This window comes from Flavobacterium humidisoli (genome assembly GCF_023272795.1).
GTDB classification, from domain to species: domain Bacteria; phylum Bacteroidota; class Bacteroidia; order Flavobacteriales; family Flavobacteriaceae; genus Flavobacterium; species Flavobacterium humidisoli.
On the sequence record NZ_CP096829.1, the window covers coordinates 57672 to 115342 of the forward strand.

Annotated in this window: 59 protein-coding genes, 1 tRNA gene and 1 riboswitch (2 of these 61 cut by a window edge); of the genes, 35 read left to right on the top strand and 25 right to left on the bottom strand. The window is 33.0% G+C overall.

The genetic code is table 11. The features are described from left to right. Positions 1 to 727, bottom strand: the 5' portion of a protein-coding gene (locus M0M44_RS00295) for a hypothetical protein (RefSeq protein ID WP_248728006.1). Its footprint begins 53 nt before the window's first position; only the first 727 of its 780 coding nucleotides appear in the window; its start codon is at positions 725 to 727; the stop codon falls past the left edge of the window. 339 nt (positions 728 to 1066) lie between these two features. On the opposite strand from M0M44_RS00295, the gene M0M44_RS00300 reads away from it, so the two are divergent. The 8 genes from M0M44_RS00300 (at position 1067) to M0M44_RS00335 (ending at position 7799) form a co-directional block, all read left to right on the top strand. Further along, a tRNA-Lys gene (locus M0M44_RS00300) sits at positions 1067 to 1139 on the top strand. A gap of 194 nt (positions 1140 to 1333) precedes the next feature. Further along, positions 1334 to 1834, top strand: a complete 501-nt coding sequence (locus M0M44_RS00305) for a tetratricopeptide repeat protein (RefSeq protein WP_248728007.1) — start codon at positions 1334 to 1336, stop codon at positions 1832 to 1834. A 218-nt stretch (positions 1835 to 2052) separates the two neighbouring features. Further along, a complete protein-coding gene (locus M0M44_RS00310; protein ID WP_202006145.1) occupies positions 2053 to 2952 on the top strand; it encodes a MerR family transcriptional regulator in 900 nt (299 codons plus the stop codon). 39 nt (positions 2953 to 2991) lie between these two features. Beyond that, complete coding sequence (locus M0M44_RS00315; RefSeq protein WP_248728008.1) at positions 2992 to 4458, top strand: phytoene desaturase family protein; 1467 nt, start codon at positions 2992 to 2994, stop codon at positions 4456 to 4458. A gap of 3 nt (positions 4459 to 4461) precedes the next feature. Next, a complete protein-coding gene (locus tag M0M44_RS00320) occupies positions 4462 to 5301 on the top strand; it encodes a phytoene/squalene synthase family protein (protein WP_248728009.1) in 840 nt (279 codons plus the stop codon). Between the two features lie 132 nt (positions 5302 to 5433). Beyond that, a complete protein-coding gene (locus M0M44_RS00325; protein ID WP_248728010.1) occupies positions 5434 to 5874 on the top strand; it encodes a sterol desaturase family protein in 441 nt (146 codons plus the stop codon). A 113-nt stretch (positions 5875 to 5987) separates the two neighbouring features. Continuing rightward, positions 5988 to 6455, top strand: a complete 468-nt coding sequence (locus tag M0M44_RS00330) for an SRPBCC family protein (RefSeq protein ID WP_248728011.1) — start codon at positions 5988 to 5990, stop codon at positions 6453 to 6455. Positions 6456 to 6503: 48 nt separating this feature from the next. Then, positions 6504 to 7799: a cryptochrome/photolyase family protein gene (locus M0M44_RS00335; RefSeq protein ID WP_248728012.1), complete on the top strand. Its 1296-nt coding sequence runs from the start codon at positions 6504 to 6506 to the stop codon at positions 7797 to 7799. A gap of 219 nt (positions 7800 to 8018) precedes the next feature. On the opposite strand, the gene M0M44_RS00340 is transcribed toward M0M44_RS00335, so the two are convergent. Both M0M44_RS00340 and M0M44_RS00345 read right to left on the bottom strand, forming a co-directional pair. Beyond that, positions 8019 to 9323, bottom strand: a complete 1305-nt coding sequence (locus M0M44_RS00340; RefSeq protein ID WP_248728013.1) for an ABC1 kinase family protein — start codon at positions 9321 to 9323, stop codon at positions 8019 to 8021. Then, positions 9323 to 9982: a TetR family transcriptional regulator C-terminal domain-containing protein gene (locus M0M44_RS00345; RefSeq protein ID WP_248728014.1), complete on the bottom strand. Its 660-nt coding sequence runs from the start codon at positions 9980 to 9982 to the stop codon at positions 9323 to 9325. Before M0M44_RS00345 ends, M0M44_RS00340 begins: the two co-directional genes overlap by 1 nt. Before the next feature lie 98 nt (positions 9983 to 10080). Here M0M44_RS00345 and M0M44_RS00350 point away from each other — a divergent pair, with 98 nt between their 5' ends. Then, on the top strand, positions 10081 to 10992 hold the full coding sequence (locus M0M44_RS00350) for a TIGR01777 family oxidoreductase (protein ID WP_248728015.1): 912 nt from the start codon (positions 10081 to 10083) through the stop codon (positions 10990 to 10992). 3 nt (positions 10993 to 10995) lie between these two features. Here the strand turns inward: M0M44_RS00350 and M0M44_RS00355 are convergent, their stop codons facing one another. The 5 genes from M0M44_RS00355 to M0M44_RS00375 all read right to left on the bottom strand — a co-directional run bounded on the left by M0M44_RS00355 (position 10996) and on the right by M0M44_RS00375 (position 14719). After that, entirely contained in the window at positions 10996 to 11562 is a 567-nt protein-coding gene (locus tag M0M44_RS00355; protein ID WP_248728016.1) for a YceI family protein, read from the bottom strand. 232 nt (positions 11563 to 11794) lie between these two features. Continuing rightward, entirely contained in the window at positions 11795 to 12247 is a 453-nt protein-coding gene (locus M0M44_RS00360) for a hypothetical protein (protein ID WP_248728017.1), read from the bottom strand. A 21-nt stretch (positions 12248 to 12268) separates the two neighbouring features. After that, entirely contained in the window at positions 12269 to 12664 is a 396-nt protein-coding gene (locus M0M44_RS00365) for a VOC family protein (RefSeq protein WP_248728018.1), read from the bottom strand. A gap of 42 nt (positions 12665 to 12706) precedes the next feature. After that, the gene (locus M0M44_RS00370; RefSeq protein ID WP_095929541.1) at positions 12707 to 13255 is read right to left on the bottom strand and encodes an acyl-CoA thioesterase; all 549 of its coding nucleotides are present in this window, start codon (positions 13253 to 13255) and stop codon (positions 12707 to 12709) included. 90 nt (positions 13256 to 13345) lie between these two features. Next, positions 13346 to 14719, bottom strand: coding sequence for a DNA recombination protein RmuC (locus M0M44_RS00375; protein ID WP_248728019.1), 1374 nt, complete (start codon positions 14717 to 14719; stop codon positions 13346 to 13348). 184 nt (positions 14720 to 14903) lie between these two features. On the opposite strand from M0M44_RS00375, the gene M0M44_RS00380 reads away from it, so the two are divergent. The 5 genes from M0M44_RS00380 to M0M44_RS00400 all read left to right on the top strand — a co-directional run bounded on the left by M0M44_RS00380 (position 14904) and on the right by M0M44_RS00400 (position 18992). Beyond that, entirely contained in the window at positions 14904 to 15779 is an 876-nt protein-coding gene (locus tag M0M44_RS00380; RefSeq protein WP_248728020.1) for a protease complex subunit PrcB family protein, read from the top strand. 7 nt (positions 15780 to 15786) lie between these two features. Continuing rightward, positions 15787 to 16188: a hypothetical protein gene (locus tag M0M44_RS00385; protein ID WP_248728021.1), complete on the top strand. Its 402-nt coding sequence runs from the start codon at positions 15787 to 15789 to the stop codon at positions 16186 to 16188. A gap of 87 nt (positions 16189 to 16275) precedes the next feature. Next, positions 16276 to 16791 (top strand): RNA polymerase sigma factor, encoded by a 516-nt coding sequence (locus M0M44_RS00390; protein ID WP_235831011.1) that lies wholly within the window; start codon positions 16276 to 16278, stop codon positions 16789 to 16791. Continuing rightward, positions 16788 to 18437: a hypothetical protein gene (locus M0M44_RS00395; RefSeq protein WP_248728023.1), complete on the top strand. Its 1650-nt coding sequence runs from the start codon at positions 16788 to 16790 to the stop codon at positions 18435 to 18437. The genes M0M44_RS00390 and M0M44_RS00395 overlap by 4 nt, the downstream gene beginning before the upstream one ends. Before the next feature lie 45 nt (positions 18438 to 18482). Beyond that, the gene (locus tag M0M44_RS00400; protein WP_248728024.1) at positions 18483 to 18992 is read left to right on the top strand and encodes a MepB family protein; all 510 of its coding nucleotides are present in this window, start codon (positions 18483 to 18485) and stop codon (positions 18990 to 18992) included. 46 nt (positions 18993 to 19038) lie between these two features. Here the strand turns inward: M0M44_RS00400 and M0M44_RS00405 are convergent, their stop codons facing one another. The 3 genes from M0M44_RS00405 to M0M44_RS00415 form a co-directional block, all read right to left on the bottom strand. After that, entirely contained in the window at positions 19039 to 22470 is a 3432-nt protein-coding gene (locus M0M44_RS00405) for a T9SS type A sorting domain-containing protein (protein WP_248728025.1), read from the bottom strand. Positions 22471 to 22780: 310 nt separating this feature from the next. Next, positions 22781 to 23533 (bottom strand): SDR family NAD(P)-dependent oxidoreductase, encoded by a 753-nt coding sequence (locus tag M0M44_RS00410; protein WP_248728026.1) that lies wholly within the window; start codon positions 23531 to 23533, stop codon positions 22781 to 22783. A 153-nt stretch (positions 23534 to 23686) separates the two neighbouring features. Further along, complete coding sequence (locus M0M44_RS00415; protein WP_248728027.1) at positions 23687 to 24061, bottom strand: hypothetical protein; 375 nt, start codon at positions 24059 to 24061, stop codon at positions 23687 to 23689. A gap of 145 nt (positions 24062 to 24206) precedes the next feature. Between M0M44_RS00415 and M0M44_RS00420 the strand changes: the two genes are divergently transcribed. The 3 genes from M0M44_RS00420 to M0M44_RS00430 all read left to right on the top strand — a co-directional run bounded on the left by M0M44_RS00420 (position 24207) and on the right by M0M44_RS00430 (position 25560). Continuing rightward, positions 24207 to 24416, top strand: a complete 210-nt coding sequence (locus M0M44_RS00420) for a hypothetical protein (protein WP_248728028.1) — start codon at positions 24207 to 24209, stop codon at positions 24414 to 24416. Positions 24417 to 24458: 42 nt separating this feature from the next. Continuing rightward, complete coding sequence (locus tag M0M44_RS00425; RefSeq protein ID WP_248728029.1) at positions 24459 to 25025, top strand: pseudouridine synthase; 567 nt, start codon at positions 24459 to 24461, stop codon at positions 25023 to 25025. 76 nt (positions 25026 to 25101) lie between these two features. Then, complete coding sequence (locus tag M0M44_RS00430; protein WP_248728030.1) at positions 25102 to 25560, top strand: tRNA (cytidine(34)-2'-O)-methyltransferase; 459 nt, start codon at positions 25102 to 25104, stop codon at positions 25558 to 25560. Positions 25561 to 25695: 135 nt separating this feature from the next. Here M0M44_RS00430 and M0M44_RS00435 read toward each other — a convergent pair whose 3' ends face one another. The 3 genes from M0M44_RS00435 to M0M44_RS00445 all read right to left on the bottom strand — a co-directional run bounded on the left by M0M44_RS00435 (position 25696) and on the right by M0M44_RS00445 (position 28729). Continuing rightward, a complete protein-coding gene (locus tag M0M44_RS00435; RefSeq protein ID WP_248728031.1) occupies positions 25696 to 26472 on the bottom strand; it encodes an ABC transporter ATP-binding protein in 777 nt (258 codons plus the stop codon). An 84-nt stretch (positions 26473 to 26556) separates the two neighbouring features. Next, a complete protein-coding gene (locus M0M44_RS00440) occupies positions 26557 to 27585 on the bottom strand; it encodes an iron chelate uptake ABC transporter family permease subunit (RefSeq protein WP_420842751.1) in 1029 nt (342 codons plus the stop codon). A 1-nt stretch (position 27586) separates the two neighbouring features. Beyond that, positions 27587 to 28729 carry an ABC transporter substrate-binding protein gene (locus M0M44_RS00445; RefSeq protein ID WP_248728032.1) on the bottom strand — a complete coding sequence of 381 codons (1143 nt, stop codon included), beginning with the start codon at positions 28727 to 28729 and terminating at the stop codon, positions 27587 to 27589. Between the two features lie 94 nt (positions 28730 to 28823). Between M0M44_RS00445 and M0M44_RS00450 the strand changes: the two genes are divergently transcribed. From M0M44_RS00450 to M0M44_RS00480, 7 genes are all read left to right on the top strand, one after another. Beyond that, positions 28824 to 29186 carry a C1orf53 family protein gene (locus M0M44_RS00450; RefSeq protein ID WP_248728033.1) on the top strand — a complete coding sequence of 121 codons (363 nt, stop codon included), beginning with the start codon at positions 28824 to 28826 and terminating at the stop codon, positions 29184 to 29186. A gap of 86 nt (positions 29187 to 29272) precedes the next feature. Continuing rightward, positions 29273 to 29779 carry a bifunctional adenosylcobinamide kinase/adenosylcobinamide-phosphate guanylyltransferase gene (cobU, locus tag M0M44_RS00455; protein ID WP_248728034.1) on the top strand — a complete coding sequence of 169 codons (507 nt, stop codon included), beginning with the start codon at positions 29273 to 29275 and terminating at the stop codon, positions 29777 to 29779. Positions 29780 to 29938: 159 nt separating this feature from the next. Beyond that, positions 29939 to 31618 carry a nicotinate-nucleotide--dimethylbenzimidazole phosphoribosyltransferase gene (cobT, locus tag M0M44_RS00460; protein ID WP_248728035.1) on the top strand — a complete coding sequence of 560 codons (1680 nt, stop codon included), beginning with the start codon at positions 29939 to 29941 and terminating at the stop codon, positions 31616 to 31618. 180 nt (positions 31619 to 31798) lie between these two features. Continuing rightward, a complete protein-coding gene (locus M0M44_RS00465) occupies positions 31799 to 32596 on the top strand; it encodes an adenosylcobinamide-GDP ribazoletransferase (protein WP_248728036.1) in 798 nt (265 codons plus the stop codon). After that, entirely contained in the window at positions 32581 to 33114 is a 534-nt protein-coding gene (cobC, locus tag M0M44_RS00470) for an alpha-ribazole phosphatase (RefSeq protein WP_248728037.1), read from the top strand. Before M0M44_RS00465 ends, cobC begins: the two co-directional genes overlap by 16 nt. A 65-nt stretch (positions 33115 to 33179) precedes the next feature. Beyond that, a riboswitch (cobalamin riboswitch) is annotated at positions 33180 to 33388 on the top strand. A 27-nt stretch (positions 33389 to 33415) separates the two neighbouring features. After that, entirely contained in the window at positions 33416 to 35269 is a 1854-nt protein-coding gene (locus M0M44_RS00475; protein ID WP_248728038.1) for a TonB-dependent receptor plug domain-containing protein, read from the top strand. 3 nt (positions 35270 to 35272) lie between these two features. Further along, positions 35273 to 36310, top strand: coding sequence for a YncE family protein (locus tag M0M44_RS00480; protein ID WP_248728039.1), 1038 nt, complete (start codon positions 35273 to 35275; stop codon positions 36308 to 36310). Between the two features lie 85 nt (positions 36311 to 36395). Here M0M44_RS00480 and M0M44_RS00485 read toward each other — a convergent pair whose 3' ends face one another. Further along, on the bottom strand, positions 36396 to 37856 hold the full coding sequence (locus M0M44_RS00485) for a S41 family peptidase (RefSeq protein WP_248728040.1): 1461 nt from the start codon (positions 37854 to 37856) through the stop codon (positions 36396 to 36398). A gap of 167 nt (positions 37857 to 38023) precedes the next feature. Between M0M44_RS00485 and M0M44_RS00490 the strand changes: the two genes are divergently transcribed. The 5 genes from M0M44_RS00490 (at position 38024) to yiaA (ending at position 40652) form a co-directional block, all read left to right on the top strand. Continuing rightward, the gene (locus M0M44_RS00490; RefSeq protein WP_008464858.1) at positions 38024 to 38533 is read left to right on the top strand and encodes an RNA polymerase sigma factor; all 510 of its coding nucleotides are present in this window, start codon (positions 38024 to 38026) and stop codon (positions 38531 to 38533) included. Further along, positions 38520 to 38981: a hypothetical protein gene (locus M0M44_RS00495; protein WP_248728041.1), complete on the top strand. Its 462-nt coding sequence runs from the start codon at positions 38520 to 38522 to the stop codon at positions 38979 to 38981. Before M0M44_RS00490 ends, M0M44_RS00495 begins: the two co-directional genes overlap by 14 nt. Positions 38982 to 38999: 18 nt before the next feature. Next, positions 39000 to 39527, top strand: coding sequence for a DUF4252 domain-containing protein (locus tag M0M44_RS00500; protein WP_248728042.1), 528 nt, complete (start codon positions 39000 to 39002; stop codon positions 39525 to 39527). A 2-nt stretch (positions 39528 to 39529) separates the two neighbouring features. After that, entirely contained in the window at positions 39530 to 40069 is a 540-nt protein-coding gene (locus M0M44_RS00505) for a DUF4252 domain-containing protein (RefSeq protein WP_248728043.1), read from the top strand. 184 nt (positions 40070 to 40253) lie between these two features. Continuing rightward, entirely contained in the window at positions 40254 to 40652 is a 399-nt protein-coding gene (gene yiaA / locus M0M44_RS00510; RefSeq protein ID WP_248728044.1) for an inner membrane protein YiaA, read from the top strand. Between the two features lie 76 nt (positions 40653 to 40728). Here yiaA and carB read toward each other — a convergent pair whose 3' ends face one another. Both carB and rpmH read right to left on the bottom strand, forming a co-directional pair. After that, entirely contained in the window at positions 40729 to 43584 is a 2856-nt protein-coding gene (carB, locus tag M0M44_RS00515) for a carbamoyl-phosphate synthase large subunit (protein WP_248728045.1), read from the bottom strand. A 147-nt stretch (positions 43585 to 43731) separates the two neighbouring features. After that, positions 43732 to 43893, bottom strand: a complete 162-nt coding sequence (gene rpmH / locus M0M44_RS00520) for a 50S ribosomal protein L34 (RefSeq protein ID WP_008464848.1) — start codon at positions 43891 to 43893, stop codon at positions 43732 to 43734. Between the two features lie 169 nt (positions 43894 to 44062). Between rpmH and M0M44_RS00525 the strand changes: the two genes are divergently transcribed. After that, positions 44063 to 44578: a DUF2892 domain-containing protein gene (locus M0M44_RS00525; protein WP_248728046.1), complete on the top strand. Its 516-nt coding sequence runs from the start codon at positions 44063 to 44065 to the stop codon at positions 44576 to 44578. A gap of 214 nt (positions 44579 to 44792) precedes the next feature. Here the strand turns inward: M0M44_RS00525 and M0M44_RS00530 are convergent, their stop codons facing one another. Continuing rightward, the gene (locus M0M44_RS00530; RefSeq protein WP_248728047.1) at positions 44793 to 45452 is read right to left on the bottom strand and encodes a YqiA/YcfP family alpha/beta fold hydrolase; all 660 of its coding nucleotides are present in this window, start codon (positions 45450 to 45452) and stop codon (positions 44793 to 44795) included. Positions 45453 to 45742: 290 nt separating this feature from the next. Here M0M44_RS00530 and M0M44_RS00535 point away from each other — a divergent pair, with 290 nt between their 5' ends. Then, positions 45743 to 46045, top strand: coding sequence for a GNAT family N-acetyltransferase (locus M0M44_RS00535; RefSeq protein WP_248728048.1), 303 nt, complete (start codon positions 45743 to 45745; stop codon positions 46043 to 46045). On the opposite strand, the gene M0M44_RS00540 is transcribed toward M0M44_RS00535, so the two are convergent. The 5 genes from M0M44_RS00540 to M0M44_RS00560 all read right to left on the bottom strand — a co-directional run bounded on the left by M0M44_RS00540 (position 46042) and on the right by M0M44_RS00560 (position 53319). Beyond that, positions 46042 to 47472 (bottom strand): anion permease, encoded by a 1431-nt coding sequence (locus M0M44_RS00540; RefSeq protein WP_248728049.1) that lies wholly within the window; start codon positions 47470 to 47472, stop codon positions 46042 to 46044. The two genes, M0M44_RS00535 and M0M44_RS00540, sit on opposite strands and share 4 nt — an antisense overlap. A gap of 20 nt (positions 47473 to 47492) precedes the next feature. After that, positions 47493 to 48647: a porin gene (locus M0M44_RS00545; RefSeq protein ID WP_248728050.1), complete on the bottom strand. Its 1155-nt coding sequence runs from the start codon at positions 48645 to 48647 to the stop codon at positions 47493 to 47495. Positions 48648 to 48878: 231 nt separating this feature from the next. Next, positions 48879 to 50312 (bottom strand): DASS family sodium-coupled anion symporter, encoded by a 1434-nt coding sequence (locus M0M44_RS00550; RefSeq protein ID WP_248728051.1) that lies wholly within the window; start codon positions 50310 to 50312, stop codon positions 48879 to 48881. Between the two features lie 20 nt (positions 50313 to 50332). Next, positions 50333 to 51487, bottom strand: a complete 1155-nt coding sequence (locus tag M0M44_RS00555) for a porin (protein WP_248728052.1) — start codon at positions 51485 to 51487, stop codon at positions 50333 to 50335. 197 nt (positions 51488 to 51684) lie between these two features. Further along, positions 51685 to 53319: an ABC-F family ATP-binding cassette domain-containing protein gene (locus tag M0M44_RS00560; protein ID WP_248728053.1), complete on the bottom strand. Its 1635-nt coding sequence runs from the start codon at positions 53317 to 53319 to the stop codon at positions 51685 to 51687. 245 nt (positions 53320 to 53564) lie between these two features. Between M0M44_RS00560 and M0M44_RS00565 the strand changes: the two genes are divergently transcribed. After that, the gene (locus tag M0M44_RS00565) at positions 53565 to 54008 is read left to right on the top strand and encodes a PepSY-like domain-containing protein (protein WP_248728054.1); all 444 of its coding nucleotides are present in this window, start codon (positions 53565 to 53567) and stop codon (positions 54006 to 54008) included. 121 nt (positions 54009 to 54129) lie between these two features. Here the strand turns inward: M0M44_RS00565 and M0M44_RS00570 are convergent, their stop codons facing one another. Together M0M44_RS00570 and M0M44_RS00575 are read right to left on the bottom strand one after the other, a co-directional pair. Beyond that, a complete protein-coding gene (locus tag M0M44_RS00570) occupies positions 54130 to 55305 on the bottom strand; it encodes a GlmU family protein (RefSeq protein ID WP_248728055.1) in 1176 nt (391 codons plus the stop codon). 160 nt (positions 55306 to 55465) lie between these two features. Next, positions 55466 to 55720 (bottom strand): type B 50S ribosomal protein L31, encoded by a 255-nt coding sequence (locus tag M0M44_RS00575; protein ID WP_007804523.1) that lies wholly within the window; start codon positions 55718 to 55720, stop codon positions 55466 to 55468. 246 nt (positions 55721 to 55966) lie between these two features. Here M0M44_RS00575 and M0M44_RS00580 point away from each other — a divergent pair, with 246 nt between their 5' ends. The 3 genes from M0M44_RS00580 to M0M44_RS00590 all read left to right on the top strand — a co-directional run. Continuing rightward, complete coding sequence (locus M0M44_RS00580) at positions 55967 to 56500, top strand: DUF4199 domain-containing protein (RefSeq protein ID WP_248728056.1); 534 nt, start codon at positions 55967 to 55969, stop codon at positions 56498 to 56500. 18 nt (positions 56501 to 56518) lie between these two features. Next, positions 56519 to 57475, top strand: a complete 957-nt coding sequence (locus tag M0M44_RS00585; RefSeq protein WP_248728057.1) for a glycosyltransferase family 2 protein — start codon at positions 56519 to 56521, stop codon at positions 57473 to 57475. Positions 57476 to 57606: 131 nt separating this feature from the next. Continuing rightward, positions 57607 to 57671, top strand: partial view of a phospho-sugar mutase gene (locus M0M44_RS00590; protein WP_248728058.1) — the start only. Its footprint extends 1663 nt past the window's final position; 65 of the gene's 1728 nt are visible here — the first part of the coding sequence; its start codon is at positions 57607 to 57609; its stop codon lies off the right edge, out of view.

The following is a 57671-nucleotide window of genomic DNA, read 5'->3' on the forward strand; positions in this document are numbered from 1 at the left end:
TTTTAACCACCCAGTTACCATGTTTATCCATCTTATATAAATAATTGTATTTATCCAAATGCCACGTATTAGACTTATTCTCGATAAATTTTTCTACACGAGTATTTCTTAAACTATCTACATTATACTGCTTATTAAAATATTCTTTTCTCCATGTAGTTACAGTATTATCGAGATTATACTTATAAACTTCCAAAACGCGGTTTTCAGCAACAACTAATGCTCCATCTTTTTGAACTTCTTGCCAACTACTATTATTCACTTTTTTCAATAAGTTCCCCGTTTCATCATATTCCCTAAGACATCCAAAATATACTGTATCAGATTTAATTTTTCTTAAATCATCAATTAACTTATTATCAATCTTATCTTTGAAATAAATAAACTTTTGCACAAATTTTTCTCCAAGTGCTGTCTCTGTTGAGTTTAGTACTAATTCATTATTTTTAAATTGATATAAATGACAATTAGCGTCTACTTTAATAGAATCATTTCCAAGAAGCTGATAACAAGTTTCTTTAATAACTTTTGTGCCACCATACAAAGTATCTCCTTGGAAAACCAACATTTGTGGTCTATCGTAAACTTTACCAATAATTAACGAATCTAAAGAACCATCAAATTTTTCAAGTGAAGAATAGATTTCTTTTTTTGAATTTTGACAACCGGTCAAAACTATTACAATTATTAGATTTTTAAAAAACCTACTCGTTCCCGACTTTAGCATATACAAAATTTACAATATAATAAAACAACTTGATTGCCTTCTCTATTTTGAAAAATCCAAGTTAATTAAGTAGCTAATATAAAACTATTTTTGAGCTGTTCTTATTTTCCCAACTAATCACTAAGTTGATTTTTTTTCAAGAACCTCATCTTTAAAATAATTAAATCTCACCAAAAGACTGCATGTTTATTTACAATCAAGACTTATTGCAACAAAACATATTTCACTACAAAACAAATACTTACCTCTTTAATAAAAATTTATTTCAAAATTCATTAAAAAAAAGGCTTGTTAAGCTAAATAAAGTACTTATATTTGCACCCTCATTGAAGAAATGAAGACTCGATAGCTCAGTCGGTAGAGCACATCACTTTTAATGATGGGGTCCTGGGTTCGAGCCCCAGTCGGGTCACAAAAGGTCAAGTAATTATTTTACTTGGCCTTTTTTCTTTTTAAGGAATACCAAAACTCAAAACAGACCTTTACAAAACCTCCTTTAATTTTCTATTACTATTTCTTCATTTACCAAAAGAAATTTTCTCACAACATAAAAACTTTCTTAAATTCGTTGGGAAATAATTAAATCACTAATCCCAAATTAGTTTTATGAAAAACCTACTATTAGCATCATTTATAATGGTGTCGTGCTCGACTTGGGCGCAATCTGCAACAGGCTATTTTGACAAAGCCATGAAAAAAGCTGAAGCTGGAAATACAAAAGGCGCAATCGCCGATTATACCAAAGCCATCAGCATGAACTCTAAATTTGTCGAAGCTTATCAGAACCGTGGCGTGGCAAAATTCAAGCTAAACGATTTAAAAGGCGCTCAAGCGGACTTTAGCAAAACAATCGAGTTAGACGACATGAATGCAGACGCTTTTACCGGCAGAGCCAATGTCAATTACAAACTGCAAAACTACGAAGGAACAATTGAAGATTGCACAGCTTCTTTAGGTTTAAACCCAAAAGATTATGTTGCCTACAATTTAAGAGGATTGGCCTACAACAAAATTGGTGATAAGAAAAATTGCTGTAAGGATTTTACAAAAGCAATTGAATTAGGAAGCCAAAGCGCCGCAAAAAATAGAGCCACTTTCTGCAAATAATACATAAAGTAAAAAAAATAAGAACAGTCTGTCAAGATTTTAATCTGATAGACTGTTTTGTTTTTTATCAAAGTAATATATTTCTTAAGAAATAAATACCTGATTTTAGGTAAAAAATATATTATGAATACGTAAACCTCTAATTCTCTATCTTTTTAATGTAGTTTTAAGGTCGCATATAAGATTTTATTTTACATTTGTTGACTTAATCGCGAAAAATGATAAACAATATTAAAACTGTTTTCAGTATTAAAGATCTTGAGAACTTATCTGGAATAAAAGCGCATACCATACGCATCTGGGAAAAGAGATACAATATCCTTGAACCTATGCGAACCGATACTAATATTAGATTTTACAATCTTCAAAACCTGCAGAAACTTTTAAACATTACGTTACTGCATGAATACGGCTATAAGATTTCTAAAATTGCAACCTATCCTGAAGAAAAAATACCACAACTGGTACGCGAAATAATTTCGAAGAAAAATTCTCAAAACTACGCCATCACTTCTTTCAAAATGGCGATGATGAACTTTGATCAAGAATTATTCTTCAATACATTCGATTGGCTTATTACTGAAAAAACATTTAAAGAAGTTTTTAAAGAACATTTTTTACCCCTTTTAAAAGAGTTGGGATTATTATGGCAGTCTGAAACGATTACTCCTGCAAATGAACATTTCATGAGTCATTTAATCAAGCAGAAAATATTGATTTACACAGAAAGTCTACAAATTAGAAAACCTATTAAAACCGACCGGATTTTTGTTTTATCACTTCCGCTAAACGAAATTCACCAAATAGGATTATTATACCTGCAATACGAAATCCTTGATAAAGGCTATAAAACTATTTATCTGGGAGAAAGTATGCCAATTGAAAACCTGCAGGATTTAACCAAACATTTTGAGAACATTACGTTTATTTCCTTTATGACTGTTCAACCAGACCGAAGTGTAATTAATCAATATGTAAAATCTATGGGACAGAAATTATTGCAGAAAAACAACGAAATCTGGCTTATGGGTAAAATGGTCGAATACATTGATGAGAAAGTCCTAACAGACAGAATTCGAGTTTTTGATTCGATGGAAGAAACTATTAACATGCTTTAATTTATTTTTGTTTAAGTTTTTCTTATATTTGTTAAACAAATGAGAAAAACTATCCAAATAATAGGCTCAGGCTTCTCTTCTTTAGCAGCCGCATGTTACCTTGCACAACAAGGAAACAAAGTTACTGTCTACGAGAAAAACAGCACCATTGGCGGGCGCGCCAGACAATTTAAAGAAGAGGGTTTTACTTTTGACATGGGACCAAGCTGGTATTGGATGCCAGATGTTTTTGAACGCTTTTTTCAAGACTTCAATAAAAAACCTTCTGATTATTATGAACTGATAAAATTAAATCCGGCCTATCGTGTTTATTTCGGAATGGATGATTTCATCAGCATTTATGATAATCTAGAAGAGATAAAATATACTTTTGAAACTATCGAAAAAGGAAGCGGTCAAAAACTGCAAAGCTTTATTGACCAAGCCAAAAGCAATTATGACATTGCAATCAAAGATTTGGTTTATCGCCCAGGAGTTTCTCCTCTTGAATTAATTACCAAAGAAACTGCATTAAAACTCAATCAGTTTTTTAAAAATGTTAGTACCGATATTCGGAAAAATTTCAAGAATGAAAGATTAATTCAGATTCTCGAATTTCCGGTTTTATTTCTTGGAGCAAAACCATCTAAAACACCTTCCTTTTATAATTTTATGAATTATGCCGATTTCGGTTTAGGAACTTGGCATCCTAAAACTGGAATGTTTGATGTTATTCGAGGAATAGAAAAATTGGCATTAGAACTTGGCGTAACCATTAAAACCAATTCGCCAATTGATAAAATAATTGTTGAAAACAAAATAGCTAAAGGAATTGTAACTAATGGTGAAATTCTTAAGGCCGATGTTGTTTTGAGCGGTGCCGATTATCATCATTCGGAAATTTTACTTGAAAAAGAACACAGAATGTATTCTGAAAAATATTGGGAAAGCAGAGTTTTTGCTCCATCTTCTCTCCTATTTTTTGTTGGTTTCAATAAAAAAATAGAAAACATTTCGCATCACGCTTTATTTTTTGATGTCGATTTCAATCAACATGCTGCAGATATTTACGATAATCCAAAATGGCCTAACGCCCCTTTATTCTACGCCAATTTTCCATCCAAAACAGATGCGACTGCGGCTCCTAACGGAATGGAATCTGGATTTTTCTTAATTCCGCTAGCGCCTGGAATTGAAGATAACGAAGCGTTACGAGAAGAATATTTCGAAAAGATAATCACTCGCTTTGAAGAACTTACGCAGCAAAAAATAAAAAATAACATTATCTTTAAGAGATCATTTTGTAAAAACGACTTTGTAAACGACTATAACGCCTACAAAGGAAATGCTTACGGAATGGCCAATACCCTCTTGCAGACCGCTTTTTTAAGACCAAAATTAAAAAGCAAAAAAGTCAAGAATTTATATTTCACAGGACAATTAACGGTTCCTGGCCCAGGTGTTCCGCCTGCTTTAATTTCAGGAAAACTCGCAGCTGAATTAATTCAAAAATCTTTTAGATCTTAAAAAATGAAATCACTATTCGACGCCGTTTCTTTCAAATGCAGCAAACTGGTAACCAAAAATTACAGTACTTCATTTTCGCTAGCCGTAAAAATGCTTTCACCCAGCATTCGAGATGCCATTTACAGCATTTACGGATTTGTTCGTTTTGCAGACGAAATTGTAGATTCATTTCATGATTATGAAAAAGAATATCTTATTGAAGATTTCGAAAAAGAATATTACAAAGCAATGCAATTGGGCATTAGTTTAAATCCGATTTTGAATTCATTTCAACAGACTGTAAAAGAATATAACATCACCGATGATCTAGTTCAGGCTTTTCTAAAAAGCATGAAGATGGATCTTATAAAATCAAATTACCAAACACAAACCGAATACATAGATTACATTTACGGTTCTGCCGATGTGGTCGGATTAATGTGTTTGAAAGTTTTTGTATCTGGAAAAGATCATAAATACGAACAGCTGAAAAACGAAGCCATGCGTTTAGGCTCTGCTTTTCAGAAAGTCAATTTCCTAAGAGATTTAAAAGACGATAATACGATCTTGAATCGCACTTATTTTCCAGGTGTGAATCTGAATAATTTCAACGAAGATTCGAAAAATGAAATCATAAAAGAAATCGAAGAAGATTTTAGAATTGCCTATCAAGGAATTGTAAAATTACCAATTGAAGCAAAATTTGGGGTTTACACCGCTTATGTTTATTACAAAAAACTACTTCAAAAGCTAAAACACACACCTTACTACGAGATTGGAAATTCGAGAATTCGTGTCTCTAATTATACCAAAGCGGGACTTTTGGCACAGTCATTTGTGACTTATAAATTGAAACTAGTATAGATTAATCATAATTTTTTGTCATTTCGTCGAAAGGAGAATATTAACCGAAACTCTTTTGAGTTAACCTTTTATAAATTAAAGCTAAACTCAAAACCAATAAAACGATAATTTTAAAACCTCAACATTTATAAAATGATTTCTTTTTTAATCTTTTTAGGCGTTTTTCTTTTCATGGAATGTGTTACGTGGCTCACGCATAAATACATAATGCACGGCTTTATGTGGTATTTTCATGCTGATCATCATCAGCCGAAATACGAAAACACCTTTGAGCGCAACGATATTTTCTTTGTCATTTTTGCCACTCCAAGTATTATTTTATTCTACTTTGGCGTTCAAGCCGGATTTAATTATTTGTTTTTCATTGCTTGCGGAATCACACTTTACGGCGTTTGTTATTTTCTAATTCACGATGTCTTGATTCATCAGCGTTTTAAATGGTTTAAAAACACCAAAAACAAATACCTCATCGGATTACGAAAAGCCCATAAAATACACCATAAACACCTCAACAAAGAAAAAGGAGAATGTTTCGGAATGTTGTTCGTGCCATTCAAATATTATAAAATGTAGAATTATTTGGGCGTTTCCTTTCCTCTTTTTTGTGTCTGGCCAAAAATGCCTACCATAAAAGAGCTGCACTTCACCCCTTTAACGCTCAGGTATTTCAAGAAAGAATTGTGATTATGAAATTATACAAAATAGTAACCGTACAGCATATAAATGCAAGTGTAGAAGATTGTTGGGATTTTTTCTCAAGTCCGAAAAACCTACAGACCATTACTCTCGATAATATGAATTTTCAAATTCAGGATTACGACGGCAAGCGCATGTATCAAGGACAAATAATTTCATACACCTTAAGACCTCTTTTCGGAATTAAAACTTCTTGGGTTACCGAAATTACGGCTTGCCAAGAAAACGAGTATTTTGTAGACATTCAGCAATTTGGACCTTATAAACTTTGGCATCACAAACATTTCTTCGAACCAACACCAGACGGAGGAACCAAAATGACCGACATTGTCCATTACGCTCTTCCATACGGAATTCTAGGCCGAATTATGAATAGTTTAGTCGTAAAAAACAAACTCAAAAGTATTTTCGATTACAGATTCAATAAAATCAACGAATTATTTAATTCTAAAAAATAAAAAGCACAAGCCATTAATTCGTGAATTCGTGGCGGAAAATCAACGACAATGACAAAACAACAAGTTACTTTATTCTGGTTTAGACGTGATTTGCGTTTAGAAGACAATACAGGATTATTTCATGCTTTACAATCAGATTTTCCTGTCGTGCCTCTTTTTATTTTCGATGATGATATTTTAGAACATCTTCCAAAAAACGATGCGAGAGTAACTTTTATTTATTATTCATTAGAAAAAATAAACTTAGAATTAAACAAATTTGATTCTTCCATTTTAATCAAAAAAGGAAAAACAAATGCCGTTTGGAAATCGCTTGTTGAAGAATTTGATATTCAAAATGTTTTCTATAATAAAGATTATGAACCATTCGCCATTAAACGCGACAGTTTAATTTCATCTTTATTAAAAGAAAACAATATTCAATCATTGTCTTTTAAAGATCATGTAATCTTTGAAGAAAAAGAAATAACCAAAGCAGACGGACTTCCTTATACCGTTTACACACCTTACAAAAACAAATGGCTGGAGAAATATAATCTTTCTGGATCGGCTCCCGAATATGATTCTACTCCATATCAATCCAACTTTTCGAAAAACAAATTCAAATTTCCAGATTTAGCTGAAATAGGTTTTGAAAGAAGCTCTATACAAGTTCTTCCGCACAACTTAACAAAAATTGCCCATTATAAAGAAACCAGAGATTTTCCAGCTCTGGACAGTACTTCTTATCTTTCGCCGCATTTACGCTTTGGAACAGTAAGCATCCGAAAATTAGTAAATTGGGCTAACCGAAAAAATCAAACTTTTTTGAGCGAGCTAATTTGGAGAGAATTCTTTATTCAGATTCTATTTAGTTTTCCTAATTGCGTTAATCATAATTTCAAGTCCAATTATGACGGAATTCAGTGGCGAAATAACGAAGAGGATTTTAAACGTTGGTGTTCTGGAACAACAGGATATCCTATGGTCGATGCTGGAATGCGACAATTGAACGAAACAGGTTATATGCACAATCGCGTGCGTATGGTTGTAGCTAGTTTTCTTTGCAAACATTTATTGATCAATTGGCAGTGGGGCGAAGCGTATTTCGCAGAAAAACTTTTAGATTTTGAATTGGCCTCAAACGTAGGAAACTGGCAATGGGCAGCAGGAACAGGCTGTGACGCTGCTCCTTATTTCAGAGTTTTTAATCCCGAAATCCAACAAAAGAAATTTGACGAAAAAGGAGAATATATTATAAAATGGATTCCCGAGTTTGCTTTTGGTTACGCAGAACCTATGGTTGATCATGCTTTTGCGAGAGATCGTGCGATTGCAACTTACAAGGCGGGAATTTTGAAATAAGTTTTTTTTTGTTTCAAATTTCAGGTTACAAGTTTCAGGTTTCAAGTTATACACAATCTTGTTATCCCGAGAAACGGGAAATTACATCCTATATAGATATACTATTCTTCAACTTCTCTTTTGATGACAAACTAAACAAAAAAAACTTTGTCAAAGTTTTAAAATTTGACAAAGTTCTATACCTAAAGTTCATCCAACTTGAAACTTGAAACAAAAACTTTAATATTTCAAATAATTGTCAACAACAATTTTAGCTTTCAAATCGAACATTAAATTATATAAACCAAAGAAAGTACGGTTCATGTAAATAAAGTGCTTAGAACCACGATTTCCGTTCATTTTTTTCAGGTTTGTATCTTCTGAGAAACGTTTTCCTAATTCAGCAATGGTGTTAAAGAATTTTTCATCGGCAAAATCGAAAGTTTCGTTTTGAAAAGGTTTTGTAAAAAGAGACAATAAATCATGAAACATTTCGGTGAAATATTCCACTTCTGCAGGCGTGTCATCTTTGCGCAGAATTTCTAATTCGAATAATTTCTCATTGAAAAGCTTTTCATCTGTAATTACATTTTTATTGATCAATTCAAAATACGGAGTGTAAAAATCGTTTGGAATTTGTTTCATACAGCCAAAATCCAAAGCAATTAACTGATTCTGATCATCAACCAAAAAATTTCCCGGATGCGGATCTGCATGCACTTTCCGTAAAACATGAATTTGATACATGTAAAAATCCCAAAGCGCTTGTCCTAACTTATCTCCTGCTTCTTGATCCTTATTTATGGCTGTAAATTCAGAAAGATGAATTCCCGTCATCCAATCCATAGTAATAATTTTCTCTGATGAAAATTCTGGATAGTAGTTCGGAAAAGTGATATTTTCAATTTTACTGCAAGCATCAACAACTTCCTTACTTTGTTTTAATTCTAACAAATAGTTTGTTTCTTCAATCAGCTTATCTTCAACTTCTTTAAAATATTTATCAGAATCTTTTCCTTGAAGATTAAACATTCTAATCGCAATGGGTTTTACCAAAGCTAAATCTGAAGAAATGCTATTGGCAACTCCAGGATATTGAATTTTAACCGCCAGTTTTTTATCGTTTTTCTTTGCCAAATGTACCTGACCAATACTTGCCGCGTTTACAGAATTCGGATTGAACTCATCGAAAATTTCGTAAGGTGTTTTTCCAAAATTGCTTTTGAAAGTTTTTAAAACCAAAGGAGCTGAAAGTGGCGGAACAGAAAACTGTGATAAAGAAAATTTCTCTACATAAGCTTGAGGCAGAAAGTTCTTATCCATACTCAGCATCTGAGCCACCTTTAAGGCGCTTCCTTTTAAGCTTTTTAGTCCATCATAAATATCTTCTGCGTTATTCTCATTTAGCTTATCACGGGTTAAATCTGGGTTTACCATTTTTTCAGCATAATGCTTTACATAGTTTACACCAATTTTAGCACCAGTCTGAACCAATTTTCCCGCTCGTTCAATTTTAGAAGTTGGGATATAATCAATTGTTTTCATTATCTGCTGTGTACTTTTTCTTTAAACAAAAATTTTCCAAAATCAATCAGATGATTCATTGGCGCAACATTCATTAACTCAAATGAAGCGTTAACAGACTTTTCAATAAAAATATCCGTTTTCTCAAAAGCAGGAGATTCATCTTCCATCCAAAATTTAATGGTCATCATTAATTGCAACCAAGAAGATTCTTGAATAGCTTTTTCTTGAAATTTTTGGAATCTTTCTTGCTCTAATCTGTAATCATCTGTCAAAATTGCAGCAACATACTCTTTGAAACTATTTCGAAGTGTTGTTAACTGAACTAAATTTTTGAGTGGGTTTCTATCTATTTTAAGTGATTGCAAAACATAACTTCTGTTGGCTGTCAGGATTTCGAAGAAAGTAAAATAAAAACTCAGCATTTTATTCTTCATATCGTATCCCTGATATTCTTCATTCTTGTGAAGAAGAGTAATCGTGTTTTCAAAAAACAGTCGAAATATTTCTTTTTCTAAACCTTCCAATGTTCCGAAGAAAGCATAAAACTCAGCTTCAGTAAAATCATTTTCTTTGGCAAAATGATAAACCGATTTTGGTTTTTGGCCTTTTTCTAAAACCTCTTCCATATATTTTGAAACGATATCATCTTTGGTAATTACCTTTTTTTTAGTCGCCATTTTATTAAAATTTAGAATTTGCCATAAAGGTAAACATTGTTTAAGTACCTTTACTAATCCTTAAACACTATACACTGTTAAATATATTATAAACTATTATGGCTCAAAATGTTCTATTAACAGGCGGAACTGGTTTCGTCGGTAAATATTTGACAGATGTTCTGATCGAAGCAGGTTTTTCTGTATCCATTTTGAGTCGTTCTAATAGAGAAAACACTCCAAGAGTGACCTATTATAAATGGGACATTAAAAAAAACTACATTGATAAAAATGCGGTTCTAAATGCCGATTATATTATTCATCTTGCTGGTGAAGGAATTGTAGAAAAAAGGTGGACTAAAAGACGTAAAAAAGCCATTATAGAAAGTCGCGTAAGACCTGTTGAAATGATCTATTCTATTTTGGAGATGAACAATAAAAAACTGGAAGCATTTATTTCTGCTTCAGGCATCGGAATTTATGGCGCCCTTACTAGTCATAAAATCTGTACTGAAAACACCCCTCCAGCCGATGATTTCCTTGGCATTACTTGTCAGAAATGGGAAAATGCCGCCGATAAAATTGGTTCTTTAAATATTCGAACAGTCAAAATTAGAACTGGAATTGTGTTTGGTAAAAACGAAGGTTTCTTAAAAAAAATGATTCCCACATTTAAATCTGGCTTTGGTGCTGTTTTGGGTTCTGGCAAGCAATATCTTCCTTGGATTCATATTGAAGATTTGTGCCAGATTTATTTAAAAAGCATTGAAGACACCAAACTCGAAGGTGCCTACAATGCATGTGTAACCGACAATACCACAAACTCCCGATTTTCTAAAACTATGGCTAAACTCTACGATTATAGTATATGGATTCCTAAAGTTCCGGCATTTGTATTAAAAATTCTACTGGGACAAATGAGTGAGGCCATCTTAACAGGACAGCGCGTTTCTTCAGAAAAAATCCAGCAAACAGGTTTCGATTTTCAATTTACAGATTTAGAAAAGACGCTTATTAATTGTATAAAGTAACTCTTATTTCAAAGTCAGCATTGTCTCATCGCTACGAATAATACCGGTAAGTTCTGTATTGGCTGTTTTTGCAATTTTCGATGCTATAGGAGTTGGAATATTAATATTAAAATCGGATACTGCGATTGGAAAATCTGAAATTATCTGAATTCCCTCTGGAACTCTTTTAATCAAAGCATTTACAATAATCTCCTTCGATTTTCCGCGTAGATTAAGTTTCCCTTTTATCTGATATTCTTTTTCAACTTCATTAATATCTTTCAAATCAAATTTTTCAATCTTGCCTTTAAACACCGCTTTAGGATAACGATTGCTTTGCATATAATTCTCATTGAAATGCTCTTGCATTAAATCCAATTTGAAACGAAAATCTTTGATGATAACAGTACAAATAAAAGTACTTGTTTTAGGTTCTAAAAGTATAGCAACTTGTCTATTTACAGCTCTCACTTCTTCAAACAAAGGAACAGACGCCTCAAAGTTTATTGTCCCTGTATTAGTAAAAAATTTGTCTTGGGCAATGACTGAAAAGGCCGTAAAAAATAAAAATAATAAAGTAGTTGTTTTCATAATCGTCTGCATTTAAACAATTATGTCATTCAATTTATCTGGACTAAGAGAGAATAAAAATCAGATTCTGATTAATCTGAAAAATCGAACGGCAATACTCAGTGAAAAAAATCCGTAACCCAATAATTATACTTAAAGTTACGGAATTTTTACATGCAAAGTTTTGGAACTTATGCTAAATATTTGTGAATGTTTTTTTGCTATAAAATAGGAATCGTAAAATGCAAAATGTTTATGATCTTCCTTTTATTAAAGTAAAAATCACATTAATAAAAAACAAAAATTGAATTCCTAATAATACAAAAATGGAAATTGCAATTCCATACCCTATTCCTTCATTGAATTTTGCATTTTCCATTATAGCTGAGAAATCCATTGGAAGATCATCTCGCATTAGTTTAGGCAAAATAAAAAGTGCTATTAAACCAACCGTACTTATCAAAACATGAAAAATCGTCATCCAATTTATTAGGCTGAAATTTAATTTCAAAATTGAGAAATAAGTTAAAGCCAACAATCCATAAATTACAGAAATAAGAATCATTAAAAACTTCCATGAAATTATATAATAAGTATCATAGATATTAATATCTACTATTTGATCACCTTTATAAAAGCCATATAGTAGAAGAACTATTATTAATCCTAAAAACACAAAATAAGGTTTGTTCTGTATGTAATTCATTTTCAAAAAAGGCTTTTATCTTTAACCTTGTACTTCTGTACAAATCTCAATTAAAAATCCATTTAAATCTCTAACATAAGCCACAACTTGTCCCCATGGTTTTTCTACTGGTTCTGAGACCATAACCGCTCCAAAAGAAGTTGCTTTCTGTAAAACTTCAGGCACGTTCTCTACTATAAAACCAATTTCTATCGCAAAAGGTTTGTCTTCTAAACTGCTTTCGATAAAGCCATCAGGCAAATTTTTTGAAGCTAATTTTTTTGAAGCAAATGAAAGTGTTGTTTCTCCCGTAATTAATTCGCCATAATCACCATCTGGTGTGACAAATTTTCTCGAAAAACCAAATGCGTTTTCATAAAATGCAATAGATTCTTCGATATTTTCAACGTATAAAATTGTATATCCGAACTTGATCATATTTTCTAATATTTAATGTATATCAAATAAATATAAGAAAATTTAGCTAATTTCTAAAAGAACATTATATTTTTCTAGGCTTGCTAGATCTTCGATAGAATTTATATTGGCTAATTTTTCGTGTTCCTCAACTTCTTTTCGAACTTCAATATGTTTTATTGCTTTTCTAAAACGACGTACTTCTTGCAAATTAGATAGAATCAATCCAGGAACCTGAACGCTTTTTCCTTCTTTATCTTTAGCAACCATTGTAAAATAAGACGAGTTGCAATGTTTAATAACTCCTGTCTGAATATTTTCTGCTTCTACACGAATTCCTACGACCATAGAACTTCTTCCGACATAATTTACAGAAGCTTTCATGGTAACTAATTCTCCAACTTCAATTGGTTTAAGAAAGTTTACCGTATCAACAGAAGCGGTTACACAATAATTTCCACTAAATTTTGATGCTGACGCAAAGGCAATTTGATCTAATAACTGTAAAATATATCCTCCGTGAATTTTCCCACTAAAATTAGTATGCGAAGGCAACATTAATTCTGATATACTAACTTTTGATGATGAAACGGGCTTAAAATCTGTACTCATGTTTTGTTTTTGGTATTTTTTGATTAGTTGTATTCTATATTCTTCTCTTTCTTCTTTCTTCCTTCTTCTTTCTTCTCGCCTCTTTCCTCTCTAATTCAATAATTCATTTTCGTCAGAGTTGATCGCTCTTGCAATAATATTTTCTGGAAGTGCTTTTTTTGCCTTTGCTCCCATTTTTTTTAATCTTTCTACGCTCGAAATTAAGTTCCCTTTTCCGTCAACCAATTTATTCATGGCACTTTCATATTCTGTTTTGGTATCTTTAATTTTATTTCCAATTCGGACTAAATCAGATACAAAACCTTCAAACTTATCATACAGAGCTCCGGCTTGTCTAGCAATTTCTAAAGCATTTTCCTGCTGTTTTTGATTGGTCCACATACTGTCAATCGTTCTTAAAGTGGCTAAAAGCGTACTTGGCGTTACAATGACAATATTTCTGTCAAATGCTTTTGTGTACAAAGAAGGATCTTCGTTTAAAGCAATCGCAAAAGCCGGTTCCATCGGAATAAAAAGCAGTACAAAATCTGGGCTTTCCATTTGGTATAAATCATGATAATTTTTACTTCCAAGCTGCTCAACGTGTCTTTTTATGGAAATCACATGTTCTTTAAGGAATTCTATTTTTAAAAGTTCCGATTCTTCGTTTACCCATTTTTCATAAGCAGCAAGCGATACTTTAGAATCGACAATCATTTTTTTACCGTCTGGCAGGTTAATTACCACATCTGGCAGAACACGGTTTCCTTCGCTGTTAGTAAAACTTTGCTGTACTTCGTATTCTCTTCCTTTTTCTAATCCCGATTTTTCCAGAACACGTTCTAGAACCAATTCGCCCCAATTTCCTTGCATTTTACTGTCGCCTTTTAATGCTTTAGTAAGATTTAGGGTTTCTTTGCTCATTTGTGCGTTCATTTCACTTAAGCCAATAATCTGTTGACGAAGTGCCGCATGATAATCAATACTTTCTTTATGGGTTTGTTCTACCTTTTGCTCAAAAACTAGAATCTTATCCTGCAAAGGCGTCAGGATATTTTTCATGTTCACGGTATTTTGCTCGGTAAACTTAGCCGATTTTTCTTCTAGAATTTTGTTGGCAAGGTTTTCAAATTCTTTGGTAAATTTTTCTTGAAGTTCGTTGATTTCACTTTTTTGCTCTTTATGGCGTTCCCATAAATTTTCAAAATCTACTTCTTTTTTAGAAAGCTGAATGGCCAAACTATCTTTTTCTGTTCGAATGTTTTCTTTCTCAGTAATACTCAGCTGCAATTGTTTCTGCAAATTATTTTTTTCGTTTTCAAACTGCTCTTTCTGCATTTGCAATTGACCGTTTATGGCATTTAATCTTTCCTCAGAAATAGCTTTTTCTGACTGAAATTTTGATGCAGATAGCATCCTGCCTACGTATATGCCTATAAAAAGCGCAACAACAAATCCTAATAAAAACGGTATATAATCGGTCATAACTAAGTCTATTTTACGTAAAAGTACGCAATAATACGTAGTGCTTAGTTTTTAAAATAGAAATTTCACTAATTCATTCCCAATCCAAACTAAACCAACATTTTATTTTAAAAAAAATTACCCCCTCAACGCAACCTTTTTTTGAAACCTCTATCTACTAAAATATAAACCTATTAAAATAATTATGAAAAAATTAATGCTTGGCTTATTTGTAGCCTTCGGATTCAGCGCCTGTTCTCTCAATGACGGAAATAACTATGTAGATTGCGGTACAAATGCAGTTGTAAATTTTACTGGTTTTCCTTTCTCTTGTAATTATAGTGAAAAAACATTGCAAAATAATCCAGCAGCAATTGTTATTGGATCTCAAGAAAAAATGAATGAATATTTTACAAAACATGCGAACAACTGCCCCGTTGCAAGTGACCCTAATATTGATTTTACAAAAGAATATTTAGTTGGAATTTTTGCTGGTGCTAAACCTACAAGCGGTTACGAAATTGTAATTAGTTCTATTGTAGAAAACAATTGCGAAATCGTTGTGAACTATTACGAAAGAACTCCTGCGGTAGGCGAAAACGTAACTCAAGCTCCTACATACCCAACTGATTTTGTTTTGATTCCGAAAACAACAAAAGGAATGATCTTCAATAAAACAACAGAAAATGCAGATAATATTATTATTGGAAGTTTCAACAACCAATGTTTAAGCTCTGACTGTCAAAAATTCTATCAAATTAACGATTACAACACTTTAAAATTCTTAAATGTTGGAGCAAAACAATATGATTTTGGACAATACAGATATACTCCAACAATTAAAAGAGGTGAATATACTTTATTATTAAAAGATGTTCCTGCAGAAATTTTAGCTTTAAAAGGACAAACTAAAACATACGGTACTCCAGACGCTGGAGATCAAGGCGGAATTTATTTTGAACTGCGTCAAGGAGCAAGCGTTACTAAGGTTTATATTGACAACAACGACACCTCAGACCAAAGTGCCGAAATAAAAATTTTCAAAAAAACGATTCAAGAAAAAATTACAAGCTTAAAATAATTCAATCATGAAGAAACTCTTTTTATCTTTTATTGTCTGTTTTCTTTTTACATCAATGATTTCTGTAAATGCTTCTAGAGAAGAAGCGGCAGGATCAATAATAAATACTTGGATTTGGGAAAAATCTATAGGAGGCTCTAATAATCCTTATGTAGCGACGCCAAAACCAATTGGGTTTAACAAAAAAATCATCTTTACTCAAGATGGAAGGGTTATTACTTATAAAGACAATGTGGAGATAAGAAACAGCACTTATCTGATAGAAAAAGGAAAAGGATATTTTGACCAATCGGAACATGATCTAATTACGTTTGAAGGCAAAACTTACGTAATAGAAAACCTTGACAATCAAAACCTAACAATTGTAAGCAACAGTCAAGACGGTACTCGAACTATTTTTAAAAGATAGTTTTGTAAGCTATTTAAAACTATTTTTGCAAAATCAAATTTGAACCATTTCTTGAAAGACGAGTTAGAAAAATATATCAAACTGTGCATGAAAAATGACAGGGAGGGACAACTGAAAATTTATCAGTTGTTCTCTCCTGTTTTGTATGGTATATGTTTGAAATATATGAAGAACGAGGATGACGCTAAAGATGTTTTTCAGGAAGCCTTTGTAATTGCGTTTCAGAAAATAAGCCAATATAAATTTGAAGGAAGTTTTGAAGGCTGGCTGAAACGGATTTTTATAAACAAGCTTATCGAGACTTTAAACAAAAAGAAAAAAGAGAGTTTCTTTTTAGATGTTTTTGATCCCGATACCGATTTTGTTGAAGAAGAGGAACTAGAAGCTATTCCGATAGAACAGGAAAAACTGCTGGAGTACATTCGGGATTTACCAGATCAATATCGGACGGTTTTTAACTTGTATGTATTTGAAAAAATGAAACACAGAGAAATCGCCGAACTCTTAAAAATCTCCGAAGGGACATCAAAATCAAATTTAAATCGCGCCAAGCATATATTACAAAAGCGAATTTTGAGCATAAAAAATTTTAAAACAGCATGAAGAAGCACAAAATAGAAGATATTTTTTCATCAATGGAAGACTTTTCGAGTGTTCCGCCTCCAGAGTTATGGAGTCAGATTGAAGAAAAACTAGACAAACCTAAAAAGAAGAAGAGAGTTGTTCTTTGGTGGTCGGCTGCTGCATGCTTATTATTAGGGTTGCTTCTGCCTTCAATATTACATTTTACTGCTTCGCCTGAAAATATAAAAATCAACAATGGCGGTTTAGAAAACAGCAATAATAGTGTTGTTTTGGATAAAAAAACAAACGATAATTCTAACAACAGAAATTTAGATCAAAATAAAAATATTGGCAAAACAGCAGATTCTTTAAATCACAATTCGACAAGAAAAAATCAGTTCAGTACAGAATCAGGAATCCCAGTTCAAGAAACTTCTGTAGCGGAAACAAATTCTAAAAACGGAACCAATAAAAAAGATTCTAAATATAGCACACCAACTCCTGCCAATGTTCCAAATCAATCTGTTGCGTTTCAGAATTATAGTTCATCAGAAGACAAATCAATCGCAAAATCTTCTTCTAAATCTATTTTAGGAAACAATAATTCGAAAGCTTCAAATAAAGGAATTACTGAGGAAAGAATCGCATTTGGAAAACAAACTAAATTTAACTCAGCACCTAAAAAACAGCTTTCCAATTCTATTTTTGATGAACAGCTGACTGTTAAAAACAATAAGAATCTTGCTTTCAATAGTGTAAACTCGTCTGTAAACAAAAGTTCTTCGGCGAATAAGAATGTTTACAATTCGAATGCTTCAATTGCAGGAAAAAATGAAAACATCCGCACAGATAAAGCAGTTATTATAAAAGATGATTTAAAGCTTAATAATAGTTTAAGCAAAACAGATTCTGTACAGCTTGCTGAACTTCAGAATTTGGAAAAAGGAATCTTAGCTCCCGAAAAGCAAAAAGAAGAAAAAGAGAAAAAAAACAATTTGATTAATAAAGAAGAAAGATGGGCCGTTGCCGTTTTTGCAGGTGTAGCAAGTTCTGAAAATACTAAGAACGAAAAAACATTAGGGAACGTAAACGATTCTAAACAGTCTAATTCTTATGGTGTAAAAACAAAATACAGCATTAACAAAAAATGGGCTGTTGGTTCTGGATTAAAAATTAGCGAATTAGGACAAAGTGTTGCCAATGTATCGTATCTAACTGCCAAAAGCAATGCTTTTTTTGCTCCTGATAGTTATCCGGTTGCTTCGTCTAACGCACCAGCTCAAGATTATCTTTTGATTTCAAATAGTACAAAAGAAGCTCTAAAAAGTGAAAACGTGCAAACAGGTAAATTAGATCAAAATTTAAGATATATTGAGATGCCACTTGAGGTTTCTTATTCTATTTTTAATAAAAATAAAGCCAGCATTAATTTAAATACAGGAGGTTTTGTGGGTAAATTAATTTCTAATAATGTGAACTTGGATGGGCATTCTATAGGAGAAAACATGAATGCGAACGATTATGTTTACGGCTCTACTTTAAGCAGTACGGTTCAATATCGCGTGTACAAAAAAACCAATGTTTTTGTTGAACCTGCTATGAATTATTATATCAATCCGTTAAACAGCCAGTCTTTCAACCAATTCCAATGGGGATTAAATTTTGGTCTGAATGTTTCTTTCTAAAGTAAATTTACAGTAATTTTCAAGAATACTTGAGAATTGAATTTTATGGATTTTACTGCCGCTTCACCAGATTTATTATTAAGCAAAGAAACTGTTTTTGACAAAGCTGCATTACAGCCAACTTCTTTGCAAAAAGAACTTGAAAGCGAAGAATATAGTGCTTATCGTTTCGTGCTGAATAATAAAAACATTTGCTACAGAGAAGCTAAAATTACCCCAACCAAAACAGGACAGTTTGTTACTTTATGGAAACGAAATCAATCTGGAATCATCGAACCTTTCGACGATTCAGATGCTATTGATTTTGTAATTGTCAATGTTAGAAAAGATCAAAATTGGGGACAATTTATTTTTCCGAAGAAAACGCTACTTGAAAAAGGTGTTTTTTCTACCCAAAATAAAGAAGGAATTAGAGCTACAAGAGTTTACCCGCCTTGGGATGAAACCACGAGTAAACAAGCACAGAAAACTCAGAAATGGCAGTTAGATTATTTCTATCTCTTTACCAATCAAGATAAAATCGATTTAAACGAAATCAGAAAAATATTTGCATAAAAAAGGCAGTCTTAAAAAGACTGCCTTCTGTTTCTATTAAAATTGCTTATTTCTTGATGATTTTATCTTTAAAAATTACTTTATTATTTTCTGTAACCGTATAAAAATAAACTCCAGAAACTAGATTGCCAACAGCAACTACCGCCGTGCTAACTTCAGATTCGTTTTTAACGCTGATTGGGTTTCCAATTGCGCGGCCATTAAAATCGTATAGTTTAATTTTTAAATCTCTTCCTAAAGTTGTTTTGATATCAAAATTCAAAACATCTGTTGCAGGATTTGGATATGCTTTTACGAAATATTTATTTTTTCCAAAATCAGGTGTAGAAAGCACATCTTTTTTCAATTCGAAACGAGCAATTACTGGTCCGTGATCTGAAGTTGTTGTCGTATAATTTGCAATATCATTTCTTGGATCATAAACTGCAATTGAATTGGCTATATAATCTTCATTCAATTCGTTTGAAATTAAAATATGGTCTAAAAACCCTTGCGAACTCAAGAAGCTATAAGCTCCAGCTTGACTAATATCCCATGTTAAAGCATTATAATTAGTAGTATCATCTACAAATTTCTTATAAGAAGAAGCTATATTTGCATTTCCAACCCACGCTTTTACATCATCATTAAAATCCCCAAGAAGAATTAAATTTGCATCTGGATATTCAGCATCTAATGCATCTTTTAGATAATCAATATCATACTTACGCTGATTGTATTTTGAAATATCAGTTCCGCTGTTTGCACGTGCGTGAAGATCAATCAAGTTAATTTCTTTTTTAACTCCGCCAATATTAGCTTCAACCTGAACTAAATAAGGAAGACGTCCTGATGAGAAAAAACTATCATCATTTTCTTGTGGAGTTTCTGTTCCTGGATAGCCTGGTAAAACTACTGTGTTAAAACGAACTTGATCGTATAAATCTTTAAACAATACTTTTGTGCTTTTTACAGTAGTTGTTTGTGTATTATAAATTACTACCAATTTTTGAGGCGGGAAATAGGGATCTAAAGCTTGGAATGAATAAGACCAAGAAGTTGAAATTGTTTTATCAAATGTTTTTCCGTTAACGCTAATTTTTTGAATTAAAGCATCTAGTGCTGGTTCATCCGAAACTTCTTGAACTACATAAACATCCGCATTTAATTTGTTCATTACTTTGGCTACGTTTTCTATTTGTAACGCATCATTTGTTGGTCCAAATTCCTTACCTGATTTATCTCTAACATCAGTTCCAAAAAACTCTAAATTATAAGATACTACATCGTAAGTATCTGCTTTTAATATAGAAGTTCCCGTAAATGAGCCTATTTTCTTGCTTAGAGATGTTCCTGTAACAGTTAAATCACCAGAAATAGTTGGTTCTTTTGTCGTTGGAGCAAATCTCGCGTAAACTGTTTTTCCTGTTAATGCATCTGCAGAAGGAACAACAATGATCGATGAAAATGAAATATTATCTAATGACAATTCGTAAGAAGCAGGAGCTTCAATACTGATATCTCCATAGCCTGCTGCTGCAAAAACAAAAGTTTGACTAGCAGAAACCGAATTTGGACTTACATCTGCAAAATCTAAACGCGGATTAGAATCCACATATTTTGATTCATCAATAATAGCGAAATCATCAAAAGACCACTCTGCAGCATTATCATTTCCACCAGAAGCGGTTTCGTAAACCCAAGCCAAATAGGTGTGATCTGTTTTATAAGCAGATAAATTTATATATTCAGATTTCACATAACTTCCTGTATCTTGTGGAAATCTTCCGTTTATCGGCGTCCATATTGCGGTATTTGGGTCGCTAACTCCATCATAATTGGTTGAAACCATTAATTTTAAAGTTGGCCCATCATAAAATTGACGAGAATAAAAAGATAATAATGGAATTTGGCTAAAACTATCTAGACGTAATCTTGGAGAAATTAACCAATCTTTACTTGGACCGCTATCTGAAAATCCGTTCATAAGTACTGCTCCAGTTCCAGAATTAACATTTCTTGACTGCGTTGTATGCGACCATTGATTTAGAGGTCCAGCCTCATTATATTGTGACCATTTGCTGTTTACAAAAACATTTGGATCGTCAAAATTTTGCACGTAAGGATTAACTCCTAAAGCAGTCAAATTAACTGTTTTAGTTATGCCTCCCGTTGTTTCATGAATTATTGTACCTGTAAAGCTTCCAACAGAAGTTGGGGTGAATTTTACATAAACTGTTGGTGCTGCATTAGAATCAAAATCGGTTGGAACAAAAGTTAAAGATGATGAAAATGTTGCATTATCTTTTGAAACAGTAAAACTTCCTGACGCAGTAACGACTACATTTGCAGTAAGATCTGAAGCCCCTATCTGGTAACTTTTGATTAAAGAATCAAAATTTGGTTCGGTACCACCTAAATTTAATACAGCAACAGATGGAGATATAGCAGGAGGCATAACACTTAAAGTTGTCACATCTAATTTATTAACCAATGCCTGAACATTTCCAACAACATCTTCTGAGATAGAAAAAACAGAATACGCTGTACTTAAAGGCAATCCTGTAAAACTTTTTACATATTCCAGATCAGAATTTGTTACATCAAAAACTCCTGATTGTAAAGCTGCGGCTCCATTTGCGTCCTGCCCTGCTTTTATTTGTGCAACTGTTGGTTCTGCACTACCCGCTGGAAGTAAAACATAGTACGTTTTTCCAACTTCATCTATTTTATTAATAAAATCGAAACTTTCACCTAAAATATTGGCAGCTTTTGGATATCCAGAAACATCTGTTGGAGCATAAATATCTTTTTCGATTTTTATATCATTAATTGCAAAAGATGGACGTGCCCCACTTCCTGAAACTTGTCTTGAAATCCAACGTATTTGCACTACAGGCTGATTATCACATTCTGCAGGTAAAGTAATTTTTCTTAGTTGGGGATTTTGTGGAAGAATTACATTTGTACCAGTTTGGTTTGCAGTATTATTTCGGTATGCAGTACCTAAAAGTGAAATAAAATTCCCCGTAGTCCCAACTCTATATTGCAAAATCACCTCATTAATTCTCGTGTTTGTGGCATCATAGGGATTTCTAATTGTCATAACATTATACACAACTTGTACATTTGTCGTTCCTACACTTGAGAAGGCAAAACCAATTGTTAGATTGACATTATTTGTATTTAAAAATCCTAGTTTTCCAACATAATTATAAAAACCTCCTGAATTAGTATTCGCTCCTTTACCAGTAAGTATAGTATTATAATCTGTAAAAGTTGGAGAAGTTAAGTATTGAGTTATTCCAGGATCATTAGTTCCTAAAGTCCAACCCTGAAATCCAGCAGGAAACTGTGCATTGGTGGCTTGCCATGTATCAAGTTTTTGATTGACAGGCAATGCTTGTGGCGCTGGCATTGTCTGGGCAAAAAGGTCTCCAGAAATGCAACTAAAAAAACATAAAAGAGCCAAAAGGCGCGAAAAGTAAAGTTTTTTCATACGTTAAAGAATAGAGTTTTTAGAGTTCAAATTTATCTTCTTTAAAATTAAGCTAATGTTACAAAACTATAAACTTAATGTTTACTTATTTATTAATATAATTCAATAAAACTTAACACAAACTTAAAGATAATAAAATAAAATCAATAAAAAAGACCTAACACAAAACATTATTCAAAATAAAAGATATATCAAAAACCGTCAAAAACTCCCATCTTTCCTACAAATACAGCCTATTTTAAACAAAAAAAGCAGTAAACTTTCGCTTACTGCATTTTTCAATTGTCCTGTTATTTACTCTAAAAAATAATTAGACTGCTGTATAACCACCATCGGCTATAATATAACTTCCTGTTGTGAAAGAAGATTTTTCAGAACTTAAAAAAGTTACCAATTCGGCAATTTCCTCTGCTGTTCCTAAACGATTCATTGCAGATTTTGCCGCAACGGCCTGCATCATTTCTTTATTCAAATTGTCTTTTAAAAGTGCTGTTTCAATGTAACCTGGCCCAACAGCATTACATCGAATATTTTTTTGCGCATATTCTACTGCTATATTCTTTGTCAATCCGACCACTGCATGTTTAGAAGCAGTGTAGGCCGGACTAAGCGGAGCAGCAACTTGCCCATGGATTGAAGCGATATTAACAATGCTTCCTCCTCCGTTTTTCTCCATTTGTTCTAATTGGTAACGACAGGCATAAAAAACGCCATTTAAATTTAATCCTATAACCTTATCCCAAGCCTCGGGATCATATTCTCCTGTTGGTTTGGCTGGTCCACCCATTCCAGCGTTATTACATGCAATGTCCAAACGGCCGTATTTTGAAACGGTCACCTCAACCATGTGTTTATTGTCAGTTGCACTCGACGAATCTCCTTTTACGAAAAAAGCTTCACCGCCCTTTTCCTTTATAATTTTTACGGTTTCTTCGCCGTGCTCTACATTTATATCAGATACTACTACTTTTGCTCCTTCTCGAGCGTATGCTTCTGCAACTGCGCGTCCAATTCCTGAACCGCCTCCAGATACAAATGCAACTTTGTTTTCTAAAAGTGACATATTCTTAAGATTTAAATTTGTACCTCTAATTTACGAAGATATACACCGATACTCAAGGTTTGAAAAGAGTTTACAATAACATTAACGCAAACCGCTAATCTTATGTTATTTGACATAAAATTGATTAGATTTTACTTAAAATTTTGTATTGTCTTATTCCTCTTCATCCAATTTCATATTACCTCGGTCTTTATGGCTTTCTGGATCTGAATTTGGATATCGGTTAGGTGTGATATCAGAATTTCGGTCTTTATTCTCAACTGTTTTCTTTGCTTCCTCCTCTGTTTCCACTCCACGATTTGCATTTGGATTATCTAGATCTGTTTGATGAATTGCTTTCTTAATATCCTCATTTTCATTTCGGGCGCGATCTACGATTTTTTTATCTCCATCGGCATCGGTAACCAATTCTTTATTCAGTTTTGCATCTTTTAATTCTTTATCGTGCGAAACGTTTTTTCCTTTAGATTCATCAATATCCTTTTGCGTTCCGTTTATTTTTTTCGTTCCTAAATTATTCGTTTCCATAACAATATCATTTTTAGATTTAAATTATAATATTACGAATTCTTGCTCCCAAAAAATTATGACTTAAGATTGCATTTCTTTTATAATTGCCATCTGCTTTTTTATTTATTACCTTTATTAAAAGCAACTTAACAACCTAATCATTATGAATTTCTTCAAAATCAAAACCAGCTGGTCCAATTCCGAATTTATCTTGATCAAACTCTGCATGGCTTCTGCTTACATTTTAATCGGAACTTATTTTCATGATTTTTTCGAAAGCTATTATCCTCTCTTAATTGTCATTTTTACAGTTACGGTAATTTGGTTTGTATATCAATGGCTGAAAAAAATGAAATCTGAAAAACAGTTATAAGATTTAGTCTAAGAAAGAAACTATCTTTGCAAAAAATTAAAAATGCACCGACACTTTATTCTTTTTAAACCTTACGGTTATTTAAGCCAATTTATTTATGAATTAAAAAGAAAGAAAAAGCTTTTGGGCGAATTGCATGATTTCCCCGAAGGAACAATGGCAATTGGAAGATTGGACGAAGATTCTGAAGGTTTGCTTTTATTAACAACCGACGGAATGGTGAGCGAATTGGTCAGAAGCAAAAAAGTCGACAAAGAATATTATGTCCAAGTTGATGGTGTGATTACTCCTGAAGCTATCGAACAATTGCAAAAAGGTGTCGAAATTGGCTTAGATGGCGGAAAATATAAAACAAAACCTTGCACCGCCTTTATCGTCACAGAAATTCCTGATTTTGGACCAAGAGCCAAAAAAATTAGAGACGAACGCCATGGCCCGACTTCTTGGGCTTCTATTACTGTAAATGAAGGAAAGTTTCGTCAGGTTCGAAAAATGACTGCCGCAGTTGGTTTTCCAACGCTTCGTCTCGTTCGCGTTCGAATAGGAAACGTATATTTGCAAAACCTAAAAGCAGGAGAAGTGCTCGAGGTTGATCAATTTGACAATTAGAGAATGTGGCAATTTAATAATTAGATAATTTTAGAAAAACTCATAAATCATAACTTATAATCCATAACTCAAAAAAATGTTAAACGTAGTTCTTGTAGAACCAGAAATACCAAATAATACTGGAAATATCGGCAGATTATGTGTTGGCACAGAAAGCCGTCTTCATTTAATTCACCCTTTCGGATTTGTGATTAATGATAAAAACCTAAAACGTTCAGGATTGGATTATTGGGTTCATCTTCATGTTACCGAATATCAGAACGTAGAAGAATGGATTGCACAAATTCCAAATCATTCTCGTGTATTTTTAATGAGTTCGCATTCTGATAAATCCTATTTAGAAAATGAATTTCAAGATGGAGACTGGCTGGTTTTCGGAAAAGAAAGTGTTGGTTTGAGCAAAGAATTTATGGCAAGATTCGAAAATCATTTAACGATTCCGATGTCACCGCTTATTCGCAGTTTTAATATTGCTAATTCGGTTGCTTTTGTGGTTGGTGAAGCAAAGAGACAAATTGGATTGAAAAAGGTTTAATTGTTTATTTGTTTAATTGAACAAAATAATTTTCCTATGAAAACAGGACTTTTAGCCCTGATGGAAGCGGCATCCTTTTGTGGCGGTGTTCGCCACAAAAGATATAGCGAACAGCAGGATTAGCTCCTCAAAAAACTAACTCACAATAAACTTCCCTTTTTCAGCATCAAAAATAATATGTTCGTCTTTGAACAAATTGCTGAAACTTCCGTCTGAAATTAAATTACAAGGTTGGTCTTGCACTATATTTTCTGGTGTCATCATAATCATTTCGTCGCTTAACTGGATCGCAAGATCAATATCATGTGTCGAAAACAAAATACATTTTTGAGTTTCCTGTGTAAGCTTTTTTAATAATTTGAATAATGAAACTTTATGAAGCAAATCAAGATGAGTTGTTGGTTCGTCCAGAATAATTAATGGCGTATCTTGAGCCAAAGCTCGTGCAATTAAGACTTTTTGCAATTGCCCATCACTGATTTGAAAATGTTTTTTTGAAGCCAAATGTTCGATTTGAGTCAAACTCATTGCTTCATGAACTTTTATAATATCTTCTTCAGATAATTTATCAACCCAATTGGTATAAGGTTGGCGCCCTAAAGCAACCAATTCAAAGACAGACAAATTACTTGGCGGTAATTTTTCGGTCAAAACTAAACTGAGATTTTGTGCCAGTTCTAATGGCTGATAATCTGAAATCTTTTTTTCATTCAAATAAACATTTCCAGACAATGGCTTTTGGATTCCAGTAATCGTTCGAAGTAAAGTCGACTTCCCTATTCCGTTTGCTCCTATTAAAGTAATGAGTTTTCCAGAAGCTAAGTTTAAATTTAAATTTTCAGCAATAGTCGTAACGCCTTTCTTGGATTTGTATCCAATATTTAGGTTAGAAGTCGATAGAATGTTTTTCATTTTTTAAAGGTTCTAAGTTGCTGAGATCCTAAGATTCTAAGTTTTTTTAGATTGAAGAAATCTTTTTAATCTGTGGCAAAAAAATTACTTAAAATTTCTTTTTCTAACTAAAAGCCAAATGACAACCGGCGCGCCAATTATAGACGTGACTGCATTAATTGGAAGCGTTACATCAAAGCCCGGCATTTGAGAAACGATATCACAAAACAACATTATGATAGATCCGAAAAAGAGAGTACTCCAAAATAAAATAGTATGATTACTAGTCTGAAAAGTCAGTTTTGCAATGTGTGGCACTGCTAAGCCCACAAAAGCAATCGGCCCTGCAAATGCTGTAATCGCGCCAGACAAAATACTCGTTGCAAAAATGATGATTAATCGGGCTTGCTTAAAGTTTAATCCCATACTCTTAGCATAATTTTCTCCAAGAAGCAAAGCATTTAAAGGTTTAATGCTTTTGGCGCTTAAAAGCAATCCTATTCCAACGCAAACGGTTAAAATTACAATTGTTGTCCACGAAAGGTTCCCCAGATTTCCCATTGACCAAAAAGTAAATTTCTGAAGCTGTTCTGCAGTACTAAAATAAGTTAAGACACTTACGATTGCGGTTGTAAAACTTCCGAACATTAAACCTACAATCAAGATTGCCATTGTATCTCGTAATCGTTGCGAAACAACTAAAACTAAAAAAAGAACCAACGTGCTTCCTAAAGTAGATGCTAAAACAATTCCGTATTGAGACAATGCTACTACACTTAGAAAAGAAGGCAGAAATCCCGCTCCTAAAATGACAAAAGCCACACCAAGGCTAGCACCAGAACTTAGTCCTAAAACATAAGGTCCTGCAAGTGGATTTCGGAACAAAGTCTGCATCAAAAGTCCGCTTATTGAAAGTCCAGTTCCGACTAAAACTGCCGTAATCGCTTTTGGCAAACGATAATTAATGATAATATATTCCCAAGTTGATTTTGCAGCATGACCACCCGTTAAACTTGCAAAAACATCTTTTAACGGAATTGTAACCGATCCAAAACTAATGCTTGCAAAAAACATTAATAAAAGACCTAAAGCCAAAACGACAAATAAAATGGTATTTCTTTTTTTATTCGCCAATTTAATTCAGTTTTGATGCAAAAGTAAATTCGTAGCTCGCCAATAAATCAGGATGAAAAATCTTAATGTAATCTTTTAGAACCAAATCTGGACGGCTTGGCGCTAATTCGTAATAAACCGTTCCGCCAGTCGCTCCCAATTTACCTTCAAAATTATAAACACTTTTGTTTTTAAAAGCATCAAATTCAGCATAATGCGGATTTGCTTTTTGCAATTCATCTAAACTTTTAAAAGATCCAGAAGCAATCCAAACATTAGCATTTTTTCCTTTGTCCAAAACTTTTTCAAAAGACAAACCTTCGCTTCCAGTTCCTTTTAAATCAGCCCATAAATAATTAGCTTTTGCATCTTTCATAAACTCTGCTACCCAACTATTTCCTTTGGCAACATACCAAACATCTTCGTACATAGAACCGTATAGCACTTTTGAAGTTGCTGGTTTATCGCTAACTAATTTTTTCGCCTGATTGTAGCTTTCTACAATTTTATCAAACAATTCTTTTGCTTTTTCTTCCTTTCCGAATAAAGCGCCATAAAGTTTAATCCATTCTGCTTTTCCTAGTGGAGATTGTTCCATCCAATCACCTTGAATCAAAACATTTAAACCGCTTTTCTTAAGATTATCCAGCATCGGATTATTGTTATCTACACCAAACGTAACAATCAAATCTGGGGACAATTCTATTAATTGTTCGATGTTCAGTTTCTCATTCTGTCCAACGTTTTTTACAGAACCTTTGTCAATTAATGCTCTAGTTTTTTCCGAAGAAATGTAATCTGTATGTGGAAATCCGACCAATTTATTCTCAACTTCTAACATTTCTAAAAAAGGAATATTGGTAGTTGAAGTTACAACAACGCTTTCTAGAGGAACTTTTATAGCAATATATTTATTTAAACTATCTGGAATTTGTACGTCTTTTTCTTTTAAAATGTAAGTAAATTTCGTCTTAGCATTTGGCCACGGATTGCTCACATTTACAATTGAATAGCCTTCGTTTTTCACAATCGAAAGTCCAGAAGCAAATTCGATACTTTCTTTGGCAGTAGTAGATTTTACAACATCTTGCGCTTCATTCTTTTTACACCCGATTAGGATAAGTAGTACAAAAACGACTGGTAATTTATGGAAAAAATATTTCATATTTTATGTTTTGTGTAGCCACAAAGGTAAATTAATTTCTATTTTTTTTGTTTACCTTTATTCGTACAAATTTAAACAAATAGCCTTTTATTTGATGAATGTACCAAAAACAAAAATCTGCTCCAGTTGTGAAACCGCTTTTTCATGCGGAGACACTTCACCCGAAAATAAGTGCTGGTGTAATAATTATCCGCCTATTTTCAATCTTTCCGACGCAGGCGATTGCCTTTGTCCTGTGTGCTTTAAGGAAGCCTGCGAGGATAAAATTGATGCTTATGTCGAAACCGTAACTCCAAAAAAGGCTCTTAATAATAAGGCTATGCTACTGCCAAAAAATGACAATTTAATTGAAGGAATAGACTATTATATCGAAAATGGCAATTACGTTTTTAAAGCTTGGTTTCACTTAAAAAGAGGTACTTGCTGCGGAAACAACTGTCGACATTGCCCTTATTAAGAGTTATAAATTATGAGTTATGAATGAATAGCTCGCGATTAAATTTATAAATTGCCAAACAAAACTCATAACTTATACCAATAAAAATGATTTACTTAATAACTGGCGGCGAGCGTTCCGGAAAAAGCGGGTATGCTCAGAAACTAGCTTTAGAACTTTCCGACTCTCCTTTATATGTAGCAACTGCTCGAAAGTGGGATGCAGATTTTCAAAACCGAATTGATCGTCATCAGCAGGAAAGAGACGAACATTGGACTAATATTGAAAAAGAAAAATACTTAAGTGAAATTGATTTCTCTGGAAAAACGGCCTTAATTGATTGTGTAACGCTTTGGCTGACTAATTTTTTTATCGACACTAAAAATGATGTGGAGCTAAGTTTAGAAGAAGCTAAAAAAGAATTTCTGGCCATTGCCAAACATGAAAATGCCAATATCATTATTGTAACAAACGAAATCGGAATGGGCGTTCATGCAGAAACTCACATAGGGAGGAAATTTGTTGAACTTCAAGGCTGGATGAATCAATTTCTCGCCGCTAATTCTGATCAAGTTGTGCTCATGGTTTCTGGAATTCCAGTTAAAATCAAGTAAAAAATGCCAACTTAGAAATTCCAAATTCCAATAAATCGGAACTAAATTCAAAGTTTTAAATTCTAAATTCCAAAGCTTAGCCAAGTTTTGGAATTTGGAATTTTCTTTTTTGGTGCTTAACGCTTGGAATTTGGAATTTAAAAATTGTAATTTTATAACATGAGTAATTTAGACAATATATTAAAATCCAGACGAGACACACGACATTTTACAACCGATGAAGTTCCAGACGAAGTAATCCAGAAAGCTTTACAAGCTGGGCATTGGGCGCCTTCTGTCGGATTGACCGATGCTACTAGATATTTTCTGATTAAGTCAGAAGAGGTTAAAACGTCTATTAAAAAACTCTTTTTAGATTACAATAAAAAAGCCGAAGAACTAACCGACAATCCTGAACAGAAAGAACTATACAGATCACTAAAACTCGAAGCAATCGAAGAAGCGCCAATCGGGCTTGTTATTGCTTATGACCGTTCGGTTCTCAATCAGTTTACAATTGGAACAATTGGCAGTAATGAAGCCGTAAAATTCAGTTCGGTTTGTGCTGCGCAAAACATTTGGCTTTCGCTGACAGAGCAAGGTTACGGAATGGGTTGGGTCTCGATTCTCAATTATTATCAGTTTAAAAAAATCCTTGATTTACCCGAAAATATAGAACCTCTGGGATATTTCTGCATCGGAAAACCAGCCACCAATTACAACAATCAGCCCATGCTGCAACAATTGCATTGGAAACAAAAATCGGAAGCGCCTATCTGTACTGAAATCAAAGAAATTCATCAAATAAATGTTCCAGATTTTGATTGGAAATCAGAAAACGAAATACAAAACAAATCCGATTTCAATACTCTTTTACAAGAAAAAATAGATTCAAAAACAAAACCTGTTGGTTCTTTAGGAACGTTAGAATCTTTAGCCTTTCAAATGGCAACGGTTTTTGAAACTTTAAATCCAAAAATTACAAAACCAAATATTGTCGTTTTTGCAGGAGACCACGGAATTGCAAATCATGGCGTAAGTGATTATCCGCAAGATGTTACACGACAAATGGTCAATAATTTTCTGGATGGCGGTGCCGCTATAAATGTTTTTTGCAATCAGAATAATATCGAATTGTCAATTGTAGATTCGGGCGTTAATTATGATTTTCCAACCAATGCAAAATTAATCGATGCAAAAATTGCAAAAGGAACACAGTCTTTTCTGCATGTTCCCGCAATGAGTGAATCTGAAGTCCAATTGTGTTTTGAAAAAGGAAAATCGATTGTCGAAAATATTGCAAAATCGGGTTCAAACTGTATTGGTTTTGGTGAAATGGGAATTGGAAACACATCAACCGCTTCTATTTTAATGAGTCTTTTAACCGGTTTTCCTATTCAAGAATGTATCGGAAAAGGAACTGGAGTTGAAAACGAAAAACTGCTTCAAAAACAAAATCTACTCAAAAAAGCATTAGACAATTATTCCGGTCAAGCCGAATTAATGTCACAGCTTTCCTATTTCGGCGGTTTTGAGATTCTTCAGATGGCTGGCGGAATGCTGACTGCTTTTGAAAATAAAATGCTAATCTTGGTTGACGGTTTTATTTGCACTGTTGCGTATTTAATTGCTTTTAAAATAAATCCAAACATCAAACAAAATGCTGTTTTTTGCCATTGCTCTGCTGAAAAAGCACATTCAGAATTACTAAATTACTTAGAAGCAAAACCTATTTTAAATCTCGATTTACGTCTGGGAGAAGGAACTGGATGTGCTGTCGCTTTCCCTATTTTAAAATCGGCTGAAGCTTTTTTAAATGAAATGGCTAGTTTTGAAAGCGCGGGGATAAGTAGGAAATAGTAATTATTTTAATTTCTAAAAATAATTATGTTTCATTATGATTTATTCTCATTTTTGTCATTTCGACGAAGGAGAAATCTCCGTTAGAAGCTCCACAAAGTTAAGCCTCTTTTAGAATGGAATTACTTGCGAAGATTTCTACTTCGTTGAAATGACATACTAAATGAAAACCCACTCTAAATGAAAAAAGAACTACATATTTTCTTCACCTGTTTAATGTTCTACACTAGAATTCCGTGTCCAAAAAACATTACTCATCATCCAGATTATCTAAATAAAGCCACAAGATATTTCCCATTTATTGGTTGGATTGTTGGGAGTATTTCTTTTATAGCTTATTCTCTATTTGCTCAATTTCTTTATACAGAAACAGCTGTTATATTGGCAATTATTACTTCTATATTAACAACCGGAGCCTTTCACGAAGACGGATTTGCCGATGTTTGTGATGGTTTTGGCGGAGGCTGGACGAAAGAAAAGATCTTAATGATTATGAAAGACAGCGCCATTGGTGCTTATGGAGCAATCGGATTGGTTTTGCTTTTTTTATTAAAATTCAGATTGCTTTCAGAATCTATTTTGTTATTTCAAGTTTATGATTCGATGGCAGTTTTTAAAATTTTTCTCTTATTTATTTCTGCTCATTCTTTGAGTCGTCTGGCGGCAATCAGTATTATTTTTACGCACGAATATTCACGTGAAGATGCTTCAAGCAAAAGTAAACCTATTGCAAAACAATATACTTGGAAAGAAGTTTTTGGCTCATTCTTTTTTGGTTTAATTCCGTTACTTGTATTCTCTTATTTTGATTGGAGATTTCTCCTGACCATAATCCCTGTTTTTATAACTCGATATTTTTTAGCCCGATATTTTCAGAAATGGATTGACGGTTATACAGGAGATTGTCTTGGCGCTACACAACAGGTTTGCGAAGTAGTATTTTACCTTAGTATTTTATTTTTATGGAAATTTATCTAGTCCGTCATACCGAAACAGTATGCGAAAAAGGAATCTGTTACGGACAATCAGACGTCGATATTGCAGTACCATTTGATGAAGTTTTCGGCAAAATCATTTCTGAACTTCCTTCTGAAGCAATAATATTTTCTAGCCCACTTAAGCGCTGTGTTATTTTAGCAAAACATATTCAAGATAACATCAAAACCATTTCTTATCGCGAAGATGAACGTTTAAAAGAAATGAATTTTGGTGATTGGGAATTGAAAAGCTGGAACGAAATTCCGTCTGAAGAACTCAATCCGTGGATGGAAGATTTTGTAAATATCAAAGTTTCAAATGGAGAATCTTTTGTAGAATTACATGAAAGAGTTGGTGATTTTTTAGTTAATGAAATTTCAAAAATAAATCAGCCAATTGTTATTGTTGCCCATGCAGGAATTATAAGAAGTATTTTGTGTCATCAGAATTCACTTCCATTAAAAGAAGCTTTTAATAATAAAGTTGATTTCGGAGAAGTTATAAAAATCGATTTTTAGTGCAAATTATTTATAATTTTCTATCAAATGGAAAAGAAATTTGAATAATCAATATTTTTAACTTTATCTTTGCAGCAAATTAAGGTTGTGTTTTTGATTTAAAAACACATTAAAAGGGAATCAAGTAAATACTTGAGCTGTACCCGCAACTGTAAGCTAAGTTCAAAAAAAATGAATGCTTGCTGTAACTACATCACCACTGTCACGCCTTGCGTGATGGGAAGGTAAACAGCAAGACGCAAGCCAGGAGACCTGCCTTTGTAACAATTATCGAGCTCTCGGGAAAAAGAGCGAAGAAATTATGACTATAAAACGACTTCTTGCTTTTTGTTCTTTTGTGATGTGCCAGATTATTTCGGCGCAGAGCGATTCTATTACCAGTTTAAAAGAAGTATTGGTTTCAGATAAAAACTTAAAAAACTACTCGGTTTCGCAATCTGTTTTAAAACTAAATGATTCTATAATCAATAAAAATGAAGCGCTCCTTACCGATTTATTAAACTTTAATTCGACTTTATATTTTAAAGAATACGGACGCGGAATGCTTTCTACGGTTTCTTTTAGAGGTACGACTTCTTCTCAGACAGCGGTAATCTGGAACGGAATTAATATCAATTCCCAAATGAACGGAAGCACCGATTTTAATACCATTTCGGGTTCCGATTATAATTCGATAAGCGTAAAAGCGGGTGGCGGAAGTGTTATTTACGGAAGCGGTGCTGTTGGAGGAACGGTGCACTTAAATAACGATTTGTTATTTTTTAATCGTTTTGAGAATAATTTAAGACTAGATTACGGCAGTTTTAACACGATTGGAATTAATTATAAAACTTCTATTTCTAACAAAAAATGGAGTGCTCAAATTGGAATGTCAAAAAATAGCTCGACTAACGATTACAAATACTTAAATCGATATACTTGGAGAGGCGAACAGCGATGGAATCAGAATGGACAATATGACATTATTACCTTAAGCGCTAATGCTGGATATAAATTCAACCAAAATCATATTTTAAAACTATACAGCCAGAGTTCAAACACCGACCGTAACACTTCTTTAATAGTAGAGTCTGAAACCAAAAGTAAATACATAAACGGTTTTAACAGAAACTTACTGGAATATGATGGAAGTTTCGGAAAGCTTAAAACCAATTTTAAAACAGCCTATATTTTCGAAAACTATCAATACTTTGAAGATAATTCTTCAAAAAATTATACATACGGAAAGACTGAAAACTTAATTACCAAACTCGATGTCGATTATCATGTATTCAAATCTACACATCTTAACGGAATTGTAGATTATAGCAGAACAAATGGTTACGGAACCAGTTTTGGAAGTCATATTCGCGAAATAAGCTCTGCTTCTTTATTGGTTAGACAAGATATTGGAGACAATTGGAAAAACGAACTCGGGGTTAGAAAAGAGTTTACGGATAACTATAAATCTCCTGTTTTATTCAATCTCGGATCTTCTTATAAATTCAATGATTGGTACAATTTAAAACTTAATGTATCACGAAATTTTAGAATTCCGACCTACAATGATTTGTATTGGGACCAAGGAGGAAATCCTAATTTAAAACCTGAAAACTCTTACCAAGGGGAAATTGGCAACGTTTTTACATTCAAAAATTGGTCTTGGACACAGAATTTCTACTACATGAAAATTACCGACATGCTGCAATGGGTTCCTGGAGCAAATGGCATTTGGACCCCTCAGAATCAAGATAAAGTAAACAGTTACGGAACAGAAACTATGCTGGCTTGGAAAAAAAGTTATGGCAAAAACAGTTTCGCAGCAAATGCTACTTATGCTTATACGGTTTCGCAAGATGAAAAAACTAAAAATCAATTGTTTTTTGTGCCGTTTAATAAAGCTACAGGATCTGTCTCCTATTCTAGAAATAAATTAAGTGCTTATTATCAAATTCTTTATAACGGATTTGTTTACACGAGAGCCGATAATAATCCTGACGAAATTATTAACGATTATACGATTTCAAATATCGGAATCGATTATGATCTTAAATTTTTAGATTCTTTCAAAGTAGGTTTTCAAGTTTTAAATCTTTTTAATAAAGATTACGAAAGTCTGGAAAACAGACCAATGCCAGGTCGCAATTTCAATATGTATATAACCTTAAAATTTTAATATATGAAGTTTAGTAAATTACTTTTAATAGCGTTAAGTATTTCGTTATTCGCTTCTTGTTCAAGTGATGATGACGATGCCCCAAAAGGTGCTTACGACAATGGTTTTTTCATTTTAAATGAAGGAAGCTCAGATGCAGGAACTGTTTCATTCTCTAGTAATGATTTTAGCATATTTACAAAAGATGCTTACAAAGCCGAAAATGGATCTGATGTACTTGGAAAATTTGTTCAGAATATCTTTTTCGAAGGAGACAAAGCATATATTATTGCAGGAGGTTCAAATGTAATAAACATCGTAAACCGTTATACTTTCAAATTAATTGCAAAAGTTGACAGTGGCTTGGTTAATCCTAGATATGGAGTGATAAAAGACGGAAAAGCTTACGTAACAAATGCAAATTCATACAGCGCTGAAACAGGAAGTACAGACGATTACATTGCGGTAATTAATTTGGCTACAAACGTTGTTGAATCTAAAATTGCATTAAACACAACTGGAAATAGAATTATAGAAGAAGGCGGAAAATTATACATCACAGATCCTTTGGGAACTGATAAACTTTCTATTTATAACATCGCTTCAAAAACTTTAGAAGCTCCAATAACCATTGGTTACGGTTCAGATTCTATTGAAGAAGAAAACGGAAGCCTTTTTATCTTACAGCCTTCTTATACAGCAAGCAGTGTAATTTTAAAAGTAAAAATCTCTGACAAATCTGTTTCTAAAATTGAAATTCCGGAATCTCAAGGAGTAGCTGGATTTTTAGATATTGAAGACAACAAAGTATATTATACAGTTGCAAATTCTGTTTACTCAATTACTACATCAGCAACAGCTGCTGCTACTAGTCCGCTTTTTACAGCTACTTCAGATCTTGGTTACCTTTACGGTTTTGCAGTAAAAGACAACCGTGTTTTCCTTGCAGATGGCGGAAACTTTAAAGAAGATAGCAAAGCTTATATTTATAACTTCAGCGGAAGTTTATTAAAAGAATTAACTGTTGGTGTAGGTCCAAACGGATTCTACTTTAACGATTAATTTTTACCATTAGAATTAGTTTTTGTTTTTTTATGGAAAAGGCTTTCAGTGATGAAAGCCTTTCCTATTTATTACGTGGATTATTTTAAAAACTCTTTGGTGGATTTTGAAAATACATTCCGTGTCTTAATCCGTTTATAATTTTTGAATCTGTCAAATAAGGATGCTCTGGTTCAGAATCGTTTAGAACTCTTCTAGCAGAAGAACCTGTAATTTTTGAAATAGCCAAATTAAGCAAAGGTTCAGACGTTTCTCCTAAAACACCATAGGTATCCAAATATTCTCTTTGCACATAAGTAGGTTGCAAACCTTGAGTATAATCTCCAAAACCTGCAGAATTTGAAATTTTAAAAACTAAAGGTTGCATTGCATATTTATGATTTGGATTAATTCCTTTTTTAGTAAACAAAGTTTCTGAATCATAAATCGTATACGAACCAACATTCTTACCTGTCGTAGTTTCTCCAATCTGAACTACATTAATATAAGGTGTTAATCCATTAACAACCAATTCACTGGCAGATGCTGTACTAGCTGTTGTAATAATATAAACCGTATTTAAGTTTAAGCTATTTAGCGCTTTTCCATCAATATTATTTACAAATCTGTAATTCAAACTTTCTAAATCATCAGCAGTCATATCTTTCATCCACTTTGTATTAAACTGCGTTTTAGCAAAAATCTGATTGTCAAACTGTCCTGTAATCATACTAGAAAGTCTAATAGAAGATGTAACAGATCCTCCTCCATTATATCGAAGATCTAAAACTAAGTCTGTTATTCCTTGCGATTTGAATTCGCCAAAAACCTGATTTAATTTATCGTCATATCCAGGATAAAAACCATTATACATTAAATAACCAATTTTATGGCTTCCAGAAGGAATTACTTTACTGATTAAAATAGGATTTTCTTCTAAAACAGTTTTTGTCAAGTCAACCGATTTTCCATTCAAAACATAACTGCTTCCATTATAATCCGCCAAGTTTAGCGTATAACTATCCTTATTCAATAATAGTTCTTGATAATTTGAAACCGTAAGTTTCACACCATTTACACTCGTAAATAAGTCACCACGCTTAATTGCTTTAGTAGAAGCATCAGAATTTGGAATAATATATCGTACAAAACCTACTACATCATTCGATCCTGACGTTACGCGACTCAATCTAAAGTCGACGCCATTATTTTTGGTAACACCGCTTAACTCCTGTTCTAAAACAGTATAATCTTCAACAATCCAACTGAAACGGTCAATGGCATCGCCGTTTGGATATTTACTTTCTGGTTTGTTCAATAAATCTTCAAACAAATCCTCTGGATGAGAATATCCTCTTAAAAACTGATTAAAATCTGGCTGCAAATTACGGCCATCAGCTAGATTGGGTACATCGGCCTGCCATAAGTAGACCTCATTCAATCCTCTCCAAATAAAATTATTAATCTGTAAGTCTGCTGGAGCTGCAACATCATCCTGATCTTCACAAGACTGTAAAGAAAATGCGAATAAAAAGAGAAGAAGAATGCTCTTTAAATTTGTTTTCATATCGTGTAGGTTATCTATATTCTGAATAAACGTAAAAGTAGTATCTTTAGTTTTAGCTTTATCCTTAAAGCAGTATTTTTTTTACATAATTTTTTTTCTTTTTTGCTGTAACAAATATAATTGTGTCTCGTCTTGAATATATAAGCTAACGATTAACCATCAGATTAATGAACCAAGTTGTATTTATAGAATTAATAAATCCTTTTAAAGACAAAGTTTTTCGTCTGGCAAAAAGATTGCTTACTAGCACTGAAGAAGCAGAAGATGCAACTCAGGAAGTAATGGTGAAATTATGGAACAAAAAAGACAATCTGCAAAGCTATAATAGCGTAGAAGCATTGGCAATGACCATGACCAAAAATTATTGTCTCGATCAGCTAAAATCTAAAAGAGCTAGCAATCTGCAAATTGTTCACAACAACTTTACCGATCGGCAGCCGCAATTGGATAAAAAACTGGAGGATCAAGACAGTTTAGAATGGGTCGAAAAAATTATAAATGAGATGCCCGAACAAATGCAATTATTAATTCAGCTACGAGATGTGGAGCAATATGAATTTGAAGAAATAGCCAAAATCGTAAATATGAACGAAACAGCAATACGAGTGGCACTTTCGAGAGCGAGAAAAAAAATTAGAGAATCAATGACAAATACACACCTTTATGGAACTAAATAAAATAGAAGATATATTAGAAAAATACTTTCAGGGAGAAACTTCTATTGCTGAGGAAAATCAATTAAAAGAATATTTTTCTTCACCGAATGTTGCGCAGCATTTGGAGCAATACAAACCTATGTTTGGATATTTCTCTCATGCAAAAGAACAGAAATCAACGTATGAAATTCCACTACAATCTAAAAAACGTAACGTAGCGTGGTTATCGATTGCGGCATCAGCTGTTGTTTTGCTGGGAATTGGAACCTACTTTTTTATGAGCGAGCAAAAAGAAGCAACTGCAGTGGCATCGCAAACAGAATTAGGAACCTACGATAATCCCGAAGAAGCTTTAAAAGCAACTCAAAAGGCTTTGGCTTTATTATCAAACAATGTTAATGTAGGTATAGAAAGTGTACAGTACATTAATGAATTCGAACAATCAAAAAACAAAATTTTTAAACAGTAATTAAACACAAAAATAATCATGAAAAATTTCATTATAACCTTAGTATTCGCATTTGTTACCACAACATTCTACGCACAAGGCGCTTTTGACAAATTTGATGGTCAGGATGAAGTAACCTCAGTAATTGTAAACAAAAAAATGTTTGATTTAATGAGCAAAGTAAAAGTTGACGCTTCTGATAAAGAAACACAGCAGTATATTGCTCTAATTAAAAAACTGGATTACTTAAAAGTATTCACCACTAAAAATCCAAAAATCGAAGCAGACATGAAAGCTACTGCCGACAAATATGTAAAAACTGCCGGCCTAGAAGAATTAATGCGTGTAAATGATGGTGGAAAAAATGTTAGAATAATGGTAAAATCTGGCGCTACAGATACTCAAATAAAAGAATTATTAATGTATGTTGATGGCGCAAAAAACGACGAAACTGTTTTATTATCTTTAACTGGTAATTTTGATTTAAACGAAATCTCAGTTCTAACAGATAAAATGCAACTTCCTGGCGGTACAGACTTAAAGAAAGCTTCTAAAGGCAAAAAATAACAATGAGAACAAATATTTTCATCTTAGCACTTATGGCTCTCCTAACTTTAGGAAGCTGTAATTCTGAACCAACATTGCAAAAGTATTTTGTTGAAAATTCGGAGAAAAAAGATTTCATAGCATTAGATGTTTCACCAAACATCCTGAATGTGGATAAGACAAATTTATCAGCAGAACAAAACGAAGCTTTAAATTCGTTTGACAAAATGAATATTCTAGCTTTCAAAGCTGATCAAAACAATCAGGCACAGTTTGAGGCAGAACGAAACAAGGTAAAAGCGATATTAAAAGATCCTAAATATCAAGAGTTAATGAAAATTGGTTCTGGTAAAGATGGCGCTTCTGTAAGCTATGTTGGAAGTGATGATAATATTAAAGAGTTTATCATTTTTGCCAATCGAAAAGAAAATGGGTTTGCCGTAGTTAGGGTTTTAGGCGAAAACATGAATCCAAACAATATTATGACTTTAATGTCTGTTTTACAGAAATCTAAAATAGATATGGAACAGTTAAAACCTTTAGAACAATTACTTAAAAAATAATACAATCTTACTTTTTAAATTGAGAAAGCTCCAATATATTGGAGCTTTTTTTATAACAACTGCTAAGATTATACTTATTAATTTGTTTGTGTTTTCATTTTGCCATTAATCAAATTTAATTACATTTACGAACTGAGATTACAAAAAAAATAAATCTCAAAAATCTAATTTAACCAGAATTAATATGATACAAAAAACATCAAATGCTTTCATTGCGGCATCTTGGGTAGCTCTTGGAGCTGGAACTGTCGGATTTATCGTTGGACTAGCAAGAGCTGAAATGTTATTAAATGAAAAAGGATATTATTTTACCGTTTTAATGTTCGGTCTTTTTGCTGTAGTTTCTTTGCAAAAAAGCGTTAGAGATAGACTTGAAAAACTTCCTGTAACCGATATTTATTATGGAATCTGCTGGTTCGGAACATTGCTTTCAATCGTTCTTTTGGTTGTTGGATTATGGAATGCAACAATTCTTCCTAGCGAAAAAGGTTTTTATGCTTTTGCTTTTTTATTAGCATTGTTCGGTGCTATTTCAGTTCAAAAAAACACTAGAGATAATATGAATTTTAGCCAAAGCGAATAAATTTCTGAATTTAATTAATACAAAAAAGCTCCAATTTTCATTGGAGCTTTTCTTTTATAATAGAATCTGAGATTATTTATTTACTCAAATACATTTTTCTTCTAGAGTACAATTCGTAGAATTGATCGTCTTTTAAGTCATCAATAAACAAGATACTTTCTCCTGTCGATTTCATTTCTGGTCCTAACGCTTTGTTCACGTTCGGGAACTTGCTGAAAGAGAAAACTGGCTGCTTAATTGCATATCCTTTCAATTGCGGATTAAAATCAAAGTCAGTTACTTTATTATGACCTAACATTACTTTTGTAGCGTAGTTTACATAAGGCTCTCCGTAAGCTTTTGCAATAAACGGAACCGTTCTTGAAGCTCTTGGGTTTGCCTCGATGATGTATACTGTATCATCTTTAATTGCAAACTGAATATTGATTAAACCAACCGTTTTTAAAGCTCTCGCAATTTTATGCGTGTGATCTTTAATTTGCTGCATTACAAATTCCCCTAAGTTGAAAGGAGGCAATGTTGCATTACTATCTCCAGAGTGAACTCCACATGGCTCAATGTGCTCCATAATTCCGATGATATACACATTTCCATCAGCATCACAAATTGCATCAGCTTCAGCTTCGATTGCTCCAGCTAAGTAATGATCCAAAAGTAATTTGTTTCCTGGAATTGCTTTCAACAAATCGATAACATGCTCTTCAAGCTCTTTTTTGTTGATTACAATTTTCATTCCCTGACCTCCTAATACATATGAAGGACGAATTAAAAGTGGGAAATCTAAAGTATCTGCCAATTTAGAAGCTTCATCTGCAGTTTCAGCGATTCCGAATCTTGGGAAAGGAATATTTAATTCAGTCAATAAGTCTGAGAATCTTCCTCTGTCTTCCGCTAAGTCAAGTGCATCAAAACTAGTTCCGATGATTTTTACTCCGTATTTAGATAATTTATCTGCTAATTTAAGAGCAGTCTGACCTCCCAGCTGCACAATTACACCTTCTGGTTTTTCGTGCTGGATAATGTCATAAATGTGCTCCCAGAAAACTGGTTCGAAATATAATTTATCAGCAGTATCAAAATCTGTAGAAACCGTTTCAGGATTACAGTTAATCATGATAGTCTCATAACCGCATTCTTTAGCTGCCAAAACTCCGTGTACACAAGAATAATCAAATTCGATTCCTTGACCAATTCTGTTTGGCCCAGAACCTAAAACGATTACTTTCTTTTTATCTGTCAGGATACTTTCGTTATCTACATAACGTTCTCCGTTTGCTTTTTCAATTTCAGCCTCAAAAGTTGAATAGTAATAAGGTGTTTTAGCTTTAAATTCAGCCGCACAAGTATCAACCAATTTAAACACACGGTTGATATTCATGTCCATACGCAAAGTATGCACTTCACTTTCTAAACAATTCATCATGTGAGCCAATTGTCTGTCAGCAAAACCTTTTTGTTTTGCCTCAAGCAATAATTCTTTAGGAAGATCAGAAACCTTGTAGTTTGAGATTTCTTTTTCTAAAGTGTAAAGCTCTTCATATTGTTTTAAGAACCACATATCGATTCTTGTAATTTCGTGAATTGTGCTCAACGGAATTCCCATTGCGATTGCATCATAAATTACAAAAACACGATCCCAGCTAGCGTGAGTCAGTTTATCGATAATCAATTCGTAATCTTTGTATCCTTTTCCGTCAGCACCTAAACCATTTCTTTTAATCTCTAAAGATTGAGTTGCTTTATGAAGCGCTTCTTGGAAAGAACGTCCGATTCCCATAACCTCACCTACAGATTTCATCTGAAGCCCTAAAGTTCTGTCTGAACCTTCAAATTTATCGAAGTTCCAACGTGGTATTTTTACGATTACATAATCTAAAGTTGGTTCAAAAAGAGCCGAAGTCGATTTTGTAATTTGGTTTTGCAACTCATCTAAGTTGTATCCTAAAGCTAGTTTAGAAGCAATTTTTGCAATTGGATAACCAGTTGCTTTTGATGCTAAAGCAGAAGAACGAGACACACGAGGGTTAATCTCGATCGCTACGATGTCTTCTTTTTCATCTGGAGAAACTGCGAATTGTACATTACATCCTCCTGCAAAATTTCCGATACTTCTCATCATTAAGATAGCGTAGTCACGTAATTTTTGGAAAGTTGTATCAGATAAAGTCATCGCTGGTGCAACTGTAATCGAATCTCCAGTATGGATTCCCATTGGGTCCATATTTTCAATAGAACAGATAATTACAACATTATCATTTTTATCTCTTAAAAGCTCTAATTCGTATTCTTTCCATCCCATCAAAGCTTTGTCAATTAAAACTTCGTGAATTGGAGAAGCTTCAAGTCCGCGAGTTAAAAGCTCATCAAAATCTTCTTTTTTGTAAACCACAGCTGCTCCAGTTCCTCCAAGTGTAAATGATGGACGAATTACAAGCGGGAAACCAAATTCCTGAGCGATTTCTTTTCCTTCAAGGTAAGAAGTTGCTGTTTTTGCCGGTGCAGTTGGCACATTAATTCTTTCTAAAAGCTGTTTAAACTGCTCTCTGTCTTCAGTAATATTAATAGCGTTAACATCAACTCCGATTAATCTTACTCCGAAATCCTGCCAGATTCCTTTTTCCTCAGCTTCCAAACACAAGTTTAAAGCTGTTTGTCCTCCCATTGTTGGCAAAACAGCATCAATTTGCGGATGTTCCTTCAGAATTTCAATAATCGATTTTGTCGTTAGTGGTTTCAAATAAATATGATCGGCCATAGATGGGTCGGTCATAATCGTCGCTGGATTTGAGTTTATAAGGATAACCTCAATTCCCTCTTCACGAATCGAACGTGCAGATTGAGATCCCGCATAATCGAATTCGCAAGCTTGACCAATAACAATAGGTCCTGAACCTATTATTAAAACGGATTTAATTGATGTGTCTTTAGGCATTTTTTTGTATTGTGTAGTTATATAAAGTACTTTTAAAAAACATCCTTAGTCTATTCTAAACTAGAATGTTGCGAAATTTTTTACCGACAAGGTATAAAAAAAGGCGATACTAAAAAAGTAATCGCCTTATGTATGTTTATACAAACATTATTTTTTGTGTCTAGGCTCGCTAGAAACAGTTAATTTATGTCTTCCTTTTGCTCTTCTACGCGCTAGAACTTTTCTTCCATTCGCAGAAGCCATTCTGTCCATAAATCCGTGCTTATTTCTTCTTTTTCTTTTCGATGGTTGAAATGTTCTTTTGCTCATTGCTTTGTATCTTTAAAAATGGTATCTATTAACTCGTTTATTTGGTTTTGGATATCGTTGTTCAAAAACCGAGTGCAAATATACAAAGACTTTTTTTTCTGGCAAGCACTTTTATAAAAATATTTTTAATTCCTTTTACTATCTTTGCAATCACAAATTTACAATAATTATGTTTCACAAGAATATTAAACTTATTTTGGCCGGACTTCTTGTAGTGGCGGGCGTTTGGCAATTTACAGAAAGTAATATTGGGAATGGTATATTCCTTATATTATTGACTGCAATTCCAATTTTTCTTTATTTTAAAAACGAATTTATCCTTTTAGCCTTCCTTAAATTAAGAAAACAAGACTTTGAAGGCGCTAATAAATGGCTATCATATATCAAAAATCCAGAAGGCGCATTAGTAAGAAAGCAGCAAGGATACTTAAATTACTTACAAGGTATCATGTTATCTCAAACTAATATCAATCAAGCGGAGAAACATTTCAAAAAAGCTATCGAACTTGGACTATCAATGGATATGGATTTAGCTGTAGCTAAATTAAACCTTGCAGGAGTTGCAATGTCTCGCAGAAGAAAATTGGAAGCGACTAATTTATTAAACGAAGCTAAAAAATTAGACAAACAAGGGATGCTGAAAGAGCAAATCTCTATGATGAAAGAACAAATGAAGAAAATCTAAATTTCTTTAAATTTCAATATTTTAAATCCCAAATTCCAATTAATGGTATTTGGGATTTTTTTTTATTGCTTAAAACATATAGTTTGTCATTTCGAAGGGAGAAAAAATGACAATATAGCGCAAATACCTTATAATTATATCTTTGGCAAAGTTTTAAACTTTGGCAAAGCCTGAAAACTTGAACATCAAACTTGGAATTTGGAATTTAAATCTTTTAGTCTTCCAATATAATAGAAGGCAAATTCTCATTCAGCCATTTATACTTATTGAGAATCATAATATGAGTCCCTCCTTTGACTAAAATGCATTTATCAATATACTTAATAGGGAAAACATCGTCTTTATCTCCGTGAATGTGCACTACATTTTCGTCAATTTTATCTCGATCCCACAAAATTACACTTTCTACAGCCCACTGCAAATAACCTAAATCACGTACAGATAAAAATTTCTCATACAATTTAATTCGTTTATTGACTTTTTCGCCAAATGAAAATTTAGCCAATTTCTCAACATTAAGAATTAACTGCATCGGAATTAGCTTGTAAGCTTTTGTTTTCTTCCCTATTTTCATTCGTCTCGGGAACTCCAAATTACTTCTTACACTCGATATAATAATAACTTTTCGTGCTTTTATATGTTTCGAAATTTCCTGAACTAGAATTCCGCCAAAAGAAACTCCGACTAAAACAGGATTTTCATCTTTTATATTTTTACTAATTCGAAGCGCATAATCTGATAAAGATTCTTTCGGATGTGGAATTTCCCATTCCAAAAGATGCATTTCAAATGTATTTTCATCCAATTTTATTCTTTCGAAAATAGATGAACTCGCTGCCAAACCTGGCATAAAATAAACTGGAATTTTACTCATAACATTAAAATGAAATTACCATTAAGAAATTTATTCTAAAAATAAAGTTACTTTTTTTAATCTTATGATAATCAAATTTCAGACCTATTTTATAGCCATTCAAAAAAAATCCGAGTTCAAAACAAAAACTTAAAGTTTACATCTTTAAAAAATAATTTAATATTGAAAATCAAATGATTACCTTTGCAATTCGAAATATTTTTTGAATTTAAAACTTATAAAGAATTTTCTTTCAATAAAATTTCGAGTCCCAAATTCACTATTTACCAATAACCTAACAAGAAATTACTATGGAATCTTCTGTAACTATGGAAATCAAAGACAACACTTTTGCACGCCAATTTGAAACTGTCATCCCTGAAGGAATGTTAGCAGTTGAGTATTCATTTCAAGAAAAAAAAATCTTTTTAACCAAGATTAACAAACCAGATTCATACGAGAACGAAGAAACAATTAATTTACTGCTTAAAAATATATTAGATTTAAGTTCTGAAAAAAATTACCGAGTAGTTCCTATTCACCCAAAAATTGTTTCGTTTTTCAAAAAAAACCCTAGATATAAAGAATTACTTCCTCCAGGAATCAGAATCTAAAAATATCCAATTACTCGGAGCCACAATCCTCCTATTACCATATAGATTAAGAGCATAACCAAACCAGTTATAAGCCCTTTGACCCACCAGCTCTTTAGGTCAACGTATCCGCTCCCAAAAAATACAGGTGCCGGACCATGACCATAGTGCGTTAAAGTTCCGTAAAGAGATCCAACAAAACCTAGCATAAATGCTAGCAACAATCCCGGAATTCCGAGCGAAACACCAACACCAAGCAAGGCTGCGTACATTGCTGCAACGTGCGCAGTTGCACTTGCAAAAAGATAATGACTAAAGAAGTATACCAATATAATAATCGGAAAAGCCATCTGCCAGCTTAATCCGCCAATTTCTGCTTTTACCAAATCACTAAACCACGCGATAAAGCCTAATTCATTAAGCGAACTTGCCATCATTACGAGAACAGAAAACCATACAATGGTATCCCAAGCACCTTTTTCGGCTTTTACATCATCCCAAGTCAATACGGAAGTTAAAAGTAAAATCACCAATCCGATAAAAGCTGTTGTTGTTGCATCAATAGAAAGCAGATCTCCTGTCATCCAAAGAAAAAGCAGAATAAAAAATGTCAGCAACATCATCCATTCATTTCTAGTTATCGCACCCATTTCTTTTAATTTCTGTGTTGCAATTTGCGGTGCATCTCCAGTTTTTTTTAATTCTGGGGGATAAATTTTATAAAGCACAAACGGAATTACAATAAAAGCACATAACCCCGGAACAATTGCCGCTGCAGCCCATGACATCCAGCTAATTTTTATTCCTAAATTGAGAGCAAACTTCTGACACATCGGATTACTTGCTGTTCCTGTTAAAAACATTGAAGACGCAATCAAGTTCATATTATAACTATTTAAAGTTAAATAAGCTCCTAATTTCCTATGCGTCTCAGGTTGGTCTGGCATCGAACCAAAACTCATCGACATTGATTTCATAATCGGATAAACGATCCCTCCTCCTCTTGCCGTATTACTTGGAACAGCCGGTGCTAAAACCAAATCTGCCAATCCTAAACCATAGGCGAGTCCTAAAGAACTTTTTCCGAATATTTTTATAAATAAAAAAGCAATTCTATTTCCTAGACCCGTTTTTATAAATCCTCTTGCTATAAAAAATGAAATTCCGATCAGCCAGATTACCTTATCACCAAATCCTTTTAATGCTAATGTGATCGATTTTCCAGGATCTCCTGGAGCCAAAACTTGAGACATCGCCGTTAAAGCAATTGCAATCATACACATTGTTCCCATCGGAGCCGCTTTTAAGATAATTCCTAAAATAGTAGCTACGAAAATGGCAAACAAATGCCAAGCTTCTGTTACAACTCCTTCTGGAGCTGGAACAAACCAAATGGCAACCAAAACTGCCAGCGTAATTAGGGTCTGTGGAATTTTTACTTCTTTCATAAAAACAAAGATTAAGTGAATTAAATTCTGAGCTGTAACTGAATTAAAAATAAATTATCGTTGTAGGTTGACGTATCTGGAATACTCTTATCAAATCTATCAATTTCAAATCCCATCTCGATACGTCCTGTATACGATTTTCCGAATTCCAAACTAACCATTGGCGTGTAAGTGGTGCGCACATTTGAATCGATTTTGTAGCTAGGATCAAAAGTTTCGTAGCGACAAGAAATTTCAAATGCTGTGAGTTTTTTATAGTCTACAACATATCTAAAATTCGGCAAGAAATATATCCCCCGCATTTGATAATCGGCAACATCATCTGTACGGCTAGCAACTGGCAAAGAATAATACAAATTATGGTTTGTTCCTTGCTTATATTCTATCTGCAAATCGAAACTCAATTTATCGGTTATTCTAAAATCACTGGTAATATCTGCTCCTAATGCAAAAACATCTTCTTTAAAGACTTTTCCGAAACCTCCGTTTAAACCCAGATTAATTTTATGCTCTTTTGACAAACCAAAAACCCATCTTGAAGAATATTGTTTTCCGTTATCTTTATCCATTTCTACATTTTTCCCATTTCCATTTAAAACCGAAACTGCGTAATTAACAGGGATTTTTCCAATATCAAAAGCTCCTGTCGCCGATGCTCCAATTTGAAAACTTGTCCATCCATTTTTTCCAAATTCATAATACTGATTCGAAAAATCAAAAGATTTAATAATATCTACCGGAACAAGCTCCTCAATACCAAATGCCGGACGAAATTGTCCTCCTGTTAAAGCTATATATTTATTAAAAGTATATTTCCCGTAGGCATTTTCAAGAACTTTTCCCTTTGGATCAGATTTAAAATCGGCTAAATTGACCAGAATTACAATTTCTGTAGTCTCGCTTAACTTTGTATTTAAACCCACACGCATTCTTTTTATATCAAAAGAACTTTGAACTGCATCTCCCGTAGAATGATGAGTCCCTAAAACATCTACATTATCTCCAAAACTCTCTAGATATCTTGCTTGAAGAAGCCCTTTTAATTGAAATTGCGGATATTTTACTTCTTCACTCTCCTTTTTATCAGCTCCTTGATTCACATCTCCTTGGGCATACAAAAAAAATGGCGTTATAAAAAAAAGAAAAAAAAATGGCGTTAGTAAACTTTTACTCATAGGCTTTAAATTAAATGAAACAGTAATGCTTATATATTGATTTAAAAATCAGCATTCTATTCTTGATCAAAAAACTTAATTACTTATAGTCAACACGAAATGAGAATACTAAAGTAACCAAAAAAGATGTTTTATGTAAAAAAAATTGCATTAAAATAGCATTATACAATATCTTAAAAACAAAAAAGGCACAAGATAACACTTATGCCTTTAAAATTAATACTGCATTTTTTAACTAATATAACCTAATACATTTAGCCATAAACCACCTATAACTAAATAAATCAATAGCATCACGAGACCTGTAATCAGCCCTTTTATCCACCAATTTTTCAAGTCCACGTAACCGCTTCCAAAATAAACTGGTGCTGGTCCGTGACCGTAATGTGTTAATGTTCCATACAGCGACCCTACAAATCCTAACATAAAAGCCAAAAATAATCCTGGAACTCCTAACGAAACTCCAACAGCCAATAATGCTACATACATTGCGGCAACATGAGCCGTTGCACTTGCAAAAATGTAATGACTAAAGAAATATACTGCAACAATAATTACAAAAGCTATTTGCCAGTTCAAACCGAGCATATGACTTTTTACAATTTCACTAAACCAGCCAATAAATCCTAATTTATCTAAAGAACTAGCCATCATTACTAAAACTGCAAACCATACAATTGTATCCCATGCGCCTTTTTCTCCTTTTACATCATCCCAAGTTAATACAGAAGTAAGCAGCAAAACTACTAATCCTATAAATGCTGTTGTTGTTGCATCTATTGAAAAAAGGTCTCCAGTCATCCAAAGAAATAATAAAATAAGAAATGTTAGAAGCATCAACCATTCATTTTTTGAAATTGCCCCCATCTCTTTTAGTTTTTGAGATGCTAATTTTGGAGCATCTCCCGTTTTTTTTAACTCGGGAGGATAAATTTTGTACAACAGAAAAGGAATTACAAAAAATGCCGTCAAACCCGGAACCAATCCCGCAATCGCCCAAGATGTCCAAGAGATATGAATACCCAAATTTTCAGCAAATTTTTGACACATTGGATTACTTGCTGTTCCTGTTAAGAACATAGAAGAAGCAATTAAATTTACATTATAACTGCTTAACGTTAAAAATGCACCCAATTTTCTGCGTGTTTCTGGTTTATCAGGATCTGAATCAAAATTCATTGCCATTGATTTCATAATTGGATAAATTATTCCTCCGCCTCGAGCAGTATTACTTGGCACAACAGGTGCCAAAACTAAATCTGCTAATCCTAGACCATAGGCTAATCCAAGTGAATTTTTTCCAAATATTTTGATGAATAAGAAGGCAATTCTGTTTCCTAAACCTGTTTTTATAAATCCACGAGCTATAAAAAATGAAATTCCTATAAGCCAAATAACCTTGTTTCCGAACCCTCCTAAAGCAAGAGTAATAGAATCCCCCGTACTTTCTGGCGCTAAAACCTGAGTAAAAGCCGTAACTGAAACAGCAATCATACACATAGTGCCCATTGGTGCAGCTTTTAAAATAATTCCTATAATTGTTGATATAAAAATTGCAAATAAGTGCCAAGCTTCTATCGAAAGACCTTTTGGAGTAGGGACAAACCAAATAGCTAAACCTATCACAAGCGTAATAAGCGAATATTTTATATTTATTTCTTTCATGATATTATATTTTTTATTTTTTAGAAAAACCTGCCTTGAAATTGTATAATAAATAGATTATTATCGTATGCTGCTGTATTTGGAATATTACGCTTATAATTGTCTAACTGCATCCCCATTTCTATTCGTCCGGTATAACCTTTTCCAAATTCTAGACTTGCCATTGGAGTATAAGTCTGTTTTGCATTTGAATCAATTTTGAAATTCCTGTCAAAGTATTCGTATCTACATGAAAACTCTATAGCAGTAAGTTTTTGATATTTTATTTCATACCTCAAATTAGGCAGAAAGTAGGCGCCTCTCATTTGATATTCATTGAGATTTAAAGTTCTTGAATCTGGGGATAAAGCATAATATAAGTAGTGATTAATTCCTTGTTTTGCCTCAAACTGTGTTTGAAGAGTTATTTTATCGCCCAGCTTAAAATCAGCTGTAAAATCTAGTCCAACTGCAAACACTTTATTATTATAAACTTCACCAATACCTCCATTGATTCCAATATAGATATTATGTTTTTTATCCAATTCAAAACCAAAACGTGAAGAATATTGTTTTCCATTATCTTTATCAGATACTTGGTCTTTTCCATTTCCATTTACTGCAGTAACTGCATATGTAACTGGTAGTTTTCCTAAATCAAACTTTCCAAACATTGAAACTCCAATTTGAAAACTTGTCCAACCATTATTTCCAAATTCTGCATACTGATTAGAATAATCGAACGATTTAAGAATATCAGCAGGATTCAATTCTTCGATTCCAAATACTGGCCTAAACTGACCAATCAAAAAACCAATGTTTTTATTAAATGTATATCTCGCAAAAGCATTTTCAAGAACTTTACCTTTTGGATCTGATTTGAAATCAGCCAGATTTGCCAAAACAACAACATCAAAACGTTCTCCCAATTTGGTTGTTACTCCCAAACGCATTCTTTTAATATCAAATGTCTTTTCGACTGCTTTACCATCAGAATGCTGAAGTCCGGATGTCGCATCAATACCATTGGTAAAACCGCTTAAATAACGCGCCTGAAAAAGTCCTTGAAATTTGAACTGTGGATATTTTACTTCTGCTTGCAAATTAGATTCTGTAGTTTGTCCATTTGCTAAAAAAGGAAGTATTAAAAGTAAAAGAAAGGTTTTAAACCCTAAAAAATTATTTATTCGATTCATAACTAAAAAAATTAAATTTTTATTGAATAAACAAAAAAATAAGCTTATTCTTACAGTAAATTTAATTTTAAACATTAGCTAAAAACCTGATCTAAGTCATATTTTAAACTATTGCAAACCTTTTGCTTTTTTAATATTAATGCATAAAAAAAGCATAAGAATTAACTTATGCTTTTTTAAAACCTATATCATTTAACTTATTTCTCGATCTCTCTCATAGAATCCATTTTCTTATGCGCTAAGAAACCAGCGACATCTTCAAAATGTTCTTTAACTCTTTTATTTCCGAATTCAAAAACTTTAGTCGCTAATCCGTCAAGGAAATCACGGTCGTGAGAAACCAGGATCAAAGTTCCGTCGAAATCGCGTAAAGCATCTTTAATAATGTCTTTGGTTTTCATATCCAAGTGATTCGAAGGCTCATCTAGAATCAATAAGTTAACTGGCTCCAATAATAATTTAATCATTGCCAAACGAGTTTTCTCTCCTCCAGAAAGCACTTTTACTTTTTTGGTAATATCATCACCCTGAAACATGAAGGCTCCTAAAATATTTTTAATTTGTGTTCTAATATCTCCAACTGCAATACTATCGATTGTTTCAAAAATTGTAGCATTTTCATCTAACAAAGCGGCTTGATTTTGAGCAAAATATCCGATTTGTGCATTATGACCAATTTCTACGCTTCCAGAATCAACGCCGATTTCTTTCATAATGGCTTTAATCATTGTCGATTTTCCTTCACCATTTTTCCCAACGAAAGCCACTTTTTGTCCACGCTCGATTACAATGTTTGCATCTTTAAATACTACGTGATCTCCATAAGCTTTAGACATTTCTTTTACAATAACAGGATATTGTCCAGAACGTGCTGCTGGCGGGAATTTTAATCTTAAAGCCGATGTGTCAACTTCATCAACCTGAACAATTTCCAATTTTTCAAGCATTTTTACACGAGACTGAACGGCATCTGTTTTAGAGAATGTTCCTTTGAAACGGTCAATAAAAGCACGGTTTTCTGCAATCATTTTTTGTTGCTCATCATATGCTTTTTGCTGATGAATTCTACGATCTTTTCTTAATTCTAAATAATGAGTATATTTTGCTTTATAATCATAAATCCTTCCCATTGTAACCTCAATAGTACGATTTGTAATATTATCAACAAAGGCTCTATCGTGAGAAATTACTACTACAGCTTTAGCTTGATTTAGCAAAAATTCCTCTAACCACTGAATACTTTCAATATCCATATGATTCGTTGGCTCATCTAACAAAATCAAATCTGGTTTTCTTAATAGAATTTTAGCCAATTCAATACGCATTCTCCATCCACCTGAAAATTCAGAAGTTTGTCGTCCAAAATCTTCGCGATCAAAACCTAAACCAACCAAAATTTTCTCAACTTCGGCTTCATAGTTTACTTCTTCAATTGCATAAAATTTTTCACTTAAGTCAGAAACTCTTTCGATCAATTTCATGTATTCGTCACTTTCATAATCTGTACGAACTGTCAACTGCTCATTAATAGTATCGATTTCAGCTTTCATTGTAAAAATCTCACTGAAAGCTTTTGATGCTTCTTCCATAACCGTTGCACCATCTTCAGTAAGCAAATGCTGTGGCAAGTAAGCGATTACAGCTTCTTTTGGAGCAGAAATACTTCCGGTTGAAGGTTTGTTTACACCCGCAATTATTTTTAAAAGTGTCGATTTTCCCGCACCATTTTTACCCATAAGGGCAATTTTGTCATTTTCATTAATAGCAAAAGAAACATCGCTAAAAAGTGTAGTTCCACCAAACTGAACCGAAATATCGTTAACTGTAATCATTTGTGTTTGTTAATTTGTTTAATCGGTTAATCGTTTATTTGACTACCCATTTTTTTTTCGTGCTGCAAAGATAGATTAATTAGATAATTAGGCAATTTGAAAATTAGATAATTATGAAAATGTGCGGCCTAGATAATTTACAAATTAAATAATATCTTAATCGTAGAGAACGAAACCCTGATCATTTTTTAATATTTTAAAATTTTAGTCTTAACTTGTACTATAATTTTAAAAATCAGCAAAATATGAGAACGAAATTAAAACTGACTATCTGCTTAATTACGGGATTACTATTTGGACTTACTGCAAATGCACAAAAAACTGTAATTAAAAAAGAGGCTCTACCGGGAAACGCACAAACATTCTTAAAAACACATTTTGGATCTAAGAAACCGAGCTATATATTAGAAGACAAAGAAATTCTTTCTACAGAATACAAAGTTCAATTTAGCAACCAAACAGAAATTGAATTTGACAAAAAAGGAAATTGGAAAGAAGTAGATGCCAAAACTGGAAAAGTTCCAAAATCTATTATTCCAAAAAAAATTGCTTCTTATATAAAAGCAAATTTCCCTAAAGAAGACGTAACCAAAATAGAAATTGGTTCTTCGGGTTATGAAACAAAGTTAACCAATGGTTTAGAATTAAAGTTCAACTTAAAAGGCGATTTTACTAAAATTGACAAATAAGTAAAATGAGAAAATATAACAATTAGAAGATTCTTCAAACACTATAAAACCCGATAAATTCTAAGAATCTATCGGGTTTACAATTATCTAATTTTCAAATTGACTAATTATCTCAATTAAATTAGTCTTTTCTCCATTTTTTGGTTTCTTCAAAAACATGCTCTAAAATTGCTTGTTCTGTTTCATCAAAGTCTATATTTCTTCTTGACAAAACTAAACGAGCGGTTTCAAAAGCTTTTTTGGTTACATAAGTTGTAAAACCTGCTGCTCCTCCCCAAGAAAAACTAGGAACAAAATTACGAGGAAATCCAGAACCGAAAATATTAGCGCTCACACCAACAACAGTTCCTGTATTAAACATCGTATTGATTCCGCATTTACTATGATCTCCCATCATTAAACCACAAAACTGAAGTCCGGTTTTTGCAAAACCTTCAGTTTCGTAACTCCACAATTTCACTTCTTCGTAATTGTTTTTTAGGTTTGAATTATTAGAATCCGCTCCAATGTTACACCATTCGCCTAAAACAGAATCTCCTAAAAACCCTTCATGCCCTTTATTTGAATTAGCAAAAAGAACTGAATTTTTAACTTCTCCCCCTATTCTCGATCCTGGTCCAACAGTGGTCGCACCATAAACCTTTGCCGACATTTTTACCATTGCATTTTCGCATAAAGCAAAAGGACCACGAATTACAGTTCCTTCCATGATTTCGGCATTTTTACCTATATATATAGGACCTGTTGAAGCATTTAAAGTTACAAACTCTAATTTTGCACCTTCTTCGATAAAAATATTTTGTGGAGCAATTACATTAACGCTTTTAGGAATTGGCTGCGAAGTACGATCTTCTGTCAAGTACTTAAAATCTTGACGAATCGCAGCATCGTTTTTTGAGAAAATATCCCACGTATGTTCAATTGTTATACAATCTTCGTTGTAGTGAATAATTTCATAAGAATCAAAATCGACTTCTTCCTGATTTTCATTCGCAAAAAATGCTATCACATCTTCTCCTTTAAAGATTGCCTGATTTTCTGTCAAATTAGAAACCATCTCGGCAAGAGTATCATTTGGCAAATACGCTGCGTTGATCATTATGTTTTCTTCCAATTCAACCATCGGAAATTTTTCAGACAAATATTCTTCAGTTATAGTAGTAATTGTAGAACCTAGATATTTTTCCCATTTCTGGCGTATTGTCATAATTCCTACCAAAATATCAGCTACCGGCCGCGTAAAAGTAAAGGGTAATAATGCATTTCGAACGGGACCGTCGAAAAGAATGTAGTTCATAAATAATTGAGTGTTTGTTAAAATTTGATTTGGTTACCTGGCACCAAAGTTACAAATATTTTACCGGTTTAGTAAAAAACCACTTTAACGAAAAGTAATATTTAACGCATAAAAAAAGCCTTCCAGAATTGGAAGGCTTTTGTATAATGTAAAACCGCTATTATTTTTTAGCGTGTTTAGCGTATTTAGTTTTGAATTTATCAATACGTCCTGCAGTATCGATAAGTTTAGATTTACCAGTATAAAAAGGGTGAGATGTTCTAGAAATCTCCATTTTTACAACTGGATACTCAACTCCGTCAACTTCAATTGTTTCTTTTGTATCTGCAGTAGATTTAGTGATAAAAACGTCATCATTAGACATGTCTTTAAATGCAACTAATCTGTAATTTTCTGGGTGAACTCCTTTTTTCATCTTTTCTTTTTATTTATTGTTATAGAGCATCTTCATTTTGAAGCTTTTTCATGGTTAGAAAAAGGTATAAACAAACATTACTCTTTTTTGTTTAAAAATTTAATTATTTTTGAGTGTGCAAATTTACAATTCTTTTTTAATAAACAAACAGTTAGCTTACTTTTTTTTAGTTTATTTCGAAAAGCTTTTTTTATATCCGATTATAGTGGGAATTACTATATTTGTGGATTAATTAAATATAACTTTATGGATGTAAAAGTATCTCCTGCAAAGTCAGGCACGCCTTATGGCCTTTTGTTCGGTGTTATTATGATTTTAGAATTTGTCATCATGTATATCATAGGCATGAAATCACTTGTAAATACAAGTGTTGGAACAATTGTAAACATCGCAAATTATCTGATTTTGCCCTTATTGTTTATATATTTAGGTTGCACAAATTACAAAAAAAACATCAACAATGGATTTATATCCTTCTCGGAATCTTTAAAAACAGGAGTCTCTATTACAGTTATTGCAGGCCTAACATATGCCTTTTTTAGTGTTATTTTTAATTTCATTTTCCCTGATTTCATAAATGAAATGTTAGATATAACTAAAGAACAAATGATTACACAAAACCCAAATATAACATCAAAAGAACTTGAAATGGGACTTGGGATGGTTAAAAAATTCATGAATCCATTTATTGTTTTTCCAGTAACACTTGTTATGTATGCATTAATTGGATTAATATATTCCTTAATAATTGGAGGGATTGTTAAAAATGAAAAACCTTAAGTCTATAATAAAATATAAATGAATTTATCTATACTTATACCGCTTCTAAACGAGGAGGAATCACTTAAAGAACTCTACACATGGATCATTAAAGTGATGCAGTCTAACAATTACTCTTATGAAATCATTTTTGTAGATGATGGTAGTACAGATAATTCTTGGCAGATTATTGAAGGTTTCTCTAACGAAAATCCAAGTGTAAAAGGGATTCGTTTCATGAAAAACTTTGGAAAATCTCAAGCTTTACATGCTGGTTTTGCAAAAGCAAAAGGTGATGTTATTATTACCATGGATGCCGATTTGCAAGACAGTCCAGATGAAATTCCTGAATTGTACGAAATGATTATAAATCAGAAATACGATTTGGTTTCGGGATGGAAAAAGAAACGTTACGATTCTGTTGTGGCTAAAAATCTTCCTTCAAAACTATTTAACTGGGCAGCTAGAAAAACTTCTGGCGTTGAGTTAAACGATTTTAACTGCGGATTGAAAGCTTACAAAAATGTCGTGGTGAAAAACATCGAAGTTTCTGGCGAAATGCACCGCTATATTCCTGTTTTGGCTAAAAATGCTGGATTTGGAAAAATTGGCGAAAAAGTAGTAATTCACCAAGCTAGAAAATATGGTGAAACCAAATTCGGAATGGAACGCTTTATAAACGGCTTCTTGGATTTGATTACGATTTGGTTTTTATCAAGATTCGGAAAGAGACCTATGCACTTATTTGGCGCAATGGGTTCGCTAATGTTTATTATCGGATTTTTATCTGCAGGATACATTGGCGTTTCTAAACTATACCACATGTATACTGGAATGAAATACACTTTGGTTACCAACAATCCATGGTTTTACATTGCTTTAACCACAATGATTCTTGGCACTCAATTATTTTTAGCAGGTTTCTTAGGTGAAATTATTTTAAGAACTAAAAGCAATGAAGCACGTTACAAAGTAGCCCGAGAGGTTAATTTTTAACGAAAAGCCCTAGCCCCTGATGGGAACGGCATCCTTTTGTGGTGGGGTTCACCACAAAAGATATAGTGGACATCAGGATTAGCTCCTGAAAAAGGCCTTATCTTTAATAAAAAACTAAAAAAAAGACATACATGAATATCGCACCAAATATATTAAAAGCTGTAAACGAATGGCTGACACCAACATTCGATCAAGA

What these genes read in the sequence shown, in the direction of transcription:
- M0M44_RS00310 (WP_202006145.1), top strand. Translation starts at nt 2,053, where the DNA reads ATGATAAACAATATTAAAACTGTTTTCAGTATTAAAGATCTTGAGAAC.
- M0M44_RS00325 (WP_248728010.1), top strand. Translation starts at nt 5,434, where the DNA reads ATGATTTCTTTTTTAATCTTTTTAGGCGTTTTTCTTTTCATGGAATGT.
- M0M44_RS00375 (WP_248728019.1), bottom strand. Translation starts at nt 14,719, where the DNA reads ATGACCGATTATATACCGTTTTTATTAGGATTTGTTGTTGCGCTTTTT.
- M0M44_RS00405 (WP_248728025.1), bottom strand. Translation starts at nt 22,470, where the DNA reads ATGAAAAAACTTTACTTTTCGCGCCTTTTGGCTCTTTTATGTTTTTTT.
- cobU (WP_248728034.1), top strand. Translation starts at nt 29,273, where the DNA reads ATGATTTACTTAATAACTGGCGGCGAGCGTTCCGGAAAAAGCGGGTAT.
- M0M44_RS00355 (WP_248728016.1), bottom strand. Translation starts at nt 11,562, where the DNA reads ATGAAAACAACTACTTTATTATTTTTATTTTTTACGGCCTTTTCAGTC.
- M0M44_RS00430 (WP_248728030.1), top strand. Translation starts at nt 25,102, where the DNA reads ATGTTAAACGTAGTTCTTGTAGAACCAGAAATACCAAATAATACTGGA.
- M0M44_RS00525 (WP_248728046.1), top strand. Translation starts at nt 44,063, where the DNA reads ATGTTTCACAAGAATATTAAACTTATTTTGGCCGGACTTCTTGTAGTG.
- M0M44_RS00395 (WP_248728023.1), top strand. Translation starts at nt 16,788, where the DNA reads ATGAAGAAGCACAAAATAGAAGATATTTTTTCATCAATGGAAGACTTT.
- cobC (WP_248728037.1), top strand. Translation starts at nt 32,581, where the DNA reads ATGGAAATTTATCTAGTCCGTCATACCGAAACAGTATGCGAAAAAGGA.
- M0M44_RS00555 (WP_248728052.1), bottom strand. Translation starts at nt 51,487, where the DNA reads ATGAATCGAATAAATAATTTTTTAGGGTTTAAAACCTTTCTTTTACTT.
- M0M44_RS00535 (WP_248728048.1), top strand. Translation starts at nt 45,743, where the DNA reads ATGGAATCTTCTGTAACTATGGAAATCAAAGACAACACTTTTGCACGC.
- M0M44_RS00575 (WP_007804523.1), bottom strand. Translation starts at nt 55,720, where the DNA reads ATGAAAAAAGGAGTTCACCCAGAAAATTACAGATTAGTTGCATTTAAA.
- M0M44_RS00335 (WP_248728012.1), top strand. Translation starts at nt 6,504, where the DNA reads ATGACAAAACAACAAGTTACTTTATTCTGGTTTAGACGTGATTTGCGT.
- M0M44_RS00500 (WP_248728042.1), top strand. Translation starts at nt 39,000, where the DNA reads ATGAAAAATTTCATTATAACCTTAGTATTCGCATTTGTTACCACAACA.
- M0M44_RS00585 (WP_248728057.1), top strand. Translation starts at nt 56,519, where the DNA reads ATGAATTTATCTATACTTATACCGCTTCTAAACGAGGAGGAATCACTT.
- M0M44_RS00485 (WP_248728040.1), bottom strand. Translation starts at nt 37,856, where the DNA reads ATGAAAACAAATTTAAAGAGCATTCTTCTTCTCTTTTTATTCGCATTT.
- M0M44_RS00565 (WP_248728054.1), top strand. Translation starts at nt 53,565, where the DNA reads ATGAGAACGAAATTAAAACTGACTATCTGCTTAATTACGGGATTACTA.
- M0M44_RS00570 (WP_248728055.1), bottom strand. Translation starts at nt 55,305, where the DNA reads ATGAACTACATTCTTTTCGACGGTCCCGTTCGAAATGCATTATTACCC.
- M0M44_RS00425 (WP_248728029.1), top strand. Translation starts at nt 24,459, where the DNA reads ATGCACCGACACTTTATTCTTTTTAAACCTTACGGTTATTTAAGCCAA.
- M0M44_RS00490 (WP_008464858.1), top strand. Translation starts at nt 38,024, where the DNA reads ATGAACCAAGTTGTATTTATAGAATTAATAAATCCTTTTAAAGACAAA.
- M0M44_RS00450 (WP_248728033.1), top strand. Translation starts at nt 28,824, where the DNA reads ATGAATGTACCAAAAACAAAAATCTGCTCCAGTTGTGAAACCGCTTTT.
- M0M44_RS00350 (WP_248728015.1), top strand. Translation starts at nt 10,081, where the DNA reads ATGGCTCAAAATGTTCTATTAACAGGCGGAACTGGTTTCGTCGGTAAA.
- M0M44_RS00540 (WP_248728049.1), bottom strand. Translation starts at nt 47,472, where the DNA reads ATGAAAGAAGTAAAAATTCCACAGACCCTAATTACGCTGGCAGTTTTG.
- M0M44_RS00580 (WP_248728056.1), top strand. Translation starts at nt 55,967, where the DNA reads ATGGATGTAAAAGTATCTCCTGCAAAGTCAGGCACGCCTTATGGCCTT.
- yiaA (WP_248728044.1), top strand. Translation starts at nt 40,254, where the DNA reads ATGATACAAAAAACATCAAATGCTTTCATTGCGGCATCTTGGGTAGCT.
- M0M44_RS00380 (WP_248728020.1), top strand. Translation starts at nt 14,904, where the DNA reads ATGAAAAAATTAATGCTTGGCTTATTTGTAGCCTTCGGATTCAGCGCC.
- M0M44_RS00560 (WP_248728053.1), bottom strand. Translation starts at nt 53,319, where the DNA reads ATGATTACAGTTAACGATATTTCGGTTCAGTTTGGTGGAACTACACTT.
- M0M44_RS00345 (WP_248728014.1), bottom strand. Translation starts at nt 9,982, where the DNA reads ATGGCGACTAAAAAAAAGGTAATTACCAAAGATGATATCGTTTCAAAA.
- M0M44_RS00320 (WP_248728009.1), top strand. Translation starts at nt 4,462, where the DNA reads ATGAAATCACTATTCGACGCCGTTTCTTTCAAATGCAGCAAACTGGTA.
- M0M44_RS00495 (WP_248728041.1), top strand. Translation starts at nt 38,520, where the DNA reads ATGGAACTAAATAAAATAGAAGATATATTAGAAAAATACTTTCAGGGA.
- M0M44_RS00505 (WP_248728043.1), top strand. Translation starts at nt 39,530, where the DNA reads ATGAGAACAAATATTTTCATCTTAGCACTTATGGCTCTCCTAACTTTA.
- M0M44_RS00390 (WP_235831011.1), top strand. Translation starts at nt 16,276, where the DNA reads ATGAAAAATGACAGGGAGGGACAACTGAAAATTTATCAGTTGTTCTCT.
- cobT (WP_248728035.1), top strand. Translation starts at nt 29,939, where the DNA reads ATGAGTAATTTAGACAATATATTAAAATCCAGACGAGACACACGACAT.
- M0M44_RS00305 (WP_248728007.1), top strand. Translation starts at nt 1,334, where the DNA reads ATGAAAAACCTACTATTAGCATCATTTATAATGGTGTCGTGCTCGACT.
- M0M44_RS00360 (WP_248728017.1), bottom strand. Translation starts at nt 12,247, where the DNA reads ATGAATTACATACAGAACAAACCTTATTTTGTGTTTTTAGGATTAATA.
- M0M44_RS00415 (WP_248728027.1), bottom strand. Translation starts at nt 24,061, where the DNA reads ATGGAAACGAATAATTTAGGAACGAAAAAAATAAACGGAACGCAAAAG.
- M0M44_RS00400 (WP_248728024.1), top strand. Translation starts at nt 18,483, where the DNA reads ATGGATTTTACTGCCGCTTCACCAGATTTATTATTAAGCAAAGAAACT.
- M0M44_RS00435 (WP_248728031.1), bottom strand. Translation starts at nt 26,472, where the DNA reads ATGAAAAACATTCTATCGACTTCTAACCTAAATATTGGATACAAATCC.
- M0M44_RS00550 (WP_248728051.1), bottom strand. Translation starts at nt 50,312, where the DNA reads ATGAAAGAAATAAATATAAAATATTCGCTTATTACGCTTGTGATAGGT.
- M0M44_RS00410 (WP_248728026.1), bottom strand. Translation starts at nt 23,533, where the DNA reads ATGTCACTTTTAGAAAACAAAGTTGCATTTGTATCTGGAGGCGGTTCA.
- M0M44_RS00330 (WP_248728011.1), top strand. Translation starts at nt 5,988, where the DNA reads ATGAAATTATACAAAATAGTAACCGTACAGCATATAAATGCAAGTGTA.
- M0M44_RS00480 (WP_248728039.1), top strand. Translation starts at nt 35,273, where the DNA reads ATGAAGTTTAGTAAATTACTTTTAATAGCGTTAAGTATTTCGTTATTC.
- M0M44_RS00530 (WP_248728047.1), bottom strand. Translation starts at nt 45,452, where the DNA reads ATGAGTAAAATTCCAGTTTATTTTATGCCAGGTTTGGCAGCGAGTTCA.
- M0M44_RS00545 (WP_248728050.1), bottom strand. Translation starts at nt 48,647, where the DNA reads ATGAGTAAAAGTTTACTAACGCCATTTTTTTTTCTTTTTTTTATAACG.
- M0M44_RS00475 (WP_248728038.1), top strand. Translation starts at nt 33,416, where the DNA reads ATGACTATAAAACGACTTCTTGCTTTTTGTTCTTTTGTGATGTGCCAG.
- M0M44_RS00385 (WP_248728021.1), top strand. Translation starts at nt 15,787, where the DNA reads ATGAAGAAACTCTTTTTATCTTTTATTGTCTGTTTTCTTTTTACATCA.
- M0M44_RS00445 (WP_248728032.1), bottom strand. Translation starts at nt 28,729, where the DNA reads ATGAAATATTTTTTCCATAAATTACCAGTCGTTTTTGTACTACTTATC.
- M0M44_RS00365 (WP_248728018.1), bottom strand. Translation starts at nt 12,664, where the DNA reads ATGATCAAGTTCGGATATACAATTTTATACGTTGAAAATATCGAAGAA.
- rpmH (WP_008464848.1), bottom strand. Translation starts at nt 43,893, where the DNA reads ATGAGCAAAAGAACATTTCAACCATCGAAAAGAAAAAGAAGAAATAAG.
- M0M44_RS00465 (WP_248728036.1), top strand. Translation starts at nt 31,799, where the DNA reads ATGAAAAAAGAACTACATATTTTCTTCACCTGTTTAATGTTCTACACT.
- M0M44_RS00340 (WP_248728013.1), bottom strand. Translation starts at nt 9,323, where the DNA reads ATGAAAACAATTGATTATATCCCAACTTCTAAAATTGAACGAGCGGGA.
- M0M44_RS00420 (WP_248728028.1), top strand. Translation starts at nt 24,207, where the DNA reads ATGAATTTCTTCAAAATCAAAACCAGCTGGTCCAATTCCGAATTTATC.
- carB (WP_248728045.1), bottom strand. Translation starts at nt 43,584, where the DNA reads ATGCCTAAAGACACATCAATTAAATCCGTTTTAATAATAGGTTCAGGA.
- M0M44_RS00370 (WP_095929541.1), bottom strand. Translation starts at nt 13,255, where the DNA reads ATGAGTACAGATTTTAAGCCCGTTTCATCATCAAAAGTTAGTATATCA.
- M0M44_RS00315 (WP_248728008.1), top strand. Translation starts at nt 2,992, where the DNA reads ATGAGAAAAACTATCCAAATAATAGGCTCAGGCTTCTCTTCTTTAGCA.